Source organism: Blochmannia endosymbiont of Camponotus sp. (assembly GCF_023586085.1).
GTDB lineage: Bacteria > Pseudomonadota > Gammaproteobacteria > Enterobacterales > Enterobacteriaceae > Blochmanniella.
On sequence record NZ_CP097757.1, the window covers coordinates 57,672 to 115,342 of the forward strand.

The window sequence follows — 57,671 nt, forward strand, 5'->3', positions numbered from 1 at the left end:
TGTTTTAATAAGACCTTAAGAAAAGCGTGAATACGCACATGTGAGCTGCATGTGTATTGTACGTTAGGAATTGGATTCCATGGAATTAAATTAATTTTACATGGAATACCTTTAAGTTTTTTTGCTAGTTGGTGGGCATGTAAAATTTCATCGTTAACATGATTCAATAATATATATTCTATTGTTACTCGACTATGACTAGCTTTAGTTTTTTTCAAATACTTACGTGTTGCTTCTAGTATACTATTAATATTATACTTTTTGTTAATCGGCATAATTTTATTTCTGATGAGATCATTTGGAGCATGTAGAGATATAGCGAGTGGTATATCGATCATGTCTTTTAGTTTTATTATACCTGGGACAACTCCAGCAGTTGAGATAGTAATATGTCGTTTTGAAAATCCAAAACCAAAATTATCTAACATAATTTTTATTGCTGATACAACATTAACAATATTTAATAATGGTTCGCCCATTCCCATAAATACTATGTTAGTAATAGGGGGGCTATTTTTTATTTTAATGTATTTATCTAGAGCAATGAGTTTTGATATTCTCCAAATTTGGCCAATAATTTCAGATACATGTAGATTTCTGTTAAATCCTTGCTTTGCTGTTCCACAAAAACTACATCTCAAAGGACACCCAATTTGCGATGAAATACATAATGTGGTTCTCATATTTTCAGGAATATAAACTGTTTCTATTTGTTGTTGATCAACTTTCATAGCCCATTTAATTGTCCCATCTGAAGATAGTTGTTTTTTTGTAATTATTGGCGCACGAATTTCTGCTATTTTATTTAATTTTGCTTTTAGAGATTTACTTAAATTTGTCATTTGATTGAAATCATCACAATAATCATGGTACATCCATTTCATTATTTGATGAGAACGAAAAGGTTTTTCATCTAATTTAGATAGAAAAATTATTAATTCTTCTTTGTTCATATTCAGTAAATTAACTTTTTTAATACACATAAAATATATCTCTAACGATTAATTTTTATAAAAATTTATATTGGTTATTAATTTAATATTTAATTAGGATGGGATCGGCATAAGATTAATTAAATTATAATTTTATTGGTTTTATATTTTTAAAAAGTGTATTTGTATTTTTTGTTGATATCATGATTAGTAGTAAATTTCAGTATTTGAAATTGTTCTGTAAATAATTTTATAATTATTTAATTTTTATTATAAGTAATACGGTATCTGTAAGTGTGGATTTTTATGTATTGAAGAAATAATAAATTTCGCGTATAGCTGATTTCTTAGAATCTGATCCATGAACAGCATTTTTGGTGCAATCGTAACCATAATCAGATCTGATAGTTCCTGCCAACGCATGCTTTGGATTAGTAGCTCCCATAATTTCTCTATTCCGTTGTATTGAATTATTACCTGCTAGTATTTGTACAAATATTGGCCCAGAAATCATAAAATTTATTAGACTTTCAAAAAAGGATTTTTTTTGATGTTCGCAATAAAACTCGGAAGCTTGTGTACATGTCAGCTGTAGCACCTTAGCTTCTATGACAGAAAGACCAGACGTTTCAAATCTACTAATTATAGATCCAATTATTTTTTTAGCAACTGCATCAGGTTTTATAATTGATAGCGTATGTTCTTTAAAAAACATAAAATTCCCCTGTCAATTTTTATTTTAACGTTATACAACATGAGTATACAAAACAAAAAATTTAGTATCAATGTATATTGGTAGAAAATCCATGTAGTTAATGATAACATGAAAGATTAAATCTTAAAGTAGACGCACATTGGTTTGATATATTATAGAATGTATAATGTTTTCATAAAATTTTTTACTAATCTAATTATACAACTAAGATATTTATATTAATAATATTTATTATTGACGCCTAATATTTATGAGATGTCTTTAGTTTATATTAAATAATAATATACAGTAATATTTAAATTATAATTAGTTATTTAAAACAATTAATAAAATACATAGAAATAAGAACTTTAAAGTACGGAAGATGTTGTTTGAAAATTATTTGTTATTTATATATGTAAACAGTACTAATAGCATTCCTAATTTTTATAGATATATTACTTATTTCAATAATTGTATGTTTGAGAATAAATTGATTATTTTGTAGTATTACAAAATTATAATAAGTTTATCATTGCGTTTAATTTTACAACAGTAGCGACAATGTGATGAATAGCGTATTCTATTTCTTCTTCAGTAGTAAATCGTCCTAAAGAAAATCTAATTGAATTATATGCTAGTTCATTATTTCTTCCTAAAGCTTGTAATACGTGTGATGGATTTAAAGTACCAGAGGCGCAAGCAGAACCAGAGGATAATGCAAAATCTTTTAATGCTATCATGAGTGTTTCGCCGTCGATATGACTAAAACTAATGTTTAATAATGTACCTATACTATGATCTAAATCACCATTAATTAACACCCCTTCAATTTGTTGTAACCCTTGCCATAAACGGTTTCTCATTTTTTTTAAATAAATCATTTCTGTTGTCATAGTTTCTTTAGCTAAACGATACGCTTCGGCCATTCCGACAATTTGATGCACTGGTAATGTTCCGGAACGTATACCGAACTCATGTCCTCCACCATGCATTTGAGCGATAATATTAATTTTTGGATTCCTATCTCGTCGTACATATAAGCCACCAATACCTTTTGGGCCGTATAATTTATGTCCATTGAAAGACATTAAATCTACCGGTAATATAGATAAATCAATGTGTAATTTACCGACGCTTTGTGTTGCATCTACATGAAATATTATGTCGTTTAGACGACATAATTTACCAATTTTTGTGATATCTTGAATGATCCCGATCTCGTTATTCACATGCATAATAGATAATAAGATTGTATCATCACGTAGAGCATTACTGATTTGATTAAAATTAATTAATCCATTGGGTTGTGGAATTACGCGAGTAATTTTAAATCCTTTATTTTCAAGATATTGGCAGGTATCTAAGACTGATTTATGTTCTGTCATACTTGTAATAATATGTTTACCTTTTTTATGATAAGCTTGAGCTATTCCTTTAATAGCTAAATTTACTGATTCGGTAGCTCCTGAAGTAAAAATTATTTCATTTGATTCAGCTCCTATTAATCGAGCAATTTGTTTACGAGCTATATCTACGGCTTCTTCAGCTTTCCATCCATAATAATGAGAACGAGAAGACGGGTTACCAAATATGCCGTCTAGGGTAAAATATTGTGTCATTTTTTCTACTACTCTTGGATCTACTGGAGTAGTAGCAGCATAATCAAAATATATTGGCAGCTTCATCTAACAATACTCCAAAAATTAAAAATTTATTCTGATGTAGAAAATAAAATTATAGCAATTATTGCTATCTATATACTAGATTAGTTAAATATTACAAATATATATTCATTTTTGTTTGGACGTGTATTTTGTGTTAGAACGTTATTCTATATGAAATTATTATTCATTACTATATAAAGCAACAAAACCTGTTTTTATTTTTTATTTTGTAAGTGACTTAATTTAGATATATGTATCATATTGCGCCAATACTATTAATAATTTGAATTAATTGATTTCAAAGATGCTATTTTTAATAAAAAATCACAAATATTGCGCTAAATATTTAGAAAAACATTTAGATAAAAAATAAATGATTAAAGTATTTATTGTTTTAAATAATATTAAAATTAATTGTTTAAAAACTAATACTGTTAGTGAAAACAACAAGTTTTGTTTTAATGATAAAAAATATAAATGATTGTATATCAATATACATATTATATGTATATGCTGTTATTGGGATATTGTCGTGAAAGATTGAATTTTAGCTAAGTTAAACAACATAACAATTAAAGATATATATAACTACATATTTAAAATGAAATAAATATTCTTATTTTTAAATTTTAAAGATTTTTAATGATTATATATTTAAAATGTATTGTGTAATGAACATTTAATATAACATTTGTACTGTTTGAGAAACATAGTTCAATAAATACGCGATGTAGTATGATGTGTATCATACTTTATTTTTAATTTATGATGAATTACTGGATGAATAATTTATGCATCCGATGCTGAATGTCGCTATTCAAGCTATAAGAAAAGCGGGAGATTTTGTTGTTAAACAATATGAGTTTGTCAATAAAAACAGTATACGTTCAAATTATATAAATGATTTGATTTGTAAAATAAATGAAAAATCATATTCTATTATAGCGACAATTATTCGAAGATTTTATCCACTACATACTATTGTGACTACATGTCATGATTATAACATTAGTGATAATATATATTGCAAAGAGAATATTCGTTGGATAATTGGATCTATAGATAATGATATTAATTTTATTAAGCAGTTTCCTTTTTTTGCTTTATCTATTTCTGTCTTTTTTAAAGAACATATTGAGATAGGAGTGATATATGATCCTATTCATAATGAGTTGTTTAGCGCTTGTCGTGGAAAAGGAGCCCAGCTTAATGGTTATCGAATGCGTGTAGGTACCGCTAAGAATTTAAACGGGGCTATTGTTGCTATATCTTGTGTTTATGAAAAACAACATGTGGTTATTAATTTTTTAAATAAATTTAATAATAAATACATACATTTTCGGTATACTGGAGCAACTATATTAGATTTAGCTTATGTTGCAGTTGGACGTGTAGATGGATGTGTTGCTATTTTTTTAAAAAATATTAATAACAACAAACTAGCTAGTGGTGCTTTAATGATTCGTGAATCGGGAGGATTAATTGTTGATTTTACTGGGAGTGACAATGATTTATTATTTGGAAATATAATTGCGGGCAATACAAAGATAATTCGGACTATTTTGCCAATGATTCAATCATCTGGAATAGATGATTGAATCAGGTATTAATAAAAAATGTCTATTTGTGTCAAAAATGATTTGTATATCATATAAAATAATATCATCTATGGTGATTTTATTTAATCAATTTCTATAACATTAACTGTATATAGGATACTGAGAGCAAATAAGCGAGACTTTATTTTTTATAGACAAAATAATTTCATTGTTATCGGTATGGTTTAGTATATCGCAGATCCAGTGAGATAATTTTTTGACGTCGTGTTCATTTAAACCACGTCTGGTTATTGCCGGTGTACCGATACGTATGCCAGATGTAACGAAAGGATTTCTATAATCATTGGGTATGCTGTTTTTGTTAACAATAATGTTGGCATGTTCTAGGGCTATGCTAGCATCTTTTCCGGTAATGTTTTTGTTTCTTAAATCTAATAAAAAAAGATGGTTATGAGTTATGCCAGAAATTACTTCAAATTTGCGTAGTAAAAATTCTTTAACCATTATTTTAGCATGATGGACAACTTTTTGTTGATATAACTTAAAAGATGGATCCATTGCTTCTTTTAAAGCAATTGCTTTAGCTGCAATAACATGCATTAATGGACCTCCTTGTGAACCGGGAAAAACAGAGGCATCTAGTTTTTTATACAGTTCTGGATCACCCCCACTAGCTAAAATTAAACCACCTCTAGGGCCTGCTAATGTTTTATGAGTAGTAGCAGTTACTACATGTGCATGTGGTAGTGGATTTGGATATATACCTGCTGCAACTAATCCTGTAATATGGGCCATATCAATAAATAGATATGCTTGAATAGTATCGGCAATTTGACGCATTTTAGACCAATTTATAATACCGGAATATGCAGAAAATCCCCCTACGATCATTTTTGGTTTGTGTATTGTAGCTAAATTATATAATTCTTCATAATTAATACACCCGGTTTCATCAACACCATAAAATATAGCGTTATATAATTTTCCTGAAAAGTTTACTGGTGAACCATGTGTTAAATGTCCTCCATGGTTTAGGTGCATACCTAAAATAGTATCTCCAGGATGTAATAAGGCGTTGTAAACAGAAAAATTAGCTTGGGATCCAGAATGTGGTTGTATATTTGCATAGTCTGCGGAAAATAATTTTTTTGCACGATTAATCCCCAATTTTTCAATCATATCAACGTATTCGCATCCGCCATAGTAACGTTTACCTGGATATCCTTCAGCATATTTATTGGTAAGCTGGGAACCTTGTATTTTCATGACTTGAGGGCTGACATAATTTTCAGATGCAATTAATTCAATATGTTCTTCTTGTCGAGAGATTTCTTGTTTCATTATTTCCCATAATTCAATATCATAATTTGTATATATTGACATAATAATCGCCTGTATTCTTGCATTAAAATAGTAACAATATACTATAAAATAGTATTTTAAAAAATTTTTAATTAAATAAATAATTTCAAATTATTAATTATTTTCAAAATTAAATTATTCTTAAATTTATTTTTATAAATAGATATGTTGGTTAATACTTGTATTAAGTATTTTATATATTTATATTATTAAATATTTGTTGTTTATGATATGAAAAACTATTTTTATTTTATTTTAAATTTGTATAAGCATATTATGCTTATACGTTTATTTTATTTTTTAAATGTATAGTTTTATGTTATGATATATTATTGAATTAAAGGAATTTATTGCTATAAAAATATGTATGATTAAGCAATAATTAAAAAATTATATTTGTTTATATAGATCAGTTAGGTTTTCAACTCTTTGCATTATTTTAATGATGGGGTTGAAGTGTGGCGTCGACGTTTAAAAAATTTATTTAATTGTGAAGCGCATTCCTTTTCTAATATTCCAGTGGTTAAAGATACATGATGATTAACCATTGGGTGATGGAGTATATTTTTTAACCAGGGTATCCGTCTAGATTTTTTGTTTTTTGCGCCGCAAACTAATCGATGAATGCGAGCGTGAATTATCGCGCCAATACACATCATGCATGGTTCTAAAGTAACATAAAGAGTAGTTCCTGATAAGCGATAATTACCTAAAACTTTCCCGCCTGTGCGTAATGCTATAATTTCTGCATGAGCGCTAGGATCATGATATATAATAGAAGAATTCCAGCCATAACTTATAAGTTGACCGTCTCGAATTAAAACTGCCCCTACTGATATTTCTCCAATTATTTCAGCATAGGCAGCTAATGTAATAGCATGACGCATCCATATGGTATCTAAATCTTCTATTTCATACATAGACTTTCTTTACGCATAAAAAGAATATTATGATTGTGCAATTGTGAAGTAATTTGTTATATGTATTTAACATTAATATTTTATTAAAATAAAATAAAAAATAATTTTTTTATAAAAACTGTTGATGTCTATTTTATTTATATTTAATTAAAATTTTTAGTTAAAATTATTAGATTTTATTAGTATAAACAATATAATGATGATTACTATATGTATGGTTGTGTGTATTGTTATTTAGTTTACCGTTCAAATACTACGAGTGCACATGCATATAAATTGGTGTCAGATAAGGTAATATGCATTTTTTTTAATGATAATTTATTAGCTAATAGCGCTGCATATGAAAATAGATGCAACATTGGTTTTCCTAATTTATCGTGAAATATTTCAATTTGATTAAATGTTACTCCTTGATTTATTCCAGTTCCAAATGCCTTAGCTACTGCTTCTTTTGCAGCAAAACGTTTTGCTAAGAAATGTACAGGATGTTTTTTATTTTGATATATTTGCCATTCTGATTTACTAAGTATGCGCTTTGCTAATTTATCTCCGCTATGTGTTATTATTTTTTTTATTTTGATAACATCGACGATATCTACTCCAATTCCGTGAATCACTATTAACCTCTTCTTGATTTTTGTAATAATTCTTTCATATCTTTAATGGCTTTAGATAATCCACAGAATATTGACCGGCTAATTATAGAATGTCCTATATTTAATTCTTGTATCTCTGGTAATTTTGCAATAGGTTGAACATTTTGATAATCAAGACCATGTCCAGCATTGACTTTTAAGCCGTTATCTGTAGCGTATTGTACGCTTTTTTTTATACGTTTATATTCTAAATTTTTAGTTTTTTGATCTACTGCATCAGAATACATACCGGTATGTATTTCTATGCAAGATACCCCTATGTTATATGCAGCATCAATTTGCTGTTCATCAGGATCGATAAATAGTGAAACTCTAATCCCAGAGTCAATAAGCTTAAATATTATGTCTTGTAATTTATTTGATTTATTAATTATATCTAGCCCACCTTCAGTTGTCAGTTCTTGACGTCTTTCAGGCACTAAACAACAATAATGTGGTTTTAACATACACGCGATATTAATCATTTCATTTGTTACTGCTATTTCTAAGTTCATAGCTGTTTGTATAGTTTTGCGTAATATTTTGACATCGCGATCTGTAATATGACGACGGTCTTCCCTTAAATGTACAGTAATACTATCTGCTCCTGATTGTTCTGCAATCAATGCAGCATGTATAGGATCGGGATATACGGTATTTCTTGTATTGCGCAGTGTTGCGATATGATCAATATTTACTCCTAATAATAAATTAGACATTATGTATACACTCTTAAGTTTAATATTTATATTCTTTATCCAGTATGAATCACAATGTTCATACTGGATAAAGAATATAATGTGTTTATAAATTGATTTTTTTGGTAATCAATATAATATATAATAATTATTATTTTTCAAGATTTGTAAATTTTTATGTTGAATGATTGATAGTTAAACTATTCTTTAAGATTTATTATTTTATTTTGTAATAATGTTTTTATTATCTTTAAAATTTATTAGTATAAAATATTAGTACGGTACTATAAATATTATAGTACTGTGTAATTTAGAAAGGTATTATTTCTTGTTAAGAATAAAGCATGTAATCTTGTTAAAGATAAGAATTAAGTGGTTTGTATATATAACAATGTTATTGTTAGTAATTTATTTTTATCACAATAAAAATATTTAAATTCTAATAGGTTTGTAACTCAAATAGTATTTTATGTTATTATAGACGTATGTATTGTGGTGTAATGAAAAGGATAAGATTATATGTGTAATAATTTATATTAAATATTTTTAATACCTATAATATATTTCTTTTTAAGTAACTATATACTTTTAGTTGATTAAATTTATTGGTGTTAAGTTATTGTGGTATCTAAATATATTAGAGCAGTTTATTTAGTTCATTTATTTTCGTTATATTTTAATATTTCTAGAGTTTTTCCTGCTGCATCTTGTTCAGCTCTACGTCGACTAGAACCGGATCCAATGACTGGTTGTTTTAATTCATTAATTTGACAATTTATGGTAAAAATTTGATTATGTGCCTCTCCAATTATTTGGTTAACCCAATATATAGGTAGCGGTAAACGACGATGCTGCATATATTCTTGTAGACGAGTTTTTGGATCTTTTTGTTTATCGCAAGGATTCATTTGATCTAAACGTACCTGATACCAATTAGTAATTAACACTTCAATAGTTTGGATATTACTGTCTAAAAATATACTACCTATTATTGCTTCTATTGTGTTAGCTAGAATAGATTCACGGTGATATCCACCGGTTTTTAGCTCACCTTGTCCTAATTGTAAATACTCTCCTAGGTTGAATTCTCGTGCTAGTGTTGCTAGGGTATTTTCGCGTACTAAATTCGCCCGCATCCTACTCATATCTCCTTCGCTAATATGAGGAAATTTATGATACAATACGTTGGTGATTACATAATTTAATATAGCATCTCCTAAGAACTCTAATCTTTCGTTATGTTGGTTACTAGAGCTTCTATGGGTTAGTGCTTGTAATAATAAATTATTTTGAGTAAAAATATAACCAAGTTTTTTTTGAAGCGCATCAACTGACATAATGTTTAGAAGTTACATATTACATGTAGTGTATATAATGTGAAAAATTTTCATAATTAACTTTTATTTATTTTATTTCATTCTATTAGAAATAATATTTAAGTTGTATATATATTAGAAATATATAATCTCATTGTATCTTGCCTATTCTATTCATTTGTATACTAATTGGCCATATTCCTTCTTCTCGTTTTTTTATATTCATCCAAATTATTATTGCTTTTCCTACTATATTACGCTCAGGAACAAATCCCCAGTAACGACTATCTGCGCTGTTATCTCTATTATCTCCCATTACAAAATACTCATCTGTAGGTACTAACCATTCAGATACTAAGTGTTTCGTATGTTGGTCATACATTTTTGTTAGATTTTGATCACCAGGTGGTATCATTGTTAAAATATTATGTTCTATTCCATTGAATGATTCTGTAGTTTGGATTAACCGAATACCATGCGGATTTTTTTTCTGTGATTTTATTTTGATAAAAGAAGAATTGACCTTGCCATTTGCATCGCTGCTAAATATTTGAATAAAATTACTGGGGGAAATATTATTGTAAGTAATTGGTAATGGTTGTTGTATATACTTAATGTGATTAATATAATTAGGATATATTGTTAATTGCTTAGTAATAATATTATAGATTATTTTGTCTCCTGGTTCTCCAATCACTCGTTTAATATAGTTTAGCGTAGGATTTTTAGGATACTTAAATACTATTACGTCTCCACGTTTTGGATGTCCAGTATTAATTAATGTTTTTTGAGTAACGGGATTTTTGATACCATATATAAACTTTTTTACTAAAATGAAATCTCCTATTAATAAAGTTGGCATCATGGATCCAGAAGGTATCCGGAATGGCTCAAAAATAAATGATCGTATTATGAATACTAATAATAATATTGGAAAAAGTGAGGATACAAATTCAGAAATTTTTGAACAATATGAAATTATTAATGAATAAGTATTTTTTGATTGTTGATAAATATTATTTGATTTTTGAAGAAATATTTTTTTATGCTGATTATGATTACATATTATTATATATAGTTGTTTTATTCCCCAGAAAATACCTGATATTCCCGTAATAATTACCAAGACCAAAGAAAATGTGCTAATCATATTAAATAAAATCCTTTAGTTATTTTTTTTATTGTTATTGACATCAAAAATTTCTAGAAACACAGTATGCGGTACATTAACGTTACCTATTTTTTTCATGCGTTTTTTTCCTTCTTTTTGATTATACAATAATTTTTTCTTTCGAGTTACATCACCTCCATGACATTTTTTTAAAACATTTTTGCGTAATTGCTTGACAGTATCGCGAGATATTATTCGTTTACCAATAGTTGCTTGAATGACAATGTCAAATTGTTGTCTTGGTATTAATTTTTGTAATTTTTTCACTAATATATGTCCACGATATATAGATTTTCTTTGATGAGTGATTACTGATAATGCGTCAATACGTTGTTTGTTAATTAATATTTCTATACATACTATACTTGATGTTTGAAAGTGACTGAATTTATATTCAAACGAGGCATATCCATGGGATGCTGATTTTATCTGATCAAAAAAATCTAATATTATTTCAGACATAGGTAATTCGTAAGTTATCATGATCTGATTATCATGATATTTCATGGAAATTTGAGCCCCTCTTTTTTTAGTACATAAGGAAATAATTTCTCCAACATATTTTTTTGGAAGTAATATATTACACAAAACAATAGGTTCACGTATTTCTTTAATTTTTGTTAGGGCAAGTAGTTTTGATGGACTATCTATGTATATTATTTGATTGTCAGTAGTTAATATTTCATAAATTACCATTGGAGCTGTAACAATTAGATTAAGCGAATATTCACGTTTTAATCTTTCTTGTATAATTTCCATGTGTAATAATCCAAGGAATCCACAACGAAAACCCAAACCTAAAAATTCTGACCTTTCTGGTTCATAAAATAAAGAAGCATCGTTTAAACTAAGTTTAAATAGAGCATCATTAAAAATTTTTTGATTTTTAGGGCCCACAGGAAATAATCCTGCATAAACGTAAGGTTGCAGTTTTTTAAAACTATGGCACACATTGTTTGCGGGACGAGTTGACAGAGTTAATGTATCTCCTACAGGAGTGCGCATAATATTTTTGTTGGAGCAAACTAACCAACCCACCTCTCCACAATCTAATATTTCACGTCTTACTTGTTTTGGAGTAAAAATACCCATCTGATCAACAGTATATTTTTGGCCTGTATTCATAGATTGTAATATATCGCCTTTATTTAATTTTCCGTTTTTAATACATATTAATGATACAACACCTAAATATTTATTAAACCAAGAATCGATAATTAGTGCTTGCAGGGGAGCATATGAATTTCCTTTAGGATGTGGAATATCACAAATTAAACGTTCTAGTAATTCTGGTATGCCATAGCCAGTTTTAGCTGAGCATTGTATTGCATTATCTGCATTGATGCCGATAATATTTTTAATTTCTTGAGATACTCGGATAGGATCTGCTGTTGATAAATCGATTTTATTTAATGCTATAACGACCTCTAAATTCATTTTTGTAGCAATTTGATAATTAGCCACGGTTTGCGCTTCAACTCCTTGCGTAACATCTACTACTAATACAGCGCCTTCGCATGCTGCTAGAGATCGAGATACTTCATAAGCAAAATCAACATGTCCTGGAGTATCAATAAGATTTAATTGATAAGATTGGCCATGTTTAGATGTATAATTTAGTGTTACATTTTGTGATTTTATTGTAATGCCACGTTCTCGTTCTAATTCCATAGAATCTAATACTTGAGGAGTCATTTCACGTGCGTTTAATCCTCCACAAGTTTGGATAAATCGATCAGATAATGTTGACTTTCCATGATCAATGTGTGCAATAATAGAAAAATTACGTATATATTTTATCATGATTAATATCAGTTGTACGTAAAACTAAATTTAGTTGATATCTAATTATAATTAGTTAGTGTACAATAAGATGTTTTGAATAGATATGAAATAATTGTAGAACAGATCGATGATTTTTTTAGAAATACATTAGAGAATGATTTGTAATCTGCATACATAGTATTATTCATGGTATTATATACTTAAATATCAATAATTTGGTTATGCCATAACTATGTATAATGCCACAATTCAAGTGTTGTTTATTAAAGTTTTTATAATATTAGGAGTATTTTATTACGTGTGAAATTTCTATTTATTTAATATTGTGAATGTTTATTAATCAATAATATTGAGATTATAAATAAAAATTGTTCGGATAGTAGCATAATGTGATGAAAGGATTAACTTGGCGATATTTTTTATCAGAAGAAAAAAAATTATCATATTTTAAGAATATATTGTCTTATTTAGAAGAACAGAAAAAGAAAGGAATCGTTTATTATCCAAAACAAAAAGATATTTTTAATGCGTTTCGTTTTACTAGTTTTGAATCTGTTAAAGTTGTTATTATAGGGCAAGATCCTTATCATGGACCAAATCAAGCGCATGGGCTTGCGTTTTCTGTATTACCTGGTGTTTTAATACCTCCTTCTTTAAGAAATATTTATAAAGAACTCGTGTCTGATATACCCGATTTTATTATACCAAATCATGGTTGTTTGAAAAATTGGGCAAATGAAGGGGTATTGTTATTGAATAGTGTTTTGACTGTTGAAGCAGGAAAAAGTTATTCTCACGCTCATATTGGATGGGAATTATTTACAGATAAAGTAATACATATACTTAGCATTTATAAAGAAAAAATTGTATTTATGTTATGGGGGCGATATGCTCAAAAAAAAGGGAATATAATTAATAAAAAAAAACATTATATTTTAACTGCATCACATCCTTCACCTATATCAGCTCAGTATGGGTTTTTAGGATGCCGGCATTTTTCTAGAGCTAATATGTTTTTAATGCAACAAGATAAACAGATTATTAATTGGCAACCTAAAATAGGTGACTGAAATTTAATAAACATTGAAAATATTCTCAAAGGTATTTAAATACTATAATTGCATGGTGTTATTATGTAGTTTTAATTATTTTTTATTTTGTGTTTTGAAATATTTGTTTATTTGTTTTAACTAATAAATAATTTTTAAAGCAATAGCTTACTATATACCGTACAAGATTATGTATAACATGAATGACCTAGAACCGATATTTCACTGTTAATTTAGTTCAACGGTTATTACAATTATATTAATGTTTATGAAAATTATTTGTATACTACATAATATGATAATTTTCCAATCAGGGCATCAATTGTTGTATAATTGTTATTTAATAACAGCATCAGTAGATATATAATTATCTCTGGTTTATTAAGTGTTTCTATACACACAATATTTAGCATTTATCTTTTGATACTGTAACCATAGCAGGTCTAATTAATCTACCATTAAGAATATATCCTTTTTGAATAATTGTTAATACTTGATTTGGTTTTTGATCTTCAGATTCTATCATAGATATTGCTTGATGTATTTCAGGATCAAATGGAACATAAATTTCGTGTATAGATTCTAGTCCGAATTTGTATACAGTATCTAAAAACGATTTTAATGTTAGTTCAATTCCTTCTATTATAGGAGATAATGAAGTATTAGAATGATCCGAAATATTCAATGTACGTTCTAAATTATCAATGACTGGTAGTAATTCAAATATGAACCGTTCCAATCCAAATTTATGGATTTTTTCTATTTCTTGGGTATTACGCCTACGAATATTTTCTATTTCAGCTGTTAGACGTAGTACGGTATCACGTTCATGTTCTTGAAGTTGAGCTAATTTGATTTTTAGTTTAACAATTTGATCATTTTTTGGATCAATAATATTATCTGCTGTAGAATTAGATTCTAATAGTTCTTCTTTTTCTATTTTTTTATCCTGTGAGATATGTTCGTTAATATTGTTTTTTATATTGTTGTCTATCATAAATTTTATCCTCTGTTTATTAATTATATATTTTATAATTCAGTTATTATAAGGATGAATAACAGGTATTCAAGGTATCATTTGTGATGAATAAAAAATTACAACAAAAACAGAAAGGATTCATAATAACATGACTTCTTCTATTTTTAGTACCATTGGTATTATAGGATACTCTCGTTATCCGAAAGCCATACATACATATGAGATTTTATATCGTTGGCTGCATGATAAAGGGATTACAGTGATCATTGAACATCACGCAGCTAGTTTATTAAATATGCAAAAATCAGTTGTAGGTGATTTGAATGATATAGGTAATTATGCGGATTTAGCTATAGTTATAGGTGGAGATGGAAATATGCTAAGAGCTGCTAATATTTTAGCACAGTATGATATTAAAGTTATTGGTATTAATCGTGGGACTCTTGGATTTCTTACTGATTTAGATCCTAATTCAGCGTTAATGGAATTGTCTGAGGTTTTATCCGGTCATTTTATTAATGAAAAGCGCTTTTTATTGGATGTAACAGTACAACGCTGTAGCAATATTACTAGGTTAGGTAGTGCTATTAATGAAGTTATTTTACATACTAATACAATTAGACGCATGATTGAGTTTGAGCTATACATCGATAATAATTTTGTTTTTTCCCAGAGATCTGATGGGTTAATTATTTCTACCCCAACTGGATCGACCGCATATGCTTTATCTGCTGGAGGACCCATTCTTAGTCCAATGGTAGATGCTATTATATTAGTGCCAATATGTCCTCATACCCTATCGTCTCGTCCGGTTGTGATTAATAGCAAAAGCATTATTCGTTTAAACTTCTCTAAAGTTACGTCTGAATTGAAAATTGGCTGTGATAATCAAATTCCTATTTTTATAGGTAAAGAAGAAGAGATTTTTATTCAACGTAGTAATCGTTATCTTGATTTAATTCACCCTAATAACTATAACTATTTTAAAACATTGAATATCAAGCTTGGTTGGTCAAAAAATATTTCTGAAACAGAAAAGTAGTAGCACTATAACTGGATAGTAGCTAGATGGAATATTTATTTTTTAATAATTTTAACTATGGAATAAATTGGATAGAAAATTATGTGTTTGAAGGTATTTCATATTATACTACACACCATCGTTATTGTGGTAACGATGGTGTGTAGTATAAGTTGCACACTGCTACAGCAGTATACGCCTAAATATTTTGATGTAAAGCAAGGTAATTATTTGCCTGAGTGTGAAATAAACAGAATTTGTCTTGGTATGACGAAATTCGATGTATCTTCTAGTATTGGAGCTCCAACATTGCAAGGTTTGTTAGAACCAAATATATGGTATTATATTTTTTATCACCGTACCGGAAATAAAATAATAAAGCATCAAATTTTAGCATTAAAGTTCGATATTAACGATGTTTTAGTAACTATTAATAAAGAAGTAATAGTTTAAAATTTAATGATAAGATCATTAGTTTTTAGTGAAATTTTACGGTTCTCATATCAAAATAAGTATTGAAATTAATAAACGTAAATATGAATACTTTTTTATTTTACGTTGTAAAATACATTATATACCGTACATTTTATTTGCTCTGGAAACGAATGATTTAATTATATTTTTATATTTTTTTTTAAAAATATGATTAAAAAATTTTTCAATAAATATTGATTTAAATTCATAATAAGAAACATATTCGATTCTGCTGATAGCGGAAGTAATAGGAACAAATTTCCAGTAACCATAAAATGATTTAAATGGTCCTTTTACTAAAACGATCATTATGCTTTTATTTTTTATAAAAAAGTTATGAGTTACTAATGATTTAACTATTCCATTCGTAACTAGATTCATTTCAGCAATTAATTCGTTATTTTTTTGTTCTAAAATTTTACTGACGTTACATCCAGGGATAAATTGAGTATAAGAATTAATATCATTTACTAAATAAAACATTTGTTCTACGCTATAAGGAACTGAGGTAAAAAATTTCACGTGATACATATTTATTTTATTTGTTTATTTTTAATAATTTTTATCTTTGTATATATATTAATTTATGTAAAAATACAACAATTATGTTTTCATATATATGATACATTATATTGGTACTATGTTTATTTTCAAATAATAAAATTAAAAGTAATATCTTTTATGAAAATTATGTTATGAAGGAATTAATTTTAAAAAAAATTACTCAAAATAAGCATGCATATTATGAATATTTTATTGAAAAAAAAATTGAAGCTGGAATTGTATTGTTAGGATGGGAAGTAAAATCGGCGCGTTCTAATATGGTAACTATTGATAATAGCTATATATCTTTTGATAATAAAGAGGCGTATATTTATAATTCTATATTCCAGACAAACGTAACTCAATTTTATAATAAAGTTTATAATGCGGCTCGTATACGTAAGTTATTATTAAAAAAAAATGAATTATTATTTTTGATGGAGACGGTTAAACAAAAAGGTTATACTATAGTTGTTTTAGATTTGTATTGGAGGCATGCTTGGATTAAAATAAATATCGGAATTGCTAAAGGTAAAAAAAAATATGACAAAAGAGATATAATAGATGCGCATACATGGAAGAAAGAAAAAGTAAATATTTTAAAGTATATAAAATAAATAATGTTTTGTACATGCATTATTTTATGTTATAATCGTCTTTGTTTAGGGCGGGGCTGATTTAGGAGTCGACGGGATATCTTATATTTAAAGTGCATGCCGAGGTGAGGTAGGCCTCGTAAAACAGCCTCACAAAAATAACTGCAAATAGTACACGTAATGAATCTGTTGCTTTGGCAGCTTAAATCAGAGTGATAAACTGAAGGTTCCCTCTCATATTTAATATTTACTCTTAAATATAAAATAGGAAGGAGAGGTCATATAAATAAGAGTGCACGTGAAAGCTTGCTTTTGGCTTAGCGTCAAGTCTTGTAGAAAGCTAGTGGGTTTAGTGATTGGTCTTGATATATCTAAATCGATTAAATAAAATTCGAGACCTAAGCATGTAGGTAACTGAGAATAATTTGAATTCTGGACGCGGGTTCAAATCCCGCCAGCTCCACCAAAGATGTAAAAAATTTTAATTTGGTTAGATCCAATTAAATAATCAATTATGCAAGAAGAGGAATTTATAAGCAGATTCGTTATCGTTTTTATTATTAAAGGTAATAAGTTTGGATTTATGCTACACTGATATTTTGGTTTGGGTAAGGTGGTTGTAATAAAGTGATGTAAGGATTTTAGAGTTGTTTCTGTGCTCACTGATTTAATAAATATATTATATATTTTCCTTATTGTACCATTCAAAATTTTATCTGGAAAGATAATGTTTGTTTTCTTGTTTAAAATTTAATTATTTGATAACAAGAATATCTATTGTTTAAAAAAATTAAATTAAGAAATTTTTAAGAAAAATTGTATGGATTATTTATATTTATTTGTTGCTATTCTTTCGGAAGTTGTTGCCACTGCTTCTTTAAAAGCATCTGAAGGATTTAGTAAATTATATCCTTCTATTGTGGTAGTGATTGGTTACGTACTTTCTTTTATATTGTTATCTTTAGTATTACAAACAATACCCATGGGTATTGCATATTCTTGTTGGGCTGGTCTTGGGATTATATTTATTACTGTAGTAGGATATTTGTTTTATGATCAAAGGTTGGATAGTTTAGCTATTATTGGTATTACTTTTATTATTGTTGGTGTTGTATTAATTAATGTATTTTCTAGAACAATAAAACATTAATTAAGTATAATTAATGTTTTATTGTAAAAGTTATATTTTTATTTATGTATTTCTATATAATTTAAATATTTTATTTTTATTTGAAATAATTTTTGTTGGTATTAAAGTGTTTTTTGTTTATCTTAAATACAGGTAGTGTTATTAATATTTGTTGTAATTTATTGAAAGTTATAGTTATTTTATTTGTGGAAATGTTATTTTAGAACTTTATATTTTCATTAAGTTGTTATTCTGATTTTTATGGATTATATACGTATTACTGTGATATAGTGTTGGTAATTGAATGTAGTGAAATTTATTGTTGTATTTTTAATTATTTAAAAATTTTTGTTTTAAAAAGATTAAAATATTGTGGGAATTTATATGTTGGGTTATTTTTTCTGTGTTAGTTTATATTGTTAATTATATTTGAGCATTAGTTATTATAATTTGAGATAGAAAGTTTATGTTGATTATGATAAAAAATGAAATTTAATATTTTAAATAAGTTTGATGATCATAAAGAATTTCTTATAAGATTACCTAAAATTGTTCAAAGAATGGATTATTTTAAGATTTTGTATAGTCCTAAAGAGTTTAGTAGTGAATTATTGTACGCTATTTCTAGAGCATGTAATCATATTTGTTTAGTAGCACTGTATTTAGAGGGTGATCAAGGTGGTAAAAGGATTATTGATGCTCTATTTCGAGTAAAGCAAATTCGTCCAAAAATAAAAATTAGGATTTTAGTGGATTGGCATCGTGCTAAGAGAAGTCGTATTGGTTCATCTAAAGAATATACAAATGTTGATTGGTATGTAGATCTTGTAAATAAATATCCTAATACTGAGATTGCCATATATGGCATACCAATTAATATAAATGAGGTATTAGGGGTGCTTCATTTGAAGGGATTTATTATTGATGATCAAATATTATATAGCGGAGCTAGTTTGAGTGATGAGTATTTACATGTAAATACTAAGTATCGATATGATCGATATCATATAATACGTAATCGTCAATTATCGAATATCATGTTGGATTATATTGATAAAGAATTATTATCTTCAAGGGTAATTAATAAATTAGGGTGTGAAAGTTCTTTAAGTAAAAAATTGAATAAATATAGGAGAAATGATATTCGTTTATTACGTCGTAATTTACGAAGAGTTTGTTATTCTTATCAAGGTAATGCGACGTATAATGAGTTGGCAATAGCTCCGTTAGTTGGTTTAGGTAAAAATAGTGAGCTCAATCAAGCGATTTATCATTTAATTTGTTCATCAAAAAATAAAATTATACTATGTACTCCATATTTTAATATGCCAAATATATTAGTAAATACTTTAATTTATTTGTTACATAAAGGAAAGAATATAGAAATTATTGTAGGAGATAAAATCGCTAATGATTTTTATATTCCTTCTAGTAAACCGTTTACATTAATTAGTGTTTTACCGTATTTATACGAACTGAATTTGCGTTATTTTTTGAAGAAATTGCAGAACTATATTGATAATAAACAATTAATAGTACGGATGTGGAAAGAAGGTGATAATGGGTATCATGTTAAAGGTATTTGGGTGGATGATGAATGGCAGTTACTTACTGGAAACAATTTAAATCCAAGATCTTTAAGGTTTGATTTGGAGAATGCTTTACTTATACATGATCCATGTAAAATGTTGTTGAATCAAAATAATAAAGAATTAAATACTATTCGTATGCATACTAGCCCTATTATTCATTATACGTCGCTACAACATATCTCTCATTATCCGGAAAAGGTGGGACAGTTTCTTAATAAAATTTGTAAACTTAGGTTTGATCGATTAATTAATCGTATTTTGTAGAGGAACGTCTTTTTTAAATATAAGGTTTCTCATATATTACAGAGGTCTCAGGTATTGCGAAGTTAAGTTCTCACGGGTCATTAGTATCGGTTAGCTTAACACTTCACAGTGCTTATACACCCGACCTATCAACGTCATCGTCTTTAACGTCCCTTTAGGAGGACTTTTTAATCCTCAGGGAAGACTCATCTTGAGGCAAGTTTCCCGCTTATATGCTTTCAGCGGTTATCTTTTCCGCACATAGCTACCGGGCAATGCCATTGGCATGACAACCCGAACACCAGCGGTGCGTCCACTCCGGTCCTCTCGTACTAGGAGCAGCCCCTCTCAATCTTCCAACGCCCACGGCAGATAGGGACCGAACTGTCTCACGACGTTCTAAACCCAGCTCGCGTACCACTTTAAATGGCGAACAGCCATACCCTTGGGACCTACTGCAGCCCCAGGATGTGATGAGCCGACATCGAGGTGCCAAACACCGCCGTCGATATGAACTCTTGGGCGGTATTAGCCTGTTATCCCCGGAGTACCTTTTATCCGTTGAGCGATGGCCTTTCCATTCAGAACCACCGGATCACTAAGACCTGCTTTCGCATCTGCTCGAATCGTCACTCTCGCAGTTAAGCTAGCTTATGCCTTTGCACTAACCTCACGATGTCCAACCGTGATTAGCTAACCTTTGTGCTCCTCCGTTACTCTTTAGGAGGAGACCGCCCCAGTCAAACTACCCACCAGACACTGTCCTTGGTCCGGATAACGGACCTAAGTTAGAATATCAAATGTCAAAGGGTGGTATTTCAAGGATGGCTCCATAAAAGCTAGCGCTTTTACTTCATTGCCTCCCACCTATCCTACACATCAATATTTAAAATTCAGTATCAAGCTATAGTAAAGGTTCACGGGGTCTTTCCGTCTTGCCGCGGGTACGCCGCATCTTCACGGCGAATTCAATTTCACTGAGTCTCGGGTGGAGACAGTCTGGCCATCATTACGCCATTCGTGCAGGTCGGAACTTACCCGACAAGGAATTTCGCTACCTTAGGACCGTTATAGTTACGGCCGCCGTTTACCGAGGCTTCGATCAAAAGCTTTTCTTTTGTTATAAAGATAACCCTCTCAATTAACCTTCCGGCACCGGGCAGGCGTCACACCGTATACTTCCACTTTCGTGTTTGCACAGTGCTGTGTTTTTAATAAACAGTTGCAGCCAGCTGGTATCTTCGACTGGGTTCAGCTTCAGAAGCAATATATTTTATTGTTCTTTCACTTACATTCCAGCGTGCCTTCTCCCGAAGTTACGGCACTATTTTGCCTAGTTCCTTCACCCGAGTTCTCTCAAGCGCCTGAGTATTCTCTACCTAACCACCTGTGTCGGTTTATGGTACGATTAGATGTAACCTGAAGCTTAGAGGATTTTCCTGGAAGTATAGCATTAATTCCTTCGCCATTTTAATGGCTCGTCATAGCGCCTCAGCGTTAGAAAGAATGGATTTTCCTTAATCTTTCCGCTTACACGTTTAAACCGAGACTACCGATCCTCGGAGAACCTAGCTTTCTTCGTCACCCCATCGCAGTTACATCTAGTACAGGAATATTAACCTGTTTCCCATCAGCTACGCCTGTTGGCCTCACCTTAGGGGTCGACTTACCCTGCCCCGATTAACGTTGGACAGGAACCCTTAGTTTTTCGGCGAGCGGGTTTTTCACCCGCTTTATCGTTACTTATGTCAGCATTCGCACTTCTGATACCTCCAGCATGTTTTACAACACACCTTCTCAGGCTTACAGAACGCTCCCCTACCCAATAAAATTTTATATTTGATATAATTATGAAAAATATTAAATTATAAAATATGTATTGCCGCAGCTTCGGTGCATGATTTAGCCCCGTTACATCTTCCGCGCAAGCCGACTCGACCAGTGAGCTATTACGCTTTCTTTAAATGATGGCTGCTTCTAAGCCAACATCCTGGCTGTCTAAGCCTTCTCACATCGTTTCCCACTTAATCATGACTTAGGGACCTTAGCTGGCGATCTGGGTTGTTTCCCTCTTCACGACGAATGTTAGCACCCGCCGTGTGTCTCCCGTAATAGCATTCTTTGGTATTCGTAGTTTGCATCGAGTTGGTAGTCTGGGAAGACCCCTAGTCGAAACAGTGCTCTACCCCCAAAGATGAATTTACGAGGCGCTACCTAAATAGCTTTCGGGGAGAACCAGCTATCTCCCGGTTTGATTGGCCTTTCACCCCTAACCACAAATCATCCGCTAATTTTTCAACATTAGTCGGTTCGGTCCTCCAATCAGTGTTACCTAATTTTCAACCTGTTCATGGTTAGATCACCGGGTTTCGGGTCTATATCCTGCAACTTAACGCCCAGTTAAGACTCGGTTTCCCTATGGCTCCCTTATTTAGTTAACCTTGCTACAGAATATAAGTCGCTGACCCATTATACAAAAGGTACGCAGTCACACGAATAAATAACAATTCGTGCTCCTACTGCTTGTACGTACACGGTTTCAGGTTCTATTTCACTCCCCTAGCCGGGGTTCTTTTCGCCTTTCCCTCACGGTACTGGTTCACTATCGGTCAGTCAAGAGTATTTAGCCTTGGAGGATGGTCCCCCCATCTTCAGACAAAATATCACGTGTTTCGTCCTACTCATTGAGTTACGATAACTAATATATTTTCAGATACGAGGCTATCACTCTATATTGCTAATTTTTCCAAATTATTCTCTTAATATATAAGTGGTACCATATAACTCTGGGCTGTTCCCTGTTCGCTCGCCACTACTAAGGGAATCTCAAATTGATTTCTGTTCCTCAGAGTACTAAGATGTTTCAGTTCCTCTGGTTTGCTTCATTTAGCTATGAATTTACTAAATGATAATGCACAATTTATCTTGCATTAGGTTTCCCCATTCGGAAATCACCGGTTCGATCGCTTCACATCAGCTTACCGATGCTTTTCGCAGATCAGCACGTCCTTCATCGCCTTTGACTGCCAAGGCATTCACCGTGTACGCTTAAATTACTTAACTTCGCAATCCTCAGACCTCTAGTTTCATTAGATGAATTATATTTTATTTACTATATGAACACATGCATCTTAATATGTGTTATATCAATAATCTTAAATATAATATTATTCATTTCTAATATATTAAAAAGTTTAAGATTTAAGTTTTATCCTAATTGTTAAAGAACAATAAAAAATCAAATTTTTATTTATAAAAATTAAATTGTCCCCTAGGGGCTTCGAACCCCTGTTGCCGCCGTGAAAGGGCAGTGTCCTAGACCTCTAGACGAAGGGGACTTGAGTTCTAGTTACAAGCAACCAAATAAAAATTTGATATGTATCACATGTTTTAGGTATATCTCTTCTAAAAACATTAGATAATCTATGTGGGCATTTCGCTTATATTACTTTTGATAAGTAAGGAGGTGATCCAACCGCAGGTTCCCCTACGGTTACCTTGTTACGACTTCACCCCAGTCATGAATCACAAAGTGGTAAGTGCCCTCCCGAAGGTTAAACTACTTACTTCTTTTGCAACCCACTTCCATGGTGTGACGGGCGGTGTGTACAAGGCCCGGGAACGTATTCACCGTGACATTCTGATCCACGATTACTAGCGATTCCGACTTCATGGAGTCGAGTTGCAGACTCCAATCCGGACTAAGACGTACTTTATGAGGTTTGCTTGCTCTTGCGAGATTGCTTCTCTTTGTATACGCCATTGTAGCACGTTTGTAGCCCTACTCATAAGGGCCATGATGACTTGACGTCATCCTCACCTTCCTCCGGTTTATCACCGGCAGTCTCCTTTGAGTTCCCGACTTTACTCGTTGGCAACAAAGGATAAGGGTTGCGCTCGTTGCGGGACTTAACCCAACATTTCACAACACGAGCTGACGACAGCCATGCAGCACCTGTCTCAAAGCTCCCGAAGGCACTCTCATATTTCTATGCGATTCTTTGGATGTCAAGAGTAGGTAAGGTTCTTCGTGTTGCATCGAATTAAACCACATGCTCCACCGCTTGTGCGGGCCCCCGTCAATTCATTTGAGTTTTAACCTTGCGGTCGTACTCCCCAGGCGGTCGATTTAACGCGTTAGCTTCGAAAGCCACAGATCAAGTCTGCAACCTTCAAATCGACATCGTTTACGGCATGGACTACCAGGGTATCTAATCCTGTTTGCTCCCCATGCTTTCGTACTTGAGTGTCAGTTTTAGTCTAGGGGGCCGCCTTCGCCACTGGTATTCCTCCAGATCTCTACGCATTTCACCGCTACACCTGGAATTCTACCCCCCTCTACGAAACTCTAGCTTACCAGTTTCAAATGCAGTTCCTAAGTTGAGCTCAGGGATTTCACATCTGACTTGATAAACCACCTACGTACGCTTTACGCCCAGTAATTCCGATTAACGCTCGCACCCTCCGTATTACCGCGGCTGCTGGCACGGAGTTAGCCGGTGCTTCTTGTATGGGTAACGTCAATTAAAATTGGTATTATCAAAATTAAATTCTTCCCCATTGAAAGTGCTTTACAACCCGAAGGCCTTCTTCACACACACGGTATAGCTGCATCAGGGTTTCCCCCATTGTGCAATATTCCCCACTGCTGCCTCCCGTAAGAGTCTGGACCGTGTCTCAGTTCCAGTGTGGCTGATCGTCCTCTCAGACCAGCTAAGGATCGTGGCCTAGGTGGGCTATTACCCCGCCTACTAGCTAATCCTATCTGGGTTCATCCGATAGCATAAGGCTTTTTTTTGCGAACAAAATACAAAGTCCCCTATTTTGGTCTTTATGACTTCATGCGGTATTAGCTATCGTTTCCAATAGTTATCCCCCTCTGCCGGGCAGATCCCCAGACTTTACTCACCCGTTCGCCGCTTGCCAATCAGAGTAACAAAAATAGTTGCTCCTGCTGCCGCTCGACTTGCATGTGTTAAGCTTACCGTCAGCGTTCAATCTGAGCCATGATCAAACTCTTCAATTTAAATCAGTTCGCATTTATAATAAACAAGCGTATTAATTTTTAGCATAACTACCAATTAACAAACTTTTTTACATTTTATAAATGACATTATACTATCTTTCATACTTGCGTAAATGCCCACATAAATTATCTAAAATTTAATTTTTAAAGAACTATATTTCCAGTTACATTATACTTCAAATTATTTTCAACAACAAAACAAATATATCATTAGCATTGATTTTAGTTAATGTCAACAGTATTTAATATTATTTCTATGATTTAATAGTTATTATTTAAAGAGGTTGAATTAATTTTTTATGATTATATTAAAATTATTTGAATAATTTAAGATTTTAGGAAATGATATATAATATTATTGTAATTATGTTATTGCGTGTAATATTTGTAAAATTGCAATTAATATTGTAGTTTAACTTGTTGTTATGAGGATACTATGACGCAATCATCATTGTTCGTTCGTCGTGTGTTAATTAGTGTATTTGATAAATCTAACATTTTGGAATTTGCTCAATCATTAACTGAACGGGGCATTCAATTATTATCGACTGGAGGTACGGCGCAAGTATTAGCTGATGCTGGATTACCAGTATTTAAAATTTCTGATTATATTGAGTTACCTGAAATAATGAATGGACGTATTAAAACGTTACATTATAAGATATATGCTGGAATTCTTGGTAGGCGAGGATTAGATGATGCTATTATGAGGCAATATAATATTCAACCAATTGATATGGTAGTGATTAACTTTTACTCGTTTAATAATTTGTTAACGAAAAATAAAACGTGTTCTGAAGAAGAAATATTAGAATATATTGATATTAGTGGTCCAAGTATGGTAAGAGCAGCTGCAAAAAATTATAGAAATGTAGTTACTGTAGTTGATAGTGATAATTATGAAAAAATTTTAGACGAAATTAATCACTGTAATGGACTGCTCAGCTTAAAGACCCGTTTTCATTTAGCTGTAAAAGCATTTAAATATGTTGCTGAATATGATAATACAATTTCTGATTATTTTAGTTATCAGCTACGGAATAATCGTTGTGTTACCATGACTGATGAGGATAATTATGATGAACTTTCTCATCGTTTTCCTAAAAAATTAACTTTTATGAATCTTAAATTCACCAAAAAACAAGATATGCGTTATGGAGAAAATCCGCACCAACGAGCAGCATTTTATGTAGATACATGTGCGAAACAAATAGGATCTGTTGCTACTGCTCGTCAATTACAAGGAAAACCATTGTCTTATAATAATGTTTTAGATATGGATACGGCTTTGGAATGCGTAAAAATGTTTGATAAACCAACTTGCGTAATTGTTAAACATACTAATCCATGTGGGGTTGCTACTTCCAATACAATCAGCTCAGCATATGTTAAAGCTCATCAATCAGATCCTATTTCTGCATTTGGAGGAATTATTGCTTTCAATAGATCTTTAGATAAAAATACAGTTCAAACAATCGTTAAGCAACAATTTGTAGAAGCAATTGTGGCGCCAAGTATTGATCGAGATTGTCTTGAAATTTTATCTGGTAAAAAACACATACGAGTGTTGGAATGCGGTATGTGGACTTTGAGAAAACCAGATATAGATTTTAAACGTATTAATGGAGGGTTATTGATACAAGATCATGATGTTATGACAGATTTACATTGTCTAGAAACAGTGACTATTCGTCAGCCAACAGATGAAGAGGTAAAAGATGCATTGTTCTGTTGGAAAATAGTTAAGTTTGTTAAATCTAATGCAATTGTTTGCGGCAAAAATTATCAAACAACCGGAATTGGTAGTGGTCAAATGAATCGAGTGCATGCGGTAAAAATAGCTATTTCTTTTAAAGAACAGAGTATGCTGAATATTCAAGGATCAGTGATGGCTTCTGATGCTTTTTTCCCTTTTCCTGATGTTGTACGTATCGCGTCTAAAGTAGGTATTAATTGCATCATACAACCAGGAGGATCTATTCGGGATCAGGAAATTATTAAAACTGCCGATAGATATGGTATCTCGATGATTTTTACACGTATCCGTCATTTTAGGCATTAATTCTTCAAAATACGATTTTAGTAAGATTTATTTTTTCATATAAATACTAGTTGCAAGGTTTGCATTTATATATAGATGACCATATATAAATTTGGTAGTGATATTTATTTGTATTAAACTAATTTTAAGAGTTATTGGCAAAATATGCTTTAATGTTGCATTGAAGTATTATTTGAATAGTTTTGATTAATTAATGCGTACGTTACTTTAGATTATATTATTAATATTATAAATAATTTATATCAAAAAATAACTGATCTCTGTTTCAGAGATCAGTTATTTTTTGGTTGGTGTGACGATTAATTTATTTATTTTTTATTTATATTTTATAGGGGTTACAGATATAAGATTTTTATATACTGACTTTATACAGTCAAGTATTTATCTTAAAAATTTAAAAATTATGTCACTTATATTTAAGTGTTTAAAATATACTAAATCATATTTTTTATATATATTACTAATTATTTAGTATGATTTATTATTTTTCAGTCTATAACAATTATTATGTATTAGTATAATTATTTATTACAGTTAAAAATTATAAAGTTTATGTAGCGTTTAACAATTCAGTTAAGTTTGCTGATGCTTCATCTGCTGTAATTTGAGAAGAAATATTTGTTGCTGTTTTAGACTTGTCTATTTCATTTTTATTTTTATTATTGAGATGACGACGGTGATGCATACGTTCTTGATGGTAAGAGTAACCAGTCCCGGCTGGAATTAGTCTGCCAACGATAACGTTTTCTTTAAGACCACGCAGTTCATCCCTTTTCCCAGCTACAGATGATTCGGTTAATACACGTGTTGTTTCTTGAAAAGATGCCGCAGAGATAAATGATTCTGTAGCTAATGATGCCTTGGTTATTCCTAATAAATTGCGTATGAAACTTATTTTTATTTTTCCTTCATTTTCTAGTTTTCGGTTAGCAATTCTAATACGTGAATATTCAACTTGTTCACCTACTAATAAATCAGAATTACCTGATCGAATGACAGTAGCTTTACGTAGCATTTGCCGCACAATGACTTCTATATGTTTATCATTAATTTTTACTCCTTGCAAACGATAAACATCTTGCACTTCATTGACAATATAGTGAGTTACTGCATGTACCCCACGCAATCTCAAAATATCGTGAGGAGATTCTGGTCCGTCAGAAATAATATCTCCTCGATCTACGTATTCACCCTCAAAAACATTAAGATGACGCCATTTTGGAATCATTTCTTCATAAATATCTTCATTATCATTGATGGGGGAGATCATCAGGCGACGTTTTCCCTTTGTTTCTTTTCCAAAAGAAATTGTTCCGCTAATTTCTGCTAAAATTGCTGATTCTTTTGGTCGACGTGCTTCGAATAGGTCTGCAACACGTGGTAACCCACCAGTAATATCTTTAGTACCACCGCTTTCATGTGGTAATCTTGCTAATGTATCTCCACAAATAATTCTTGATCCATTAACTAATTGAATCACACTTCTACCAGGCAAAAAATATTGCACCGGAACATCTGTGCTTGGAAGAAAAATATCGTAACCATTAACATCGACTATTTTTAATGTGGGTCTTAAATCTTTAGCCCCGCTTACACGTTCAGAGGTATCCAATACTACAATAGAGGTTAATCCTGTTAACTCATCAGTTTGTTTAACAATACTTTGCCCATCTACCATATCAACAAACTGAACAAATCCACTTACTTCTGCAATTACTGGCATAGTATGCGGATCCCAATAAGCTACTATTTCTCCATGTGTTACTTCTTCTCCATTTTTTTTTGTTATTATAGCACCGTAAGGTACTTTATAGCTTTCTTTAGTACGAGAAAATTGATCAATAATTTTAAGCTCGGTGTTACGAGATGTGATTACTAATTTTCCTTCTCCATTTATTACAGATTTAATATTTTTTAAGTGAACAGTGCCTTTATTTTTAATTTGAATGCTTGACTCTGAAGCAGATCTAGAGGCAGCTCCACCGATATGAAAGGTACGCATTGTTAATTGTGTACCTGGTTCACCTATAGATTGAGCTGCAATGACGCCAATTGCTTCTCCTTTATTTACAAGTTGACCTCTAGCCAAATCTCGGCCATAACATTTTGCACATACGCCAAAGTCAGTGTCACAGGTTACAACAGATCGCACTTTAACAGTATCAATTGAATGTTCATCTAAAACATCACACCAATGTTCGTTTAATAAAGTATTACGTTTAATTAATACTTTAGTATCTTCATTAGATTCTAAAATATCTTCTGCTAAAACTCGGCCTAATACACGCTCTCGTAGGGGTTCTTTTACATCTCCTCCTTCAATGACAGGACTCATTATGATACCGGAAAATGTATTACAATCATCTTGTGTAATTACTAAATCTTGAGCTACATCTACTAGACGCCGTGTTAAATAACCAGAGTTAGCCGTTTTTAAAGCGGTATCAGCTAATCCCTTACGGGCTCCATGTGTAGAAATAAAATACTGCAATACATTTAGTCCTTCCCGGAAATTTGCGGTGATCGGTGTTTCAATAATAGATCCATCTGGTTTTGCCATTAAACCACGCATACCGGCAAGTTGACGTATTTGTGCTGCTGACCCACGTGCTCCAGAGTCTGCCATCATAAAAATATTATTAAATGATGCCTGTACTTCTACTTGTCCATTCCGATTTGTTACAGTTTCGGTGGCTAAATTATCCATCATTGCTTGTGCCACTCGTTCATTAGCCGCAGCCCATATATCAATAACTTTATTGTAACGTTCACCTGCTGTAACTAATCCAGTCTGAAATTGTTCTTGTATTTCTGCTACTTCAGATTCTGCTTCATCAATTATATCAGCTTTTTTCAAAGGAATAATCATATCATCAATACCGACAGAGGCTCCAGAACGAGCAGCGTATGCAAATCCAGTATACATGATTTGATCGGCCAATATAACGGTAGCTTTCAACCCGAGTAAACGATAGCAACTGTTTAACATTGTAGATATAGCTTTTTTTCCTAATACTTGATTGACTAATATGAATGGCAGTCCTTTGGGTATAATCATCCAAAAAATAGCACGTCCTATTGTACTATTAACAATATTTGTTTTTTCTAACCATTCTCCATTTTTTTCATATTCATATTCAGTAATACGTATTTTAATGCGAGCATGTAGTTCAGCTAAACCTAGACGATATAGACATTCTGCTTCTTTTGGTCCAGTTAATATCATTCCTTCTCCTTTAGAATTTGCACGCTCGCGTGTCATATAGTATAAACCTAATACTACATCTTGAGATGGAACAATAATGGGCTCTCCATTAGCAGGAGATAATATATTGTTGGTAGACATCATTAAAGCTCTAGCTTCTAATTGAGCTTCTAGTGTTAACGGCACATGTACTGCCATTTGATCTCCGTCAAAATCAGCATTATATGCAGCACAGACTAATGGATGTAATTGAATAGCTTTTCCTTCTACTAATACCGGTTCAAAAGCTTGAATTCCTAATCTATGTAATGTGGGAGCACGGTTTAACATTACTGGATGTTCTCGAATTACATTGTCAAGAATATCCCATACTACTGCTTCTTCTCTATCTACCATTTTCTTAGCAGCTTTGATAGTGCTAGCAAAGCCCTGTAACTCTAATTTCCCATAAATAAATGGTTTAAATAACTCTAAAGCCATTTTTTTTGGTAGTCCACATTGATGTAATTTTAAATAAGGACCAACAGTAATTACCGAACGGCCAGAATAATCAACACGTTTCCCTAAAAGATTTTGACGAAATCTACCTTGTTTACCTTTAATCATATCAGCTAAAGATTTCAAAGGGCGTTTATTAGAGCCAGTAATTGCGCGACCTCTACGTCCATTATCCAATAATGCATCTACTGCTTCTTGAAGCATCCTTTTTTCGTTACGTACTATAATTTCTGGAGCGGCTAAATCTAATAATCGTTTTAATCTGTTATTTCTGTTAATCACACGACGATATAAATCATTTAAATCGGAAGTAGCAAAACGTCCTCCATCTAATGGAACTAGTGGTCTTAAATCTGGAGGAAGTACTGGCAATACATTTAGAATCATCCATTCAGGTTTATTTTCAGAATATATAAATGCTTCAATTAATTTTATACGCTTTGTTATTTTTTTACGTTTAGTTTCAGAATTACTGTCTTCTAATATTTCTCGTAGAAATTCGCATTCGTTTTTTAAATTTTTATTTTTTAATAAAATTTGAATGGCTTCAGCGCCCATTTTTGCTTCGAATTCATCTCCAAATTCTTCTAATGCGTCTAAATATTCCTCTTCGGTTAAGATTTGGCGACATTCAAGGCTAGTCATACCATTTTCGATTACCACATAGGATTCAAAATACAGAACACGTTCGATATCACGTAATGGCATATCTAGTAATAAACCAATACGTGATGGTAATGATTTTAGAAACCAAATATGGGCAGTAGGAGAAGCTAATTCAATATGCCCCATACGCTCTCGTCGTACTTTGCTTTGTGTCACTTCCACTCCGCATTTTTCGCAGACTACTCCACGATGTTTTAGACGTTTATATTTACCACATAGACACTCATAGTCTTTAATAGGACCAAAAATTCGTGCGCAAAATAAACCGTCTCGTTCGGGTTTGAAAGTGCGGTAATTAATAGTTTCTGGTTTTTTTACTTCACCAAAAGACCAAGATCTAATCATATCTGGAGAAGCAAGCGCAATTTTAATCGCATTAAATTCTTCTATTTGAGTATGTTGCATCTTAAAAAATTTAAGTAAATCTTTCACGGAGAGCCTTTATTAGAGTTATATTTGTTGAATGTATAAATATTATATGAGTATATAATAATAAATTTATTATATAGATTTTAAATTTAAATATTAATCTTCTAATTCAATGTTAATTGCTAAAGAACGAATTTCTTTTAATAAAACGTTGAAAGACTCGGGCATACCAGGGTCCATTATATGATTCCCATCAACAATATTTTTATACATTCTAGTACGTCCATTTACATCATCTGATTTCACTGTTAACATTTCTTGTAGGGTATACGATGCTCCATAAGCTTCCAATGCCCATACTTCCATTTCACCGAAACGTTGCCCACCAAATTGAGCCTTTCCTCCTAATGGTTGTTGTGTTACTAAACTATAGGACCCGGTAGAACGTGCGTGCATCTTATCATCTACTAAGTGATTTAATTTCAACATGTACATATAACCTACAGTAACTTTTCTTTCAAATACTTCTCCTGTGCATCCATCAAATAATGTAATTTGACCAGAAGTTGGCAATCCAGATAATTCTAAAAGATCTTTAATTTCCTTTTCTGTAGCTCCGTCAAATACTGGAGTAGCAATGGGTATTCCTTTCTTTAAATTCTTAGCTAATTGTAATATTTCTTCGTCTGAAAATTTGTTAAGATCAATGTGTTGCCGCAATCCTTTTCCTAAATCATATGCTTCTTGAATAAATTTTCTCAATTGATTTATTTCTTTGTATTTTTGTAACATGAAGTTTATTTTATCTCCAATACCTTTCGCGGCCATACCAAGATGGGTTTCTAAGATTTGACCAATATTCATTCGGGATGGTACGCCAAGAGGATTGAGTACGATATCTATTGGTATTCCATTCTGGTCATATGGCATGTCTTCAATAGGATTAATTTTTGAAATTACACCTTTATTTCCATGTCGCCCTGCCATTTTATCTCCAGGTTGTATTTGACGTTTCACGGCTAAATATACTTTAACTATTTTTAATATACCAGGAGCTAATTCATCTCCCTGAGTAATTTTACGATGCTGAATTTCTGTTTTTTTTTCAAACATACGTTTTAAATTAAAATATTGTTTAGTTAATTGGGATAGTTGGTATTGTTTTTTCGTGTCTGATAGTATCAGATTTAACCAAGAATTACGGTTAATTTTAATTAATTTTTCTTTTTCGATCCCACTCGTAATTAATATATCATAAACTCGATCAAATAAGGCTGATTCAAAAATTTGGAATTCTTCGTTTAAATCTTTTTTTACTTGTTTTAATTTATCAGATTCAATCGTTAATGATCGGTTGTCTTTTTTAACACCATCTCTAGTAAATATTTGTACATCAATTATAGTACCGCATACTCCATTAGGAACTCGTAAGGATGAATCCTTTACATCGGAGGCTTTTTCGCCGAAAATAGCACGCAGTAGTTTTTCTTCTGGTGTTAATTGAGTTTCTCCTTTAGGCGTAACTTTTCCAACGAGAATGTCTCCTCCTATTACCTCTGCTCCGATATAAATAATCCCAGATTCATCTAGTTTAGATAACGCCGTTTCTCCTACATTTGGAATATCAGCTGTAATTTCTTCAGGGCCTAATTTAGTATCACGGGATATACAGGTTAATTCTTGGATATGTATACTTGTAAATCTATCTTCTTGTACTACACGTTCTGAAACTAACATTGAGTCTTCAAAATTGTATCCATTCCAAGGCATAAAGGCAATTCGCATATTTTGTCCTAAAGCTAACTCTCCTAAATCAGTAGATGGCCCATCTGCTATTACATCTCCACGTTCTATTGATTCTTCTAAAGACACACAAGGTCGTTGATTTATACAAGTATTTTGATTTGATCGAATATATTTTATTAAGTGATAGATATCAATTCCTGATTCTTCATCATGTGTTTCGTTTTTATTAACATGTATTATAATACGTGATGCATCTACATATTTAACGATACCACCACGTTTAGCTATTACGGTGACACCGGAATCTATGGCAACTGCACGTTCCATTCCAGTTCCTACTAATGGTTTTTCACTGCATAAGACAGGAACAGCTTGACGTTGCATATTTGCACCCATAAGAGCACGATTGGCATCATCATGTTCTAAAAAAGGAATTAATGAGGCAGCAACTGATACTATTTGTTGTGTAGAGACATCCATGTAATCAACTTGATCTTTTTTAAAAAGACCAGATTCACCTTTATTTCTACAGGTTACTAAATCGTTAACAAATTCTCCTATCGAGGATAAGTTTGTATTTGCTTGAGCGATAACAAAATTACTTTCTTCGATTGCAGACAAATAATGAATATCATTACTGACGACACCATTTTGAACTTTACGATATGGAGTTTCTAAAAATCCGTATTCATTAGCTCGAGCGTATACAGATAATGAGTTAATTAGACCTATATTTGGTCCTTCTGGAGTTTCTATGGGACAGACTCGACCATAATGTGTAGGATGGACATCACGTACTTCAAATCCTGCACGTTCTCTAGTTAAACCTCCTGGCCCTAAGGCGGATATGCGACGCTTGTGGGTAATTTCTGATAATGGATTATTTTGATCCATAAATTGAGATAATTGACTAGAAGTAAAAAATTCCCTTACTGCAGCTGAAATTGGTTTAGCATTAATCAAATCTTGAGGAGTTAACGTATCTAAGTCACCTAAAGATAATCGTTCTTTTACTGCACGTTCTACCCTAACTAATCCGATTCTAAATTGATTTTCTGCCATCTCGCCTACAGATCGAATACGTCGATTGCCTAAATGATCAATGTCATCTATATCTCCCTTACCATTTCTAATATCGATTAGTTTTTTAATTACATCAACAATATCGTCTTTTTTTAATATTCCTAAATCTTCTATTTTTACTCGTTGCAATGAACGATTGAATTTCATTCTACCTACAGCAGACAAGTCATAACGTTCTTCTGAGAAAAATAAGTTTTCAAACAAATATTCAGCGGCTTCTTTAGTTGGTGGTTCTCCTGGACGCATTACACGATAAATTTCTATTAATGCGTCAAATCTATTGGTGGTTGTATCAATACGCAAGGTTTCAGAAATATAATTACCATAATCGAGATCATTGCTAAATAATGTTTCTATGGACTTATATCCTGATTGAATTAAGTTATGTAATACATCAGCGGATATTTCTGTATTAGCTGAAACAATAAGTGTATTCGTATTTTTATCAACATAGTCTTTTATAACAACTTTACCAAGTATATAATCTATGGGTATTTCAATTTTTGAAATATTGTCTTTTTTTAATTGATGAATATGCTTAGCGGTAATACGACGTCCTTTTTTTACATATGTAATGTCATTGACAACAATGTCAAAAGATACTGTTTCGCCACGCAATCTTTCAGGTATTAGATGCATATATAATGTGTTATTTTGAATTTCATATATTACTTTATTAAAGAATATATTTAAAATTTGATCAGTAGTATAATTTAAAGCACGCAATATCACTGTTACTGGTAATTTACGTCGTCTATCAATTCGTACAAATAAATTATCTTTCAGATCAAATTCAAAATCTAACCAAGATCCTCGGTATGGGATAATTCGTGCATTATATAATACTTTTCCAGAGGAATGTGTCTTACCTTTATCACTGTCGAAAAATACGCCAGGGCTTCTATGTAATTGAGATACAATGACTCGTTCAATGCCATTAATAATAAAAGTACCGTTATCGGTCATAAGCGGAATTTCACCCATATATACTTCTTGCTCCTTGGTATTTTTTATTATGTTATTTAATCCATCACGTTCATAAATAATTAAACACAGACGTACACGTAACGGCGCTGAAAATGTGATACCACGTGTTTGACATTCTTTTACGTCAAATGTAGGCTCTCCTAATCGATATTTAATATATCTTAGCTCAGCATTACCGTTATAGCTTTTAATAGGGAAAACGGATCGAAAGGCTGCTTCTAGTCCACATTGCCTTTCTGGATCATGCCTAATAAATTTTTGAAAGGAATCAAGCTGAATAGAAAGAAGATATGGAATATCTAAAACTTGAGGACGTTTTCCAAAGTCTTTACGAATACGTTTCTTTTCAGTATAGGAATACACCATAAAGTTCCTCGATTAGTTAATATGGATGATTTTTTCAAGAAATAAGTTAGCCACTATATAAATAACATATAGTGAGTATATATTCTATTTTAGACGTAGACTGATATATATAAAAATATTTGTGTGCTTTTGCAATTGAAATATATACAACATCGAGACATCATAATTTTATGTTGTTTAAAATTAAACATCGTTTTATTTTAATAAAACAAGGTCCATATAGCTAATAACTAATAATTTATTATTATTGATTTATTTTTACTTAATTTCAACAGTTGCACCTGCTGTTTCTAAAGTCTTTTTTAAAGTTTCAGCATCACTTTTATTTATTGATTCTTTTAAAATTACGGGTGCAGATTCTACTAATTCTTTTGCTTCTTTTAGTCCTAGCCCAGTAATACTGCGTACAGTTTTAATGACGGGAATTTTGTTACTACCAATAGCAGTTAAAAAAACGTTAAATTCAGTTTGTTCTTTTACGACTGGCTCTGATACATTAGGTTCAACAGTGGCTAACGAAGCAGCAGACACTCCAAATTTTTCTTCTATCATGGAAGTTAATTTAACTATTTCCATAACAGACATATTGGAAATAGCATCTAAAATTTGTTCTTTTGTGAGAGACATAAAAATTTCCAAAAATATAAAATATTAAAGAGAATTACATAATCAAATTATAATTTAATAAAAATATTTATAATATTTTTATTAAATTATAATTTGATTTTTTGATTAGATAATACGTATAAGACTCGTATTAAATTTCCCGTACTACTTGTTTTCATAATTGTCATTAATCTGGAAATAGCTTCTTCATGATTGGGTAAATCAGATAATAGATTAATTTTCAATGCGGGAATAAATTTACCTTCAAAAGCCGCACCCTTTATTTTAAAATGCTTATGACTTTTATTAAATTTTACGAAAACACGCGCAGAATCACGAGGTTGATGTACAGAAAACGCGATAATGTTTTGTCCAGTTAAAATATCTTGCAAACATGAAAAAGACGTATTCTTTATTACTTTCCGCATTAACGTATTACGAACAACATGTACGCAGACTGCAAGATCACGCGCTTCTTTTCGTAAATTGGTTACTTCATTTACAGTAACACCATCTAGAGAAGCTACTACTGCTGACAAAGATTTTTTAGCTGTTTCGTGTATTTTACAAACAATTGCTTCTTTTTTTTGCAGGCTTAATGCCATAAAACAACACCTTGATTTAATTTAATATATATTTACTACATATTAGCAATATTAACTTCAGACATAAATATAGAGAAAGATAAATATTTATGTTAGAGATCGCAGTACTAAAATGTTAAACGAAATGTTTTTATAAGAAAATTATTTTCTTTATAAGATGAAGTAAGAAAGCATATGACCTTATTTCATCGTAACGATAACTGTGTTACAAATATTATATCGCACGTTTAACATTCATCAAATCATTTTAGATAAAATTATATAATTTAAATTAAAACCTAATATATTTAAAACTGCAATCATAAACACACCAACCTGACAGAGTTTAGACTAATTTGTAAATCATGTAAAGAATCTATTAATAAAAACATATGAATGTCACAGTCAATGTGTAATATACAGAGTATTTTGATCAATAGATATAGATTTACTCATAGTGGTAGAAAGGGTTATCTTTTTAATATATGTTCCTTTAAACATAACTGGTTTAGCTTGTTTTAAAGATACTATTAATGCTTCTAAATTTTCCTTTAGTTTTATGACATCAAAATTAATTTTACCAATGGTAGAATGAATAATGCCATTTTTGTCATTTTTGTAACGTATCTGCCCTAGTTTAATATTTTTAACTGATTCTTCTATATTATTAGATATAGTGCCCATTTTAAGATTTGGCATTAAACCTTTAGGTCCTAAAATGGGGCCCAATTTACTTACTATATGCATTACATCAGGAGATGCGATAACTACATCTAGTCGGTATTTTCCTGTTTTTATTTTATCAGACAAATCATTTAGTCCAACTAAATCAGCCCCAGCATTTTTAGCTAATAAAATATTATCTCCTTGTGTAAAAACAGCAATATGAATATCACGACCAATACCATGTGGCAAAATTACATGGCTGCGTACGTTTTGATCAGATTTACGTGCATCAATTCCTAGATTAATAGCGACATCAACACTTTCAATAAATTTAACTTTTGTAATTTTTTTTAATAATTGCAATCCATCAATTGCAGAATATTGTATAGATGTATCTGCGTAATTTTGCGTTATACGCATTCTTTTGCTTAATTTACCCATATTTTTATTAATCTTCCACTTTTAGCCCCATAGAATGAGCTGTACCTATGATAGAACGTGATATTGATTCTATATTAGAACCTGTCATATCAACAGCTTTAATTTTTGCAATTTCATAAATTTGAGTACGTGATACTTTACCAATATTTATTGTATTTGGTTTTTCGGATCCAGATTGAATACTTGCAGCTTTTTTTAATAATATCGAAGCGGGAGGGGTTTTAGTAATAAATGAAAAAGAACGATCGGTATAAACAGTAATGACGACTGGAATCGGTAGTCCTGTTTCGAGTTTTCCAGTTTTTGCATTAAATTCTTTGCAAAATTCCATAATATTAACGCCTTGTTGGCCTAAAGCGGGTCCAACAGGAGGACTAGGATTAGCAGCTCCAGCGGAAATTTGTAGCCTAATATAGGCTTGTACTTTTTTTTTAACCATATTCATTGTCCTAGCAATAAAGTTAATAATATTTTGTTTTTATTTATATTCGTTATTATGTAACTGTAGATAGAAAATAATAACCATTTTTATCGTATACATTCAAATGTGTAATTCTTGTAATATATAATTTTGTATAATTAAGATTTTTCAACTTGAGAAAAATCTAATTCTACCGGAGTAGCTCGTCCAAAGATAGAAACTGATACTTTTAAGCGATTTTTTTCATAATCTACTTCTTCTACTACAGCATTAAAATCAGAAAAAGGGCCATCGCTAACTCGGATAAGTTCTCCAGGTTCAAATAATGTTTTGGGACGGGGTTTATCTCCTATTTGCTGTAGTCGATGAATAATGTCATTAACTTCTTTATCCCCAATAGGAGCAGGCTTATCGCATGTCCCTCCAACGAAACCCATAACACGTGGAACACTTTTTACTAAATGCCAACTAGAATCATTCATTATCATTTGTACTAATACGTAACCAGGAAAAAATTTACGTTCGCTTTTTCTACGTTGTCCAGCTCGCATTTCTACTACCTCTTCTGTTGGGATCATGATTTCACCAAACATTGTGTCCATATTGTGTAGTTTAATGTACTCACGTAAAGAATGAGCTACACGATTTTCAAACCCAGAAAACGCTTGAATAACATACCAATGTTTTTTTAAAATATCAGTCATATTATAACCTCAGACTAAATGATATCAGATGGACTAAAATAGTATCTAATCCCCATAATAATAATGATATGACTATAGTCACTCCTATTACAATTAAGGTAGTATTGAATCCATCTCGGTAAGTAGGCCACACTACTTTTCGTAATTCAGTGCGTGAATCATTTCCAAATATAACTATTAGTTTTCCTATTTTAGTGGTTGAAGCAATGTACGTAACAGCAGTAATGATAATAAAAATTACTGCGCCTCTCACGAAAGCATTATAATCACGGTATAAGTAGTTTCCAATGATAGACGTGGATACTAATCCTATAATACTAATCCATTTAGTTACTTCTAATATATACGTATTTTTTTTATTTTTATTTTCTATATGCATACCAACACATTACTACATTTTTATAAATATAACTATAATACAACTGTATTTGTCACATTGTGCAATTAAGATATAATTTTAGATACAATTCCAGCCCCTATGGTACGGCCGCCTTCTCTAATAGCGAATCGAAGGCCATCATTCATAGCTATTGGAGAAATTAAATTAACAATCATTTTAATATTGTCTCCAGGCATTACCATCTCTACTCCTTCTGGTAATTCAATGGTGCCAGTGACATCTGTGGTACGAAAATAAAACTGAGGACGATAACCTTTAAAAAATGGCGTGTGTCTTCCTCCTTCATCTTTATTAAGAATATATACTTCTGATTCAAAATGAGAATGAGGTTTGATATATCCAGGCTTAGATAATACCTGACCACGTTCTACTTCATCACGTTTAGTGCCACGTAACAAAATACCAACATTTTCTCCAGCACGTCCTTCGTCTAATAACTTTCTGAACATTTCTACTCCAGTGCATGTGGTTTTTATAGTATTTTTTATACCGACAATTTCCATTTCTTCTCCTACTTTTATAACACCACGTTCAATACGGCCCGTTACGACTGTACCTCGGCCAGAAATAGAAAAAACATCTTCAATGGGTAATAAAAATGGTTGGTCTACAGATCGTTTGGGCTCTGGAATATAATTGTCTAATACATCTGCTAATTCTAAAATTTTATTAGACCATATTTCTTCTTCCTCTAATGCTTTTAAAGCAGAACCACGAATAATTGGTGTATTATCTCCTGGAAAGTCATATTGGGATAGTAATTCTCGCATTTCCATTTCAACTAATTCTAATAATTCTTCATCATCAACCATATCGCATTTATTCATAAATACAATTATGTGAGGAACTCCCACTTGCCTGGCTAATAAAATATGCTCACGAGTTTGTGGCATAGGTCCATCAGTGGCAGCTACTACTAATATTGCTCCATCCATTTGTGCAGCCCCAGTAATCATGTTTTTTACATAATCAGCATGACCAGGGCAATCTACATGTGCGTAATGTCGATGTGCAGTATCATACTCAACATGGGAAGTATTTATGGTAATTCCTCGTGCTTTTTCTTCCGGAGCATTATCAATTTGATCGAAAGCACGTGCACATCCGCCATAATGTTTAGATAAAATAGTAGTTATAGCGGCGGTTAGAGTAGTTTTCCCGTGGTCTACATGACCAATGGTTCCTACATTAATATGTGGTTTTATGCGTTTAAATTTTTCTTTGGACACTTCTAAACTCCTTAGATCTTTTATAGTTTTTTCAAAAACGATTGAATCTAAATATTATTTATTATTATTTAGTTTGACGAGAATTGATAATAATTTGAGCAATATTGTTAGGTACTTCATTATATTTTAAAAATTCCATAGAATAACAAGCGCGCCCTTGAGTTTGTGAACGTAAACTAGTAGCATAACCAAACATGTCTGATAAAGGAACTTGGGCGCAAATTATCTTCCCACCAATTGTAGAATTTTCTAAACCACTAATTATACCTCGGCGACGATTTAAATCTGCAATAACATCTCCCATATAATCTTCGGGTGTTTCAATTTCTACATGCATAATAGGTTCTAACAATACAGGATTGGCTTTCATAAATCCTTCTTTAAATGCTATAGACCCTGCTATTTTAAATGCTATTTCTGAAGAGTCAACTTCGTGATAAGAACCATCAAAAATAGTTACACAAATATCTACAATTGGATATCCTGCAAGAATGCCATTGCTTATTTGTTCTTGTACGCCTTTATCTACAGCAGGTATATATTCTTTAGGTACAGCACCTCCTACAATTTTATTTAAAAATTTATAATTTTCTTCGTCTTTTGTATGCATAGGTTCGATACGCAACCAAACATGACCGAATTGACCTCTACCTCCTGATTGGCGAATAAATTTACCTTCTTGTGTTACACTACTACGGATGGTTTCACGGTATGCAACTTGAGGTTTTCCTACGTTAGCTTCAACATTAAATTCTCTTCTCATACGTTCTACAAGAATTTCTAAATGCAACTCACCCATTCCGGCAATAATAGTTTGACCAGAGTCTTTATCAATCCATACACGAAACGATGGATCTTCTTGAGCTAGACGATTTAAAGCTAAACTCATTTTATCTTGATCTGCTTTAGTTTTAGCTTCGACCATTACAGAAATAACTGGTTCTGGAAATTCCATACGTTCAAGAATAATTGGTGAGGATGGGTCACACAAGGTATCTCCAGTATCGACATCTTTTAGACCAATAGCTGCAGCAATATCTCCTGCATGAACAGCTTTAATTTCTTCTCTTTTATTTGCATGCATTTGTACAATGCGACCGAATCGTTCACGTTTTTCTTTTATAGGGTTTAATACATTATCTCCAGAACTTACTACGCCTGAGTATACTCGAAAAAAAGTTAAGTTTCCTACAAATGGATCGGTAGCTATTTTAAATGCTAAAGCTGAAAACGGTTCATTATCATTAGCATGGCGTTTAATTTGAGTAGATCCGTCTTTTAATACACCTGTAATAGATGTTACGTCGCTTGGAGATGGTAAATATTCTACAACAGCATCTAACATTGCTTGTACTCCTTTATTTTTAAAAGCAGATCCGCATGTTACTAGTATAATTTCATTATTTAATACTCTTCGACGTAATGCTTGTTTAATTTCTTGTTCTGTTAATTGGTGTCTGTTGGACAAATATTTATCCATCAACTCTTCAGATTCTTCAACAGCAGATTCTATTAAATGCTTGTGCCATATATCTGATAATTCTATTAAATTTTCAGGTATTTTGCTGTAAACAAAAGTGACGCCTTGATCAGCTTCATTCCAATGAATCGCTTTCATTTTGATTAGATCGATAACTCCAGTAAATTTTTCTTCTGAACCTACAGCTAATTGAATAGGTACAGGATTAGCAAGCAATCTAGTTTTTAATTGTTCTACAACTCGTAGATAATCCGCGCCTACTCGATCCATTTTATTTATAAACGCAATACGTGGCACTTTATATTTATTTGCTTGACGCCATACAGTTTCAGATTGAGGCTGTACTCCGCCTACGGCACAGTAAATCATTACTGCACCGTCAAGTACACGCATAGAGCGTTCTACTTCAATGGTAAAATCAACATGTCCTGGAGTATCTATTATATTAATACGGTGTGAGTCGAATTGATTAGCCATACCTGACCAAAAACATGTAGTAGCTGCAGACGTAATTGTTATTCCTCGTTCTTGTTCTTGTTCCATCCAGTCCATAGTTGCAGAACCAGTATGTACTTCTCCAATTTTATGATTTACACCTGTATAAAACAAAATTCGTTCAGTTGTAGTAGTTTTTCCAGCGTCAATATGTGCGCTTATTCCAATATTACGATACCGTACAATCGGTGTTACACGAGTCATTAATATCCTCAATAATATTTGTTATTATTTCAACAGTAATGTCTATTATATTTGAAAAATACTGTTTCTAAGTGATTTTAAGTATATTTAAGATAAATAAGACTTAATAGTCGAATAATTGTTAAGAGTTTTTAAAATTAAATGATATCATATTTTGTGTATATTAGTATGATTGAGATGCAATTACCAACGATAATGAGCAAAAGCCTTATTGGATTCTGCGATACGATGTATTTCTTCACGTTTTTTAACAGCATGTCCTTTGCCTTCTATAGCATCTAAAAATTCATTTGCTAAACGTAACTCCATAGAGTTATCATTTCTTTTGCGAGCAGCTTCAATAATCCACCTCATTGCTAGAGTATTTCTACGTACAAGACGAACTTCTACTGGTACTTGATAAGTAGAACCTCCAACACGTCTAGATTTTACTTCTACAATTGGACGTACATTATTTATAGCTATTTCGAATGTTTCTAAACAATCTTTATTTGATCGTTTGAATAGAATATCTAACGAGGAATATACTATTGTTTCTGCAATAGATTTTTTCCCGTTTAACATTAATAGATTGATAAATTTTGCTAATAGATCGGATCCAAATTTTGGATCCGGGAGAATATTTCGTTTTATAACGACGCGACGGCGTGGCATGAATTATAATTCCTCTTTAATTAATTGATATCATATATAAACATAAAATTAACTGTTATAGTATTACAATTACGGTTGACTGATTGTGCCTTATGTTTGAAACTTAACTTAAGTCAAAAAATAAAAAAGGGAACCGTCATATTTTTTGGTATATTATTATTTTGGTTTTTTTGTTCCATATTTAGAACGACTTTTCTTACGGGAGTTAACTCCTGCGCAGTCAAGAGCTCCACGAATGACATGATATCGGACACCTGGTAGATCTTTAACACGCCCACCTCTAATTAAAATTGAAGCATGTTCCTGTAAATTGTGACCTTCCCCTCCAATATAGGAAGTCACTTCTAATCCATTAGTTAAACGCACACGACATACTTTTCGTAATGCAGAATTTGGTTTTTTTGGAGTAGTAGTGTATACGCGGATACATACTCCTCTTTTTTGTGGACAAGATTCTAATGCTGGCACATTACTTTTAAAAGTTTTTGCAGTTCGTGCGTTACGAACGAGTTGATTAACTGTTGTCATTTTCAAAATCTCCGATATTTTTATGATCGAAACTATTTTAAATATATGTAACTTAAGTATTACTTAAACGCAAGAGCAGTGTACGATGCTGTTATTTTTAAATTACTAGTTAAAGTAGAATTATATCATATTTACTATAATTATCCACCCAGTTTAATATCTAAATATAGAATCATTTAAATATGAAAATGTATTTACAACACATTTATTTTTCAATTTAACTATTGAGAAATTAACATATAAGAATTTTCATTATTTACAATAAATAGAAGAGAAAATGTTATCATCAATAATGATAATATAGTTACTTAATTACACGATATAGTAACAGCATAATATTTGATTCTAACATTATTCTATTTTATTTTTTAAATTCAACATTTCTTGCTAAGATGAGAGGTTTTGGACTGTTTTATTATTTTTTATTTATAATGCTATTGTGGCTGTCATATGAACAGAAATTAGTAGATTGAACAAATTATAAGTTTTGTTAATTTTCATCTGATTATATAAAATGAAAAGCAAGATAATTTATGATTAAAGTATAGACATACATGCGATTTATAGTGAATTATATATCGCAAATAACCATCTTCTCGGTGTTTAGTAGATAATTCCGGTAAGAGCGAGGGAAACAATAGAAATAAACAAAATAAATTTGATAAATAACGATTTCATAATTTTTTACCTTTTTAAAGACAGTTCTATTTTAATACGATGACAGTATATTGCATGATTATTAATTTTTAGTGTATTTAATTTATTAATAATAAATATTAGTTTATGTATATTAAGACACATACATAATATATTTGTTTAAATATATTATGTATGTGTCTTAATATTAGAGTTACCTTGAGCATTTTATATGAGTGTAACTTTATCAAAAATTTTTATAAATAATAATGGTAAAAATAAGATATTTGAAAATAAATACTGATTATTCTAATATAAACAGACAAGATTTAAAGTAGTGCAATGTAAATTACATTTAATAATTTTAAACCTAATTTTTTTTAAATGAATATTAAAAAGTTATTGATTTCTGTGTGCCTATATAAATTATATTCTGCCATTTTTTATACAATTGTATATTTACTGTCATTAAATTTTTATAATGTTTTTTATCAGAGTATTATGTATTGTATACATACACAAAATTTTATTGAAATTAGTAATTGATATACTTTTGCTATTGTTTTATATAACACGATATTTTCATATATAATGCTTGTAATTAATTCATATTTATAGAGTAAATTTATTACTTGTCTTCATGAATAAATTTAATATTGAAGATTAGTGTAGTTTATTAGTATCTGAATAAATTTCAGAATAAAATGCATAAATTGTGTATAGTATATAATAATTTTAAAAATAAAATATTATGTTATGCATTATTAAAATATGATATGTAAAATTATCATAAATAAAAATAATTTTTATTTTAATTTATAATTATAAAATATTTAATTTAATTAAAAGTTGTTTTTATCTTTTTATTATCATGAACGATTAAGAAAAACTGAAACTTAAAAATTTATTACTATATGCTTCATGCTATATCATCACATAATGATATGTGTATTGTTGTGCATTTTATGTATTATCAAAATTATTGTTGTTTTACTGTATAATGTGTATATGTATTATTGACCGGAATAGATATGGTGTCACACTAAAATTTTATATAAATTGATTATAAAATACATGTTTTATTGTTTATATATATAGTAATAACAAATGCAAAGATATGTTTATTATTTTGTAATATATTTTATGTTCTTATTGTATAAAGAGCACAAGGAAATATTTTTGTGGTTGTAATAATGAGGGTTTTTTGTAAAACTATAAAATTAATTAAAAATTTTATAATATATAATTATATGTAAAATTACATACTAATTTTTAATGGTTGATGATTAATTGTTTTATTATTTATTTAATTTGCATAAAACAATTAATCTGATTGTATTATATCAATATTTAATATGTATTAAATATTGATATAATGGCTTATGTTTGTGTGAAAAAACAAACATAAGCCATTTTAGTATTAATTTTTAATGAATTTACTTAATTTTAATTTTAATACTTCATGAAGTTAGCTAGGATACGATGTCCTTGTTCACTTAATATACTTTCTGGATGGAACTGCACGCCTTCTATAGCTAATTCACGATGGCGTATTCCCATGATTTCACTATATTGATTTATGATTGGTATGTGTTGTGTTATTACTCCATGCGGTTACTTCTAAGCAGCTTGGAATAGTATTTGCATCTATTACTAAGGAATGATATCGCACTACATTTAAAGGTTGTATGACTTTAGTAAATATTCCACTTTTGTTATGATGAATTAAAGAAGTTTTCCCATGCATTATTTTTTGTGCATATTTTAACTTAGCTCCGAAAAATTGGGCTATAGCTTGATGACCAAGGCATACTCCAAGGATAGGTATTTTATTATGAAAATAATAAATTGCATCTAAAGAAATACCAGCATCATCTGGAGTGCCAGGTCCAGGAGAAATCACTAAACGTTTGGGAGATAGCTGTTCAATATCTAGGATACTCAAAGTATCGTGTCTTCTGACTTCTACTATACCACCCATTTCTTGAAAGTATTGATAAAGATTCCAAGTGAAGGAATCATAGTTATCAATAATAAGAATTTTATTCATTATAAATTTATCATGCTATTTTATTTTTAATGAATTATATACAATAATTTTTTCTTATGTTTATGTTTTATAATTAATGTGACATAATAACATTATTAAATATTATGTGTATTTTGATTTATAATCAAAATAAAATTTTTGTTATTTTAAAAAATAATAATTTCGATAAAATACCAGAATTAACTATTTATAATTAATATTGAGTAAACCCATTGCTTTATGTACCCTTTGTAAGGTGATATTAGCACGTTTTCGCGCTTTTTCTGCTCCCATATATAGTATATAGCGTAACTTATCTTCATTAGCACGTTCAGTGTAATAACGTTTTTGTAATTTTGTCAACATCGATGATATTGATTGAATGACTTCATTTTTTAAATAAAAATATGGTTTTTTTTTAAACAATTTTTCTAAATACTTTATTGGTTGTTCATTTATTCCAGAAAGAATCTCTAGTAAATTAGAAATACCAGGTTTATTAATGGGATCATATTTAATCATTGGAGGGTTATCAGTATCGGTAACAGCGCGTTTGATTTTTTCTGATATAGTATTAATATCGTCTAAAAGAGTAATAATATTATTAGAATTATTATCTGATTTAGACATTTTTTTATTTGGTTCTAATAAAGACATGATACGAGAGCCATATACAGGAATACATATTTCTGGAATTACAAAAATTGTACCATATTTATAATTAAAACGTTTAGCGATATTACGTGTTAATTCTAAATGTTGTTTTTGATCTGAGCCTACTGGAACTAAATTGGTTTGATATAATAGAATGTCTGATGCCATTAGCACTGGATAGTTAAATAAACCGATATTAATACTTTCTTTTTGTTGTGCTAATTTTTCTTTGAATTGATTCATACGATTTAGTTCTCCAAAATATGTATAACAATTCAATAACCAGTTTAATTGACTATGTTCTGGAACATGGGACTGAATAAATATGGTACTATTATTCGGGTCAATACCACACGCTAAATATAAAGCTAGTGTATCTAATGATGTTTTATTTAACTGACGTAAATTATTGTAGTTTGTAGCTGAATGTAAATCTACTATGCAATATATGCATTGATAATTATGTTGCATTTTGACCCATTGACGTATCGCCCCGATGTAGTTTCCAATAGTCAGTCGACCTGATGGTTGAGCTCCACTAAACACAATTGGTTTATTTATATGACTATTTTCCATAGTTTTTAAAATGAAATAAACAATATATTACTATATTAAGATTTATATAAAATATAAGTTGTATATTAATGTAAGTTTGCAATCATATGAAAAGCATAACTGTAAAATAAGACTATTCTATAGATATTAGAATATCAAATAATACTTACCTGAAATAGAAAAACTATTTAATAAATATGATATTTCTTTTAATTTTTTGTTTAATAAATAATCTAATTAGTGTTTTTATTATTGATTCGATAGAATAGAGCGAACCATGTGTATGGTTTCGTAGTAATTTGGAGACCTAAAGATAGCTGATCCCATAATGAATGTGTTTGCGCCAGCTTCTAAAATTGAACGTATATTTTTTATATTAATTCCTCCATCCACTGCTAAATCAATATTATGGTTGGCATTGTCTATTAATTTGCGTGTTTGACTTATTTTGTTTAAAATCATAGGGATAAATGATTGTCCGCTAAATCCAGGGTTTACTGACATTAATATAATCATATCAATTTTATGCATCACATATTCCAAATAATTGAGAGTAGTGCTAGGGTTAAAAACTAATCCCGCTTTACATCCATGTTCTTTAATTAGTTGTAATGATCGATCAATATGTTTTGTTGCTTCTGGATGAAAACTGATATACGTTGCGCCAACAGAAGCAAAATCTGATATTAATCGATCTATTGGCTTCGCCATTAGATGGACATCAATAGGGATACTAATTCCATAATTACGTAATGATTGTAATACCATGGATCCTATGCTTAAATTAGGAACATAATGATTATCCATAACATCAAAATGTAACAAATCTGCACCAGCAGATATGACATTAGTTACATCTTCTCCCAGTTTGGCAAAATTAGCTGACAAAATCGATGGAGCTATTAAAAAGCGTTTCATTGAAATTTCCAATTAAAAATTATAATGCTACAAATATAAATTAATTTAAATAAATAAATTTTTATATTTATTAATTTTTATTTTAAATGAACTAAATAATAATCCAATTCTGATTGAGGTTATATTGCTATTTTTGTGTCAACAGTATCTTTATATATATTTATGTACTATATAAATAAGGATAAAAATTTTGTTTTAACTACAAGTATCTTCGATAGATAGAGATACTAACTCATGATTTACATTAAAAATAGTCTTTACACATCCTATGGAGACAGGTAAAACTAAATTAAGTTGTCCTGATATCGATTTTTTGTCACGTGTCATATATTTTAAATAATTTTTTGGTGTCATTTCTTTTGGGCCGTGTATAGGCAGCCTAGCGCGCATTAATAACTGTTTTATACGTTCTGCGGCGCTGTAACTAAGTTGTCTTAAACGCAAAGCAGTATTTGTTGCTAACATGATACCTGCTGCTACAGCCTCGCCATGAGACCATTGTTTATAATTTAAATATGATTCAATAGCATGACCATAAGTATGCCCAAGATTAAGCGAGCTTCTAATACCTTGATCATATTCATCAATTGAAACTATAGATGCTTTTAATTCGCAACAACGACGAATACAATACATTAGAGATGGTACATTTAAAATTAATAAATTGTCTAAATTAGATTCCAACCAATTAAAAAAATCAGAATCAAGAGCAACGGCATACTTAATTATTTCAGCTAATCCAGAAGAAAACTCTTTTACAGTTAATGTATTTAAGACATCTAAATTGATAATAACAGCATTAGGTTGGTGAAAGGCTCCAATCATATTTTTTCCAAGCACATGATTGACCCCAGTTTTTCCGCCAATAGATGCGTCTACTTGTGCAAGCAACGTTGTTGGGACTTGAATAAAACGTATCCCGCGTTGATATGTAGCAGCAGCAAATCCAGTTATATCTCCGATAACACCACCACCAAGCGCAATAAGTATTGTACTGCGATCATAATTTTGTGTTAATAATTTAGTGAATATTTTATTTAATGTTATTAAAGTTTTATTTTTTTCCCCATCTGGTAAAATTAGTTGATCAGTGATAATACCTGCATGAGCTAGTAAATTACATAATACATTTAAGTAAATTGGCGCTACTCGATCATTGGTGATTAACACTACTTTATCGCCAGCATGCAGCGACCAAAAGGATGAAAAATGATTAAATAACTTGTCTGAGATGATAACTGGATAGCTTCGTTTGTGTAATTTTACGATAATTTTTTCCATAAGAAAATTATAATAACTTTTAATAATGAATCACTAATATAGGATTTTGGGTGTTATATAGTGCTCTGGTTACGAAAAATAATAATTTTATTAACGACAATTCTAATGTTTTGTTCGTCAGTGGATATGCTTATATCTGCAATTTCTTCGTATAGCGGATTTCGTTCTTTAGCTAAAATTTCTAATAATTCTCGAACATTTTCTGATATTGATGATGTTCTTAATAACGGGCGTCTTTTATCGTGTTGTGTTCGAATTAATTGTTTTTCAATAGTTGTTGTTAAATATATCACTAACCCACGAGTAGCAAGATTATTTCGTGTTATGCTAGATTTAATAGAACCACCTCCAGTAGCTAATATAATTCCCTGTTTTTTTGTTAGTTCATTGATAATTTTTTCTTCACGATCACGGAACCTAACTTCTCCCTCCACATCAAAAACCCAACTAATATTTGCACCAGTACGAGTTTCTATTTCTTGATCAGAATCAAAGAATTCCATGTTTAATTGATTTGCTAATTGACGGCCAATGGTACTTTTTCCGGCCCCCATAGGTCCAATCAAAAAAATATTATGTTTTTTTAATATATTTTTATTATATGAAAGTAACTGCTTCATCGTATATATTTCGTCGCTGTGTATTAAGATCCAACTGATCTAGAAGTATACAATATAAAATATGAAGTACTTTATTACCGTGGTTTTATAAATATACGTTTGGTATATGATAATGTACTGATTATGATAATGTTATTAATTGTTTGATATATGATAACACGCTACCATTGTAATACAAATATTTATTCGAATACAATACGGAAACTTATTACTTATTATAGTATGCAATAAAATTAATGATCAATATATAAGTATATATTAAATATAGGTATATATGTTGGGTTTAGTTTCGCGTCGACAATGCTTATATATAAAAAATAAATATTATTTTTATTTAGTTTTTATAAATACATGTATAAAATTAAGTTATTTTTTTTGTAAAGATGATTTTTATTTAAATTTTGGTAATTATTATATTTAGTATGTTAAAAATATAGCAGATCATCTCATGTTGTGTGGAGATAAGTAATGTATTTAAAATATCGTATATATATATTTTCATATTTTTATGACTAATACAATATCAATAATTACAATTATTGATATTGTATTATATGTGATTTTATATAAAAATACGAAAATTAATATTCATTATTAGCCTACATATTATTACATCTGTAAGTTACAGATATATGTGTTAATTTAATTAAATATATAATAATAAAAAATTGTTTATATGTTGTGTGCTTTGCTCTAATTTAGTGCACTTATAATCTTAAGATATGTAGTTCTAATAATTATAGATAATTTTTAAAAATTATAACTAAATTATTTTACTATAAAGTGAAATTAGTTTCTCAAAAAATGAGATAGGATGTGATCTAATTCTTAATCATTAAAATTTAACATTAAAATTTATTTCTTATTTTTTGTTGATTATACATTGTGATAGACATTTTTATTTATTTAGAATGAATTGAGTTTTTAGGAAGTAAGTTATAATACGTAATATCTATGTAGTGTTTTATGTTAGTAAACACCGTAGTTTATTTCTACATAATAAATATCATAAATTTTGTATTAATAAATCTAATGATTTGTAAATATTTTACTATTATTGTTTCTATTTTAGATGACTAATTAGATAGTAAACAGATATAATTGTACTTTATTTTGTGTTGTCTATTTTTAATGAATAGTAAATTATTTTAAAATACTGAATATCTAAATGTATATATGATTATTTGAAGTTTGTATAAATTTGCTGTCTTTATATTATTTGATATTTTGAAATAAATTTATTGGAATAATTTTAAAAAATTTATTTATATAGTTTAAAAATTTTTAATTGTATTAAACATATAGAGTATATTAATTGTACGTTATGTATATAAATATAATTTAATTATCAATGCTAAAAAATAGCAATATATATTGAACATATATAAAAATATATATAAACTTGATGCAAGTGGTTTTGTGTAAAAATAAAAATTTTTAGTATTTTTATATTATTTAATAATATTGGTGTATATCATAAAATGATTAATGTAACTTCTGGAGCGCAAGAACATTTTGTCAGAATTTTAAAGAACAAAAACCCAGGAACTCAGATACGAGTATTTGTAGTTGATCCAGGTACTGTTCACGCAGAGTGCGGTATTTGTTTTTGTTCACCAGAACAATTCAAATCCAGTGATATGATCATTGAATTTGAATTGTTCTCTATACATGTAGATCGGTCGTGTATTTCTTTACTTAAAGATGCACGAATTGATATTATAGTTAATGACTTAGGCCATCAGCTTACTATTAAGGCCCCTAACATTACTAAAAAATACAATGATACAGAAGAAAGTATGAACAGTGCTTCATTAGAAGACAAAGTAAGACATGTATTACAATTTCGTATTAATCCGCAATTAGAGATGCACGGCGGTAGTGTATCTTTAGTACATATTACTAAAGATCTGTTAGCTGTTATTAAATTTTATGGCGGATGTAATGGATGTGCGATGGCTAGTTATACTATAAAAGAAGGTATAGAAACTACTCTAAAAAACCTATTTCCAGAATTAAAAGGAGTTCTGGATATTACTCAACATCAACATGACATACATTCTTATTATTAAATATAAACATTTTATTATTTAATTTAAAAATATTTAACTACAGTAGTTGTGGTATTTATTATGTAATTGTTATCTATTTAATATTTTGAATATTTATAGTTTGTTGTTTTTACGTTTGTTCTCGATATCATGTTTTCGCTAATTGTAGAATGATATTGTTATTTTTAGTGAAATCTATAGTAGTTGCCGTAGCATCCTTCTTAATGGTTCAGCCGCTCCCCAAAGTAACTGATCCCCCACGCTAAAAGCTGCGATATGTTTGTTGCTTGCATGCAATTTGCGTAATCGACCGATTGGTATTTTGAGTGTTCCGGACACCATTATAGGAGTTAAGTTTTCTAGTGATTGTTTCATATCATTTGGAATAACTTCCACCCATTCATTATGTGACTGAATGAGTTCTTCTATTTCCGTAAGGCACATATTTTTCTTAAGTTTTAAGATGAATGCTTGACTATGACAACGTAATGATCCAACACGCACACATAAACTATCTACTGTTATACTCTCGGAAGTATTGAGAATTTTATTAGTTTCTGCTTGACCTTTCCACTCTTCTTGAGTTTGGCCGTCACACATATAATTACCAATCCATGGAATAACGTTGCCTACTAAAGGAACTTTAAAACAATCTACTAATAAAGAATCAGTTCTGCTAAATTTAGTAATTGCATGTTCAATATCTAGAATCGTCGTAGTAGAGGATGTTAAGAAATCAGTTACTGTATTATACACTTGACCCATTTGTATTAATAGTTCCCGAATGGCGCGCGCTCCGTATCCAGAAGCTGCTTGATAAGTAGACGCAAAAACCCATTCAATTAAATTTTGAGAAAATAATCCACCTAAAGACATTAACATTAAACTAACAGTACAATTGCCGCCTATAAATGTTTTAATGCCATTATTTAGACTTTTTTCTATGAATACTTGATTGACAGGATCTAAAATAATAATTGCATCATCATTCATTCTTAAAGACGAAGCGCTATCAATCCAATAACCCGCCCATCCAGTTTTTCTTAATATTGGATAAATAATATTACTATATGCGCTACCTTGACATGTAATGATAATATCTAAGGAGTTAAGAAGCTCTATATCATAGGCATCTTGTAAAAATAGTTCTTGTTTTCCTTGAATGTTTGGAGCGTGTTTTCCTATTTGGGACGTAGAAAGAAACGTTGAGTGAAAATAGTCAAAGTCACTTTCTTCTTGCATACGATTCATTAATACCGAACCTACCATGCCTCTCCAACCAACAAACCCAATGTTTTTCATTGTTAATCTCTCAATTATTAAGTGTTGTCATCAAAACATATGTATTGTGAGTATTGTAATATATTGAACATTTATTAAAAATATGCTGTATATTGAAAATTATTTATACATAGTGTATAGCACGTATACGTTATAAGTAATACGGTATGATGATACGTTTATGATAATATTTATAATTTACTTTATAAAAAGCATGATGTATATAAAATATAAATAACTATTAGGAAAATAATAATGAATGAAATGATATCAGCTACAGTTTTGTTATTTTTAATTATGGATCCTATTGGAAATTTACCAATTTTTATGTCGATATTAAAAGGTTTAGAACCAAAACGGCGTCAAATTATAATAATTCGAGAGATGGTGATTGCTTTATTATTAATGTTAGGATTTTTATTTGTTGGAGAACATATTTTAACTTTTCTTAATTTGCACACAGAAACAGTTTCTATTTCTGGCGGTATTGTTTTATTTTTAATTGCTATAAAAATGATATTTCCTTCAGAAGAAGGAAGTAATACGGGTGTTTCAGAAGGAGAAGAACCTTTTTTAGTTCCACTTGCTATTCCTTTGGTTGCAGGTCCTTCGATTTTAGCAACGTTACTATTATTATCCCACCAATATCCTCAGCAAATTGATTTGTTAATTTTATCATTGATTATTGCCTGGGGGTTATCCATGTTAATTTTGATGTTGTCTAATATATTTTCTCGTTTATTAGGAAACAAAGGTATCGGTGCTTTAGAGAGATTAATGGGTTTGTTGTTAGTAATGATTTCTACTCAAATGTTACTTGATGGAATACATAGTTATTTATGCACATGATTATTAAAATTGTTGTGTACTATAAAGTACATTATACTATTTTTAGTATTGGTTGCAGTTTTTTACAGATTATTTCAAATTCATTAATGATAGATATTTTTAAAAATTAAACGAAAAATAAAATTATAAAAGTTTAATTTTGTTACATTTATAAAATAATAGTTTTTATATAAATTTATAATTTAATATCTTAAATTAATTTTTTGATAAAATATGTTATATACAGGATATATTAATATAATATAAACGTAATACATACATTTATATTATATTAATATAAGTTAGTCGTTTGAATATATAAATATTTTTATTAATTGATTAAATGATAGTCGTAATTTTAATGTAAAATGTTATTTTTAATGAGAGATTATAGTTAATATTATTAATATAGATATAAAAGATCATGTATGTTTGATATACCCTTAAGAAAACTAGTGTTTTGTAGTGTATAAAGGATATTACCTTATAGGTTGTTATAGAATGTTGATTAAAAAACAATTATTTTATTAGAGGCATATTAGGTAACTTATTGAGATAAAGACGTTTTAAATAATGGGGAACTGCATCATTTTTATTACTTCCAATAATTTCTAATAATGGAAGTGTATCTTTTAGTCGTTGTTGTGCGTTACTCATTATACATCCTTTTCCTGTCATTGATAACATTTCTTGGTCGTTCATACCATCACCAAATGAAATGCAATCCTTGAGTTGATATCCTAGTAATTTAACTACTTTCGCTAAAGCATGACCTTTAGAGACTCCACCCGGCATTACTTCCAAGCATGTTGGAAGCGAAAAACTAATATTAACATAATGACTCCATCGTGTGTTTAATTCCTTTTCCAAGGATAACAACCGTTGGTAATTATTACTAGTAAAATATACTTTACAAATCTTGTCCAAAGGTAACGTATCTTTCTGATAAACACAGTAATTAGATTCATATTTGTTAGTCAAATAATTTTGATCTGATACTGATCGATTGATCAACCACTGATCGTTGTGGAAAACATTAGTAATAATTTCAGAATCATAATGTGCTATGGATAGCAGGTCAGATACAATTGCTGTCTCTAAATTATAAGAGTCAATTAGTTTTCCATCAGCATTGTGTATTCTAGCTCCATTAGAGGTAATCATATAGGCGTTAATTTTTAAATTATCACGGATTTCCATGACACTTGTGTGATGTCGGCCGGTAGCAAAAACAAAATGAATTTTATTATCAGTTAATAGTTGCAGAATCTTTTTAGTGAAATGTGTTAATCGGTGACTTGGTGTTAGCAGGGTGCCGTCTAAATCAGACACAACAATGCGAAACATCTATACCTCGCTTTATTGTTTTATTAAAATTTTGCAGTGATAATAACGATTATACACCAATAATTACAATATGATATTAATAAAAATTTGATATATATAATAATAAATATTATTTTTAAACATTGATTTATTACACGTGTTCTTTAATAATATTCTTATTTGAGTAATATAAGATTCTTCTGTGAAGATAGATTTTAGAAATATTTAATTTATTAAATTTATATTATTTGTAACATTTTATAAACAGTATTATTGTAGTTGTTAATTATTTATAACCAATTTTTATATTTAAAATAGATATACGGAGCTAATCCTGCTAAAATCATCAAGATAATGGCACTAGGATAACCAAATGACCACTGTAGTTCTGGCATAAATTCAAAATTCATTCCATAACTAGATGCTATTAAAGTTGGAGGTAAAAAAACTACTGAAAAAATTTTTATGATTCTATTTTGCTCGATATTAATAAATCCCATTGCTGATTGGGTTAAAGAACTAATCTGATGAAATACATATTCATTATGAGGTAGTAATAGTGCAATGTCGCTCAAAATTTCCTTAGCATATTGTTGTTGTGTTATGGGTAGTTTTACTTTACGTATTAAAAATTTTATTGCTCTTTCAGAATCTAATAAATTAACACGAATTTTCCAGCCCATGTTTTCCAATACAGCTAAATCAGA

41 protein-coding genes, 1 tRNA gene, 2 rRNA genes, 1 other RNA gene and 1 pseudogene (2 of these 46 cut by a window edge) are annotated in these 57,671 nt (G+C 30.4%); 11 read left to right on the forward strand and 35 right to left on the reverse strand.

The window, feature by feature from the left end:
* The 3 genes from rlmN to M9400_RS00240 form a co-directional block, all read right to left on the reverse strand.
* A protein-coding gene (rlmN, locus tag M9400_RS00230) for a dual-specificity RNA methyltransferase RlmN (protein ID WP_250232449.1) crosses the window boundary here: on the reverse strand, positions 1-983 show its 5' portion. The gene continues 112 nt to the left of window position 1, outside the view; 983 of the gene's 1,095 nt are visible here — the first part of the coding sequence; it begins with the start codon at positions 981-983; its stop codon lies beyond the left edge, outside the window.
* A gap of 253 nt (positions 984-1,236) precedes the next feature.
* A complete protein-coding gene (ndk, locus tag M9400_RS00235) occupies positions 1,237-1,647 on the reverse strand; it encodes a nucleoside-diphosphate kinase (RefSeq protein ID WP_250232450.1) in 411 nt (136 codons plus the stop codon).
* 497 nt (positions 1,648-2,144) lie between these two features.
* Positions 2,145-3,314 carry an IscS subfamily cysteine desulfurase gene (locus M9400_RS00240; RefSeq protein WP_250232451.1) on the reverse strand — a complete coding sequence of 390 codons (1,170 nt, stop codon included), beginning with the start codon at positions 3,312-3,314 and terminating at the stop codon, positions 2,145-2,147.
* 770 nt (positions 3,315-4,084) lie between these two features.
* Between M9400_RS00240 and M9400_RS00245 the strand changes: the two genes are divergently transcribed.
* Entirely contained in the window at positions 4,085-4,891 is an 807-nt protein-coding gene (locus M9400_RS00245; protein ID WP_250232452.1) for an inositol monophosphatase family protein, read from the forward strand.
* A 102-nt stretch (positions 4,892-4,993) separates the two neighbouring features.
* Here the strand turns inward: M9400_RS00245 and glyA are convergent, their stop codons facing one another.
* The 7 genes from glyA to lepA all read right to left on the reverse strand — a co-directional run bounded on the left by glyA (position 4,994) and on the right by lepA (position 12,757).
* Positions 4,994-6,235 carry a serine hydroxymethyltransferase gene (gene glyA / locus M9400_RS00250; protein WP_250232453.1) on the reverse strand — a complete coding sequence of 414 codons (1,242 nt, stop codon included), beginning with the start codon at positions 6,233-6,235 and terminating at the stop codon, positions 4,994-4,996.
* A 413-nt stretch (positions 6,236-6,648) separates the two neighbouring features.
* Positions 6,649-7,134, reverse strand: a complete 486-nt coding sequence (gene tadA / locus M9400_RS00255; protein ID WP_250232454.1) for a tRNA adenosine(34) deaminase TadA — start codon at positions 7,132-7,134, stop codon at positions 6,649-6,651.
* A gap of 239 nt (positions 7,135-7,373) precedes the next feature.
* A complete protein-coding gene (gene acpS, locus M9400_RS00260; protein ID WP_250232725.1) occupies positions 7,374-7,754 on the reverse strand; it encodes a holo-ACP synthase in 381 nt (126 codons plus the stop codon).
* Positions 7,754-8,488 carry a pyridoxine 5'-phosphate synthase gene (gene pdxJ / locus M9400_RS00265; RefSeq protein ID WP_250232455.1) on the reverse strand — a complete coding sequence of 245 codons (735 nt, stop codon included), beginning with the start codon at positions 8,486-8,488 and terminating at the stop codon, positions 7,754-7,756. Before pdxJ ends, acpS begins: the two co-directional genes overlap by 1 nt.
* A gap of 635 nt (positions 8,489-9,123) precedes the next feature.
* Positions 9,124-9,804, reverse strand: a complete 681-nt coding sequence (rnc, locus tag M9400_RS00270; protein ID WP_250232456.1) for a ribonuclease III — start codon at positions 9,802-9,804, stop codon at positions 9,124-9,126.
* A 130-nt stretch (positions 9,805-9,934) separates the two neighbouring features.
* On the reverse strand, positions 9,935-10,933 hold the full coding sequence (gene lepB, locus M9400_RS00275) for a signal peptidase I (protein ID WP_250232457.1): 999 nt from the start codon (positions 10,931-10,933) through the stop codon (positions 9,935-9,937).
* 15 nt (positions 10,934-10,948) lie between these two features.
* Positions 10,949-12,757, reverse strand: coding sequence for a translation elongation factor 4 (gene lepA / locus M9400_RS00280; protein WP_250232458.1), 1,809 nt, complete (start codon positions 12,755-12,757; stop codon positions 10,949-10,951).
* A 371-nt stretch (positions 12,758-13,128) separates the two neighbouring features.
* On the opposite strand from lepA, the gene ung reads away from it, so the two are divergent.
* A complete protein-coding gene (gene ung / locus M9400_RS00285; protein WP_250232459.1) occupies positions 13,129-13,809 on the forward strand; it encodes a uracil-DNA glycosylase in 681 nt (226 codons plus the stop codon).
* A 385-nt stretch (positions 13,810-14,194) separates the two neighbouring features.
* Here the strand turns inward: ung and grpE are convergent, their stop codons facing one another.
* Positions 14,195-14,785 carry a nucleotide exchange factor GrpE gene (gene grpE / locus M9400_RS00290; protein WP_250232460.1) on the reverse strand — a complete coding sequence of 197 codons (591 nt, stop codon included), beginning with the start codon at positions 14,783-14,785 and terminating at the stop codon, positions 14,195-14,197.
* A 130-nt stretch (positions 14,786-14,915) separates the two neighbouring features.
* On the opposite strand from grpE, the gene nadK reads away from it, so the two are divergent.
* Together nadK and M9400_RS00300 are read left to right on the forward strand one after the other, a co-directional pair.
* Entirely contained in the window at positions 14,916-15,809 is an 894-nt protein-coding gene (nadK, locus tag M9400_RS00295) for an NAD(+) kinase (protein WP_250232461.1), read from the forward strand.
* A 135-nt stretch (positions 15,810-15,944) separates the two neighbouring features.
* Positions 15,945-16,241: an outer membrane protein assembly factor BamE gene (locus tag M9400_RS00300; RefSeq protein WP_250232462.1), complete on the forward strand. Its 297-nt coding sequence runs from the start codon at positions 15,945-15,947 to the stop codon at positions 16,239-16,241.
* A 117-nt stretch (positions 16,242-16,358) separates the two neighbouring features.
* On the opposite strand, the gene M9400_RS00305 is transcribed toward M9400_RS00300, so the two are convergent.
* On the reverse strand, positions 16,359-16,793 hold the full coding sequence (locus tag M9400_RS00305; RefSeq protein WP_250232463.1) for a type II toxin-antitoxin system RatA family toxin: 435 nt from the start codon (positions 16,791-16,793) through the stop codon (positions 16,359-16,361).
* A gap of 164 nt (positions 16,794-16,957) precedes the next feature.
* Between M9400_RS00305 and smpB the strand changes: the two genes are divergently transcribed.
* The 4 genes from smpB to pssA all read left to right on the forward strand — a co-directional run bounded on the left by smpB (position 16,958) and on the right by pssA (position 20,386).
* Positions 16,958-17,422: an SsrA-binding protein SmpB gene (smpB, locus tag M9400_RS00310; protein WP_250232464.1), complete on the forward strand. Its 465-nt coding sequence runs from the start codon at positions 16,958-16,960 to the stop codon at positions 17,420-17,422.
* A gap of 52 nt (positions 17,423-17,474) precedes the next feature.
* Positions 17,475-17,867, forward strand: a transfer-messenger RNA (tmRNA) gene (ssrA, locus tag M9400_RS00315).
* 354 nt (positions 17,868-18,221) lie between these two features.
* A complete protein-coding gene (locus tag M9400_RS00320) occupies positions 18,222-18,551 on the forward strand; it encodes a DMT family transporter (RefSeq protein ID WP_250232465.1) in 330 nt (109 codons plus the stop codon).
* 464 nt (positions 18,552-19,015) lie between these two features.
* Positions 19,016-20,386 (forward strand): CDP-diacylglycerol--serine O-phosphatidyltransferase, encoded by a 1,371-nt coding sequence (gene pssA / locus M9400_RS00325; RefSeq protein ID WP_250232466.1) that lies wholly within the window; start codon positions 19,016-19,018, stop codon positions 20,384-20,386.
* 59 nt (positions 20,387-20,445) lie between these two features.
* Here pssA and M9400_RS00330 read toward each other — a convergent pair.
* The 3 genes from M9400_RS00330 to M9400_RS00340 form a co-directional block, all read right to left on the reverse strand.
* Positions 20,446-23,427 (reverse strand): 23S ribosomal RNA (locus M9400_RS00330).
* 203 nt (positions 23,428-23,630) lie between these two features.
* Positions 23,631-23,703 (reverse strand) — tRNA-Glu (locus tag M9400_RS00335).
* A 121-nt stretch (positions 23,704-23,824) separates the two neighbouring features.
* Positions 23,825-25,391: ribosomal RNA gene (locus M9400_RS00340) — 16S ribosomal RNA — on the reverse strand.
* The 16S and 23S rRNA genes sit together here with 1 tRNA gene alongside, the layout of an rRNA operon.
* Positions 25,392-25,827: 436 nt before the next feature.
* Here M9400_RS00340 and purH point away from each other — a divergent pair.
* A complete protein-coding gene (gene purH, locus M9400_RS00345; RefSeq protein WP_250232467.1) occupies positions 25,828-27,453 on the forward strand; it encodes a bifunctional phosphoribosylaminoimidazolecarboxamide formyltransferase/IMP cyclohydrolase in 1,626 nt (541 codons plus the stop codon).
* 550 nt (positions 27,454-28,003) lie between these two features.
* Here purH and rpoC read toward each other — a convergent pair.
* From rpoC to aroK, 17 genes and pseudogenes are all read right to left on the reverse strand, one after another.
* A complete protein-coding gene (gene rpoC / locus M9400_RS00350; RefSeq protein ID WP_250232468.1) occupies positions 28,004-32,254 on the reverse strand; it encodes a DNA-directed RNA polymerase subunit beta' in 4,251 nt (1,416 codons plus the stop codon).
* 93 nt (positions 32,255-32,347) lie between these two features.
* Positions 32,348-36,373: a DNA-directed RNA polymerase subunit beta gene (rpoB, locus tag M9400_RS00355; RefSeq protein WP_250232469.1), complete on the reverse strand. Its 4,026-nt coding sequence runs from the start codon at positions 36,371-36,373 to the stop codon at positions 32,348-32,350.
* A gap of 258 nt (positions 36,374-36,631) precedes the next feature.
* Positions 36,632-37,000, reverse strand: a complete 369-nt coding sequence (gene rplL / locus M9400_RS00360) for a 50S ribosomal protein L7/L12 (RefSeq protein ID WP_250232470.1) — start codon at positions 36,998-37,000, stop codon at positions 36,632-36,634.
* A gap of 86 nt (positions 37,001-37,086) precedes the next feature.
* On the reverse strand, positions 37,087-37,584 hold the full coding sequence (rplJ, locus tag M9400_RS00365) for a 50S ribosomal protein L10 (protein WP_250232471.1): 498 nt from the start codon (positions 37,582-37,584) through the stop codon (positions 37,087-37,089).
* Positions 37,585-37,968: 384 nt separating this feature from the next.
* Entirely contained in the window at positions 37,969-38,670 is a 702-nt protein-coding gene (gene rplA / locus M9400_RS00370) for a 50S ribosomal protein L1 (RefSeq protein WP_250232472.1), read from the reverse strand.
* Between the two features lie 7 nt (positions 38,671-38,677).
* Positions 38,678-39,109 (reverse strand): 50S ribosomal protein L11, encoded by a 432-nt coding sequence (gene rplK / locus M9400_RS00375; RefSeq protein ID WP_250232473.1) that lies wholly within the window; start codon positions 39,107-39,109, stop codon positions 38,678-38,680.
* A gap of 140 nt (positions 39,110-39,249) precedes the next feature.
* Complete coding sequence (gene nusG, locus M9400_RS00380; protein WP_250232474.1) at positions 39,250-39,795, reverse strand: transcription termination/antitermination protein NusG; 546 nt, start codon at positions 39,793-39,795, stop codon at positions 39,250-39,252.
* Between the two features lies 1 nt (position 39,796).
* A complete protein-coding gene (gene secE, locus M9400_RS00385) occupies positions 39,797-40,174 on the reverse strand; it encodes a preprotein translocase subunit SecE (RefSeq protein WP_250232475.1) in 378 nt (125 codons plus the stop codon).
* 65 nt (positions 40,175-40,239) lie between these two features.
* Positions 40,240-41,424: an elongation factor Tu gene (gene tuf, locus M9400_RS00390; protein WP_250232476.1), complete on the reverse strand. Its 1,185-nt coding sequence runs from the start codon at positions 41,422-41,424 to the stop codon at positions 40,240-40,242.
* Between the two features lie 64 nt (positions 41,425-41,488).
* Positions 41,489-43,603 (reverse strand): elongation factor G, encoded by a 2,115-nt coding sequence (fusA, locus tag M9400_RS00395; RefSeq protein WP_250232477.1) that lies wholly within the window; start codon positions 43,601-43,603, stop codon positions 41,489-41,491.
* Positions 43,604-43,786: 183 nt separating this feature from the next.
* A complete protein-coding gene (gene rpsG / locus M9400_RS00400) occupies positions 43,787-44,257 on the reverse strand; it encodes a 30S ribosomal protein S7 (RefSeq protein ID WP_250232478.1) in 471 nt (156 codons plus the stop codon).
* Between the two features lie 156 nt (positions 44,258-44,413).
* Positions 44,414-44,785, reverse strand: a complete 372-nt coding sequence (rpsL, locus tag M9400_RS00405; protein WP_250232479.1) for a 30S ribosomal protein S12 — start codon at positions 44,783-44,785, stop codon at positions 44,414-44,416.
* A gap of 2,088 nt (positions 44,786-46,873) precedes the next feature.
* Positions 46,874-47,471: pseudogene (locus tag M9400_RS00410) on the reverse strand (anthranilate synthase component II).
* A 183-nt stretch (positions 47,472-47,654) separates the two neighbouring features.
* Positions 47,655-48,665: a tryptophan--tRNA ligase gene (gene trpS, locus M9400_RS00415; protein WP_250232673.1), complete on the reverse strand. Its 1,011-nt coding sequence runs from the start codon at positions 48,663-48,665 to the stop codon at positions 47,655-47,657.
* A 243-nt stretch (positions 48,666-48,908) separates the two neighbouring features.
* On the reverse strand, positions 48,909-49,577 hold the full coding sequence (gene rpe, locus M9400_RS00420; protein ID WP_250232480.1) for a ribulose-phosphate 3-epimerase: 669 nt from the start codon (positions 49,575-49,577) through the stop codon (positions 48,909-48,911).
* Positions 49,578-49,772: 195 nt separating this feature from the next.
* Positions 49,773-50,858, reverse strand: coding sequence for a 3-dehydroquinate synthase (gene aroB, locus M9400_RS00425; RefSeq protein ID WP_250232481.1), 1,086 nt, complete (start codon positions 50,856-50,858; stop codon positions 49,773-49,775).
* 53 nt (positions 50,859-50,911) lie between these two features.
* Positions 50,912-51,478 (reverse strand): shikimate kinase AroK, encoded by a 567-nt coding sequence (gene aroK / locus M9400_RS00430; protein WP_420022270.1) that lies wholly within the window; start codon positions 51,476-51,478, stop codon positions 50,912-50,914.
* 1,481 nt (positions 51,479-52,959) lie between these two features.
* Here aroK and M9400_RS00435 point away from each other — a divergent pair.
* On the forward strand, positions 52,960-53,550 hold the full coding sequence (locus M9400_RS00435; protein ID WP_250232482.1) for an NfuA family Fe-S biogenesis protein: 591 nt from the start codon (positions 52,960-52,962) through the stop codon (positions 53,548-53,550).
* A 174-nt stretch (positions 53,551-53,724) separates the two neighbouring features.
* Here the strand turns inward: M9400_RS00435 and asd are convergent, their stop codons facing one another.
* Positions 53,725-54,831: an aspartate-semialdehyde dehydrogenase gene (gene asd / locus M9400_RS00440; protein WP_250232483.1), complete on the reverse strand. Its 1,107-nt coding sequence runs from the start codon at positions 54,829-54,831 to the stop codon at positions 53,725-53,727.
* A gap of 234 nt (positions 54,832-55,065) precedes the next feature.
* Here asd and M9400_RS00445 point away from each other — a divergent pair, with 234 nt between their 5' ends.
* A complete protein-coding gene (locus M9400_RS00445; RefSeq protein ID WP_250232484.1) occupies positions 55,066-55,659 on the forward strand; it encodes a YhgN family NAAT transporter in 594 nt (197 codons plus the stop codon).
* A 498-nt stretch (positions 55,660-56,157) separates the two neighbouring features.
* On the opposite strand, the gene yigL is transcribed toward M9400_RS00445, so the two are convergent.
* Positions 56,158-56,985, reverse strand: a complete 828-nt coding sequence (gene yigL, locus M9400_RS00450) for a sugar/pyridoxal phosphate phosphatase YigL (RefSeq protein ID WP_250232485.1) — start codon at positions 56,983-56,985, stop codon at positions 56,158-56,160.
* 269 nt (positions 56,986-57,254) lie between these two features.
* On the reverse strand, positions 57,255-57,671 hold the end of the coding sequence (gene corA, locus M9400_RS00455; RefSeq protein ID WP_250232486.1) for a magnesium/cobalt transporter CorA. It continues 528 nt past the right edge of the window; 417 of the gene's 945 nt are visible here — the last part of the coding sequence; the start codon falls outside the window, past its right edge; its stop codon occupies positions 57,255-57,257.

What these genes read in the sequence shown, in the direction of transcription:
- rpsL (WP_250232479.1), bottom strand. Translation starts at nt 44,785, where the DNA reads ATGACAACAGTTAATCAACTCGTTCGTAACGCACGAACTGCAAAAACT.
- purH (WP_250232467.1), top strand. Translation starts at nt 25,828, where the DNA reads ATGACGCAATCATCATTGTTCGTTCGTCGTGTGTTAATTAGTGTATTT.
- nusG (WP_250232474.1), bottom strand. Translation starts at nt 39,795, where the DNA reads ATGACTGATATTTTAAAAAAACATTGGTATGTTATTCAAGCGTTTTCT.
- yigL (WP_250232485.1), bottom strand. Translation starts at nt 56,985, where the DNA reads ATGTTTCGCATTGTTGTGTCTGATTTAGACGGCACCCTGCTAACACCA.
- aroB (WP_250232481.1), bottom strand. Translation starts at nt 50,858, where the DNA reads ATGGAAAAAATTATCGTAAAATTACACAAACGAAGCTATCCAGTTATC.
- rpsG (WP_250232478.1), bottom strand. Translation starts at nt 44,257, where the DNA reads ATGCCACGCCGTCGCGTCGTTATAAAACGAAATATTCTCCCGGATCCA.
- aroK (WP_420022270.1), bottom strand. Translation starts at nt 51,478, where the DNA reads ATGAAGCAGTTACTTTCATATAATAAAAATATATTAAAAAAACATAAT.
- ndk (WP_250232450.1), bottom strand. Translation starts at nt 1,647, where the DNA reads ATGTTTTTTAAAGAACATACGCTATCAATTATAAAACCTGATGCAGTT.
- grpE (WP_250232460.1), bottom strand. Translation starts at nt 14,785, where the DNA reads ATGATAGACAACAATATAAAAAACAATATTAACGAACATATCTCACAG.
- M9400_RS00320 (WP_250232465.1), top strand. Translation starts at nt 18,222, where the DNA reads ATGGATTATTTATATTTATTTGTTGCTATTCTTTCGGAAGTTGTTGCC.
- M9400_RS00240 (WP_250232451.1), bottom strand. Translation starts at nt 3,314, where the DNA reads ATGAAGCTGCCAATATATTTTGATTATGCTGCTACTACTCCAGTAGAT.
- glyA (WP_250232453.1), bottom strand. Translation starts at nt 6,235, where the DNA reads ATGTCAATATATACAAATTATGATATTGAATTATGGGAAATAATGAAA.
- rnc (WP_250232456.1), bottom strand. Translation starts at nt 9,804, where the DNA reads ATGTCAGTTGATGCGCTTCAAAAAAAACTTGGTTATATTTTTACTCAA.
- M9400_RS00445 (WP_250232484.1), top strand. Translation starts at nt 55,066, where the DNA reads ATGAATGAAATGATATCAGCTACAGTTTTGTTATTTTTAATTATGGAT.
- lepB (WP_250232457.1), bottom strand. Translation starts at nt 10,933, where the DNA reads ATGATTAGCACATTTTCTTTGGTCTTGGTAATTATTACGGGAATATCA.
- asd (WP_250232483.1), bottom strand. Translation starts at nt 54,831, where the DNA reads ATGAAAAACATTGGGTTTGTTGGTTGGAGAGGCATGGTAGGTTCGGTA.
- rpoB (WP_250232469.1), bottom strand. Translation starts at nt 36,373, where the DNA reads ATGGTGTATTCCTATACTGAAAAGAAACGTATTCGTAAAGACTTTGGA.
- rplK (WP_250232473.1), bottom strand. Translation starts at nt 39,109, where the DNA reads ATGGTTAAAAAAAAAGTACAAGCCTATATTAGGCTACAAATTTCCGCT.
- lepA (WP_250232458.1), bottom strand. Translation starts at nt 12,757, where the DNA reads ATGATAAAATATATACGTAATTTTTCTATTATTGCACACATTGATCAT.
- M9400_RS00245 (WP_250232452.1), top strand. Translation starts at nt 4,085, where the DNA reads ATGCATCCGATGCTGAATGTCGCTATTCAAGCTATAAGAAAAGCGGGA.
- pdxJ (WP_250232455.1), bottom strand. Translation starts at nt 8,488, where the DNA reads ATGTCTAATTTATTATTAGGAGTAAATATTGATCATATCGCAACACTG.
- fusA (WP_250232477.1), bottom strand. Translation starts at nt 43,603, where the DNA reads ATGACTCGTGTAACACCGATTGTACGGTATCGTAATATTGGAATAAGC.
- secE (WP_250232475.1), bottom strand. Translation starts at nt 40,174, where the DNA reads ATGCATATAGAAAATAAAAATAAAAAAAATACGTATATATTAGAAGTA.
- rpe (WP_250232480.1), bottom strand. Translation starts at nt 49,577, where the DNA reads ATGAAACGCTTTTTAATAGCTCCATCGATTTTGTCAGCTAATTTTGCC.
- M9400_RS00435 (WP_250232482.1), top strand. Translation starts at nt 52,960, where the DNA reads ATGATTAATGTAACTTCTGGAGCGCAAGAACATTTTGTCAGAATTTTA.
- smpB (WP_250232464.1), top strand. Translation starts at nt 16,958, where the DNA reads ATGAAGGAATTAATTTTAAAAAAAATTACTCAAAATAAGCATGCATAT.
- M9400_RS00300 (WP_250232462.1), top strand. Translation starts at nt 15,945, where the DNA reads ATGGTGTGTAGTATAAGTTGCACACTGCTACAGCAGTATACGCCTAAA.
- rplA (WP_250232472.1), bottom strand. Translation starts at nt 38,670, where the DNA reads ATGGGTAAATTAAGCAAAAGAATGCGTATAACGCAAAATTACGCAGAT.
- M9400_RS00305 (WP_250232463.1), bottom strand. Translation starts at nt 16,793, where the DNA reads ATGTATCACGTGAAATTTTTTACCTCAGTTCCTTATAGCGTAGAACAA.
- pssA (WP_250232466.1), top strand. Translation starts at nt 19,016, where the DNA reads ATGAAATTTAATATTTTAAATAAGTTTGATGATCATAAAGAATTTCTT.
- tadA (WP_250232454.1), bottom strand. Translation starts at nt 7,134, where the DNA reads ATGTATGAAATAGAAGATTTAGATACCATATGGATGCGTCATGCTATT.
- rplL (WP_250232470.1), bottom strand. Translation starts at nt 37,000, where the DNA reads ATGTCTCTCACAAAAGAACAAATTTTAGATGCTATTTCCAATATGTCT.
- nadK (WP_250232461.1), top strand. Translation starts at nt 14,916, where the DNA reads ATGACTTCTTCTATTTTTAGTACCATTGGTATTATAGGATACTCTCGT.
- rplJ (WP_250232471.1), bottom strand. Translation starts at nt 37,584, where the DNA reads ATGGCATTAAGCCTGCAAAAAAAAGAAGCAATTGTTTGTAAAATACAC.